Origin of the sequence: Streptomyces sp. AB3(2024) (genome assembly GCF_041862025.1) — a bacterium.
In the GTDB taxonomy this organism is placed as follows: domain Bacteria; phylum Actinomycetota; class Actinomycetes; order Streptomycetales; family Streptomycetaceae; genus Streptomyces.
Genome location: NZ_JBGWAB010000035.1, coordinates 1 through 57,498, shown reverse-complemented (window position 1 = coordinate 57,498; position 57,498 = coordinate 1). Strand labels below are relative to the sequence as shown.

At 73.7% G+C, this 57,498-nt stretch carries 46 protein-coding genes, 1 tRNA gene and 1 pseudogene (1 of these 48 only partly in view); 26 read left to right on the top strand and 22 right to left on the bottom strand.

All coding sequences use genetic code 11. The features are described from left to right. Nucleotides 1-329 carry the 3' portion of a hypothetical protein gene (locus ACEPPI_RS16730; protein ID WP_373916021.1) on the top strand. The gene continues 61 nt to the left of window position 1, outside the view, so the window shows 329 of its 390 coding nt (coding positions 62-390); its start codon lies beyond the left edge, outside the window; the stop codon is at nt 327-329. A 91-nt stretch (nt 330-420) separates the two neighbouring features. Here ACEPPI_RS16730 and ACEPPI_RS16725 read toward each other — a convergent pair whose 3' ends face one another. Further along, nucleotides 421-1,896 (bottom strand): SDR family NAD(P)-dependent oxidoreductase, encoded by a 1,476-nt coding sequence (locus ACEPPI_RS16725; RefSeq protein WP_373916013.1) that lies wholly within the window; start codon nt 1,894-1,896, stop codon nt 421-423. 318 nt (nt 1,897-2,214) lie between these two features. Here ACEPPI_RS16725 and ACEPPI_RS16720 point away from each other — a divergent pair. Further along, nucleotides 2,215-3,027, top strand: a pseudogene (locus tag ACEPPI_RS16720) (DMT family transporter); the annotation flags it as partial. 24 nt (nt 3,028-3,051) lie between these two features. Here ACEPPI_RS16720 and ACEPPI_RS16715 read toward each other — a convergent pair. The 4 genes from ACEPPI_RS16715 to panD all read right to left on the bottom strand — a co-directional run bounded on the left by ACEPPI_RS16715 (nt 3,052) and on the right by panD (nt 6,282). Then, a complete protein-coding gene (locus ACEPPI_RS16715) occupies nt 3,052-4,422 on the bottom strand; it encodes a transglycosylase family protein (RefSeq protein ID WP_373916012.1) in 1,371 nt (456 codons plus the stop codon). A gap of 440 nt (nt 4,423-4,862) precedes the next feature. Continuing rightward, nucleotides 4,863-5,513, bottom strand: coding sequence for an aspartate/glutamate racemase family protein (locus ACEPPI_RS16710; protein WP_373916011.1), 651 nt, complete (start codon nt 5,511-5,513; stop codon nt 4,863-4,865). Beyond that, entirely contained in the window at nt 5,507-5,848 is a 342-nt protein-coding gene (locus ACEPPI_RS16705) for a GNAT family N-acetyltransferase (RefSeq protein ID WP_373916010.1), read from the bottom strand. The genes ACEPPI_RS16710 and ACEPPI_RS16705 overlap by 7 nt, the downstream gene beginning before the upstream one ends. Nucleotides 5,849-5,862: 14 nt before the next feature. Beyond that, nucleotides 5,863-6,282 (bottom strand): aspartate 1-decarboxylase, encoded by a 420-nt coding sequence (gene panD / locus ACEPPI_RS16700; RefSeq protein ID WP_266845734.1) that lies wholly within the window; start codon nt 6,280-6,282, stop codon nt 5,863-5,865. Nucleotides 6,283-6,649: 367 nt separating this feature from the next. Between panD and ACEPPI_RS16695 the strand changes: the two genes are divergently transcribed. Continuing rightward, nucleotides 6,650-8,338, top strand: coding sequence for an SWIM zinc finger domain-containing protein (locus ACEPPI_RS16695; RefSeq protein ID WP_373916009.1), 1,689 nt, complete (start codon nt 6,650-6,652; stop codon nt 8,336-8,338). 116 nt (nt 8,339-8,454) lie between these two features. Here ACEPPI_RS16695 and ACEPPI_RS16690 read toward each other — a convergent pair whose 3' ends face one another. Next, nucleotides 8,455-8,730, bottom strand: coding sequence for a hypothetical protein (locus tag ACEPPI_RS16690; RefSeq protein ID WP_373916008.1), 276 nt, complete (start codon nt 8,728-8,730; stop codon nt 8,455-8,457). Between the two features lie 25 nt (nt 8,731-8,755). Here ACEPPI_RS16690 and ACEPPI_RS16685 point away from each other — a divergent pair, with 25 nt between their 5' ends. Continuing rightward, nucleotides 8,756-9,040 (top strand): hypothetical protein, encoded by a 285-nt coding sequence (locus ACEPPI_RS16685; protein ID WP_373916007.1) that lies wholly within the window; start codon nt 8,756-8,758, stop codon nt 9,038-9,040. Between the two features lie 14 nt (nt 9,041-9,054). On the opposite strand, the gene ACEPPI_RS16680 is transcribed toward ACEPPI_RS16685, so the two are convergent. Both ACEPPI_RS16680 and ACEPPI_RS16675 read right to left on the bottom strand, forming a co-directional pair. Continuing rightward, complete coding sequence (locus ACEPPI_RS16680) at nt 9,055-10,146, bottom strand: serine/threonine-protein kinase (RefSeq protein WP_373916006.1); 1,092 nt, start codon at nt 10,144-10,146, stop codon at nt 9,055-9,057. A 67-nt stretch (nt 10,147-10,213) separates the two neighbouring features. Beyond that, nucleotides 10,214-10,537, bottom strand: coding sequence for a CHAT domain-containing protein (locus ACEPPI_RS16675; protein WP_373916020.1), 324 nt, complete (start codon nt 10,535-10,537; stop codon nt 10,214-10,216). A gap of 360 nt (nt 10,538-10,897) precedes the next feature. On the opposite strand from ACEPPI_RS16675, the gene ACEPPI_RS16670 reads away from it, so the two are divergent. The 3 genes from ACEPPI_RS16670 (at nt 10,898) to ACEPPI_RS16660 (ending at nt 15,381) form a co-directional block, all read left to right on the top strand. Further along, nucleotides 10,898-11,188, top strand: a complete 291-nt coding sequence (locus ACEPPI_RS16670) for a hypothetical protein (RefSeq protein WP_373916005.1) — start codon at nt 10,898-10,900, stop codon at nt 11,186-11,188. Between the two features lie 80 nt (nt 11,189-11,268). Then, nucleotides 11,269-14,121 carry a SpoIIE family protein phosphatase gene (locus tag ACEPPI_RS16665; RefSeq protein ID WP_373916004.1) on the top strand — a complete coding sequence of 951 codons (2,853 nt, stop codon included), beginning with the start codon at nt 11,269-11,271 and terminating at the stop codon, nt 14,119-14,121. A gap of 114 nt (nt 14,122-14,235) precedes the next feature. Continuing rightward, entirely contained in the window at nt 14,236-15,381 is a 1,146-nt protein-coding gene (locus ACEPPI_RS16660; protein WP_373916003.1) for an ABC transporter substrate-binding protein, read from the top strand. Nucleotides 15,382-15,408: 27 nt separating this feature from the next. On the opposite strand, the gene ACEPPI_RS16655 is transcribed toward ACEPPI_RS16660, so the two are convergent. Further along, entirely contained in the window at nt 15,409-16,365 is a 957-nt protein-coding gene (locus ACEPPI_RS16655; protein ID WP_373916002.1) for a DUF4344 domain-containing metallopeptidase, read from the bottom strand. Nucleotides 16,366-16,825: 460 nt separating this feature from the next. On the opposite strand from ACEPPI_RS16655, the gene ACEPPI_RS16650 reads away from it, so the two are divergent. The 3 genes from ACEPPI_RS16650 to ACEPPI_RS16640 all read left to right on the top strand — a co-directional run bounded on the left by ACEPPI_RS16650 (nt 16,826) and on the right by ACEPPI_RS16640 (nt 19,940). Beyond that, nucleotides 16,826-17,578: a DUF4142 domain-containing protein gene (locus ACEPPI_RS16650; protein ID WP_373916001.1), complete on the top strand. Its 753-nt coding sequence runs from the start codon at nt 16,826-16,828 to the stop codon at nt 17,576-17,578. A gap of 9 nt (nt 17,579-17,587) precedes the next feature. After that, nucleotides 17,588-19,003 carry a DUF1996 domain-containing protein gene (locus ACEPPI_RS16645; RefSeq protein WP_373916000.1) on the top strand — a complete coding sequence of 472 codons (1,416 nt, stop codon included), beginning with the start codon at nt 17,588-17,590 and terminating at the stop codon, nt 19,001-19,003. Nucleotides 19,004-19,127: 124 nt separating this feature from the next. After that, the gene (locus ACEPPI_RS16640) at nt 19,128-19,940 is read left to right on the top strand and encodes an RNA polymerase sigma factor (protein WP_373915999.1); all 813 of its coding nucleotides are present in this window, start codon (nt 19,128-19,130) and stop codon (nt 19,938-19,940) included. Between the two features lie 100 nt (nt 19,941-20,040). Here ACEPPI_RS16640 and ACEPPI_RS16635 read toward each other — a convergent pair whose 3' ends face one another. Next, nucleotides 20,041-21,201, bottom strand: a complete 1,161-nt coding sequence (locus ACEPPI_RS16635; RefSeq protein WP_373915998.1) for a PucR family transcriptional regulator — start codon at nt 21,199-21,201, stop codon at nt 20,041-20,043. Nucleotides 21,202-21,836: 635 nt separating this feature from the next. On the opposite strand from ACEPPI_RS16635, the gene ACEPPI_RS16630 reads away from it, so the two are divergent. The 4 genes from ACEPPI_RS16630 (at nt 21,837) to ACEPPI_RS16615 (ending at nt 26,287) form a co-directional block, all read left to right on the top strand. Then, nucleotides 21,837-22,961, top strand: coding sequence for a hypothetical protein (locus tag ACEPPI_RS16630; protein ID WP_373915997.1), 1,125 nt, complete (start codon nt 21,837-21,839; stop codon nt 22,959-22,961). Continuing rightward, nucleotides 22,958-24,406, top strand: a complete 1,449-nt coding sequence (locus ACEPPI_RS16625; RefSeq protein WP_373915996.1) for an NADH-ubiquinone oxidoreductase-F iron-sulfur binding region domain-containing protein — start codon at nt 22,958-22,960, stop codon at nt 24,404-24,406. Before ACEPPI_RS16630 ends, ACEPPI_RS16625 begins: the two co-directional genes overlap by 4 nt. 156 nt (nt 24,407-24,562) lie before the next feature. Next, nucleotides 24,563-25,612: an SCO0930 family lipoprotein gene (locus ACEPPI_RS16620; protein WP_373916019.1), complete on the top strand. Its 1,050-nt coding sequence runs from the start codon at nt 24,563-24,565 to the stop codon at nt 25,610-25,612. Nucleotides 25,613-25,702: 90 nt separating this feature from the next. Further along, a complete protein-coding gene (locus ACEPPI_RS16615) occupies nt 25,703-26,287 on the top strand; it encodes a hypothetical protein (protein WP_373915995.1) in 585 nt (194 codons plus the stop codon). Between the two features lie 76 nt (nt 26,288-26,363). Here ACEPPI_RS16615 and ACEPPI_RS16610 read toward each other — a convergent pair whose 3' ends face one another. Beyond that, nucleotides 26,364-27,278: a cobalamin-binding protein gene (locus tag ACEPPI_RS16610; RefSeq protein WP_373915994.1), complete on the bottom strand. Its 915-nt coding sequence runs from the start codon at nt 27,276-27,278 to the stop codon at nt 26,364-26,366. Between the two features lie 214 nt (nt 27,279-27,492). On the opposite strand from ACEPPI_RS16610, the gene ACEPPI_RS16605 reads away from it, so the two are divergent. After that, nucleotides 27,493-29,082 carry an alpha/beta fold hydrolase gene (locus ACEPPI_RS16605; protein WP_373915993.1) on the top strand — a complete coding sequence of 530 codons (1,590 nt, stop codon included), beginning with the start codon at nt 27,493-27,495 and terminating at the stop codon, nt 29,080-29,082. 26 nt (nt 29,083-29,108) lie between these two features. Here the strand turns inward: ACEPPI_RS16605 and ACEPPI_RS16600 are convergent, their stop codons facing one another. From ACEPPI_RS16600 to ACEPPI_RS16590, 3 genes are read right to left on the bottom strand one after another with little or no spacing between them, the layout of a single operon-like run. Continuing rightward, the gene (locus tag ACEPPI_RS16600; protein ID WP_373915992.1) at nt 29,109-30,380 is read right to left on the bottom strand and encodes an MFS transporter; all 1,272 of its coding nucleotides are present in this window, start codon (nt 30,378-30,380) and stop codon (nt 29,109-29,111) included. Nucleotides 30,381-30,418: 38 nt separating this feature from the next. Then, a complete protein-coding gene (locus tag ACEPPI_RS16595; RefSeq protein ID WP_373915991.1) occupies nt 30,419-30,832 on the bottom strand; it encodes a PaaI family thioesterase in 414 nt (137 codons plus the stop codon). 57 nt (nt 30,833-30,889) lie between these two features. Then, complete coding sequence (locus tag ACEPPI_RS16590) at nt 30,890-32,905, bottom strand: FAD-dependent oxidoreductase (protein WP_373915990.1); 2,016 nt, start codon at nt 32,903-32,905, stop codon at nt 30,890-30,892. A gap of 192 nt (nt 32,906-33,097) precedes the next feature. Between ACEPPI_RS16590 and ACEPPI_RS16585 the strand changes: the two genes are divergently transcribed. After that, nucleotides 33,098-34,573: an alpha/beta fold hydrolase gene (locus tag ACEPPI_RS16585; RefSeq protein ID WP_373915989.1), complete on the top strand. Its 1,476-nt coding sequence runs from the start codon at nt 33,098-33,100 to the stop codon at nt 34,571-34,573. Here ACEPPI_RS16585 and ACEPPI_RS16580 read toward each other — a convergent pair. From ACEPPI_RS16580 to ACEPPI_RS16560, 5 genes are all read right to left on the bottom strand, one after another. Continuing rightward, a complete protein-coding gene (locus ACEPPI_RS16580; RefSeq protein WP_373915988.1) occupies nt 34,536-35,405 on the bottom strand; it encodes a GNAT family N-acetyltransferase in 870 nt (289 codons plus the stop codon). The genes ACEPPI_RS16585 and ACEPPI_RS16580 overlap by 38 nt on opposite strands. 9 nt (nt 35,406-35,414) lie before the next feature. Next, entirely contained in the window at nt 35,415-38,444 is a 3,030-nt protein-coding gene (locus ACEPPI_RS16575; RefSeq protein WP_373915987.1) for an alpha-mannosidase, read from the bottom strand. Nucleotides 38,445-38,544: 100 nt separating this feature from the next. Then, the gene (locus tag ACEPPI_RS16570; protein ID WP_373915986.1) at nt 38,545-39,396 is read right to left on the bottom strand and encodes a carbohydrate ABC transporter permease; all 852 of its coding nucleotides are present in this window, start codon (nt 39,394-39,396) and stop codon (nt 38,545-38,547) included. Next, on the bottom strand, nt 39,393-40,286 hold the full coding sequence (locus ACEPPI_RS16565) for a carbohydrate ABC transporter permease (RefSeq protein ID WP_373916018.1): 894 nt from the start codon (nt 40,284-40,286) through the stop codon (nt 39,393-39,395). The genes ACEPPI_RS16570 and ACEPPI_RS16565 overlap by 4 nt, the downstream gene beginning before the upstream one ends. A 74-nt stretch (nt 40,287-40,360) precedes the next feature. Further along, nucleotides 40,361-41,692 carry a sugar ABC transporter substrate-binding protein gene (locus tag ACEPPI_RS16560; RefSeq protein WP_373915985.1) on the bottom strand — a complete coding sequence of 444 codons (1,332 nt, stop codon included), beginning with the start codon at nt 41,690-41,692 and terminating at the stop codon, nt 40,361-40,363. A 411-nt stretch (nt 41,693-42,103) separates the two neighbouring features. Between ACEPPI_RS16560 and ACEPPI_RS16555 the strand changes: the two genes are divergently transcribed. From ACEPPI_RS16555 to ACEPPI_RS16520, 8 genes are all read left to right on the top strand, one after another. Continuing rightward, nucleotides 42,104-42,178 (top strand) — tRNA-Ala (locus ACEPPI_RS16555). Continuing rightward, nucleotides 42,178-44,514 (top strand): hypothetical protein, encoded by a 2,337-nt coding sequence (locus ACEPPI_RS16550; protein ID WP_373915984.1) that lies wholly within the window; start codon nt 42,178-42,180, stop codon nt 44,512-44,514. The genes ACEPPI_RS16555 and ACEPPI_RS16550 overlap by 1 nt, the downstream gene beginning before the upstream one ends. A 239-nt stretch (nt 44,515-44,753) precedes the next feature. Further along, nucleotides 44,754-46,364: a benzoylformate decarboxylase gene (mdlC, locus tag ACEPPI_RS16545; protein WP_373915983.1), complete on the top strand. Its 1,611-nt coding sequence runs from the start codon at nt 44,754-44,756 to the stop codon at nt 46,362-46,364. Between the two features lie 55 nt (nt 46,365-46,419). Then, entirely contained in the window at nt 46,420-47,832 is a 1,413-nt protein-coding gene (locus ACEPPI_RS16540) for an FAD-binding oxidoreductase (RefSeq protein ID WP_373915982.1), read from the top strand. Then, nucleotides 47,829-49,235 carry a cytochrome P450 gene (locus tag ACEPPI_RS16535; RefSeq protein WP_373915981.1) on the top strand — a complete coding sequence of 469 codons (1,407 nt, stop codon included), beginning with the start codon at nt 47,829-47,831 and terminating at the stop codon, nt 49,233-49,235. The genes ACEPPI_RS16540 and ACEPPI_RS16535 overlap by 4 nt, the downstream gene beginning before the upstream one ends. A 62-nt stretch (nt 49,236-49,297) precedes the next feature. Beyond that, nucleotides 49,298-50,662, top strand: a complete 1,365-nt coding sequence (locus ACEPPI_RS16530; protein WP_373915980.1) for a hypothetical protein — start codon at nt 49,298-49,300, stop codon at nt 50,660-50,662. Nucleotides 50,663-50,670: 8 nt separating this feature from the next. After that, nucleotides 50,671-52,602: a peroxidase family protein gene (locus ACEPPI_RS16525; RefSeq protein ID WP_373915979.1), complete on the top strand. Its 1,932-nt coding sequence runs from the start codon at nt 50,671-50,673 to the stop codon at nt 52,600-52,602. Beyond that, nucleotides 52,599-52,823, top strand: a complete 225-nt coding sequence (locus tag ACEPPI_RS16520; RefSeq protein ID WP_373915978.1) for a hypothetical protein — start codon at nt 52,599-52,601, stop codon at nt 52,821-52,823. Before ACEPPI_RS16525 ends, ACEPPI_RS16520 begins: the two co-directional genes overlap by 4 nt. 16 nt (nt 52,824-52,839) lie before the next feature. On the opposite strand, the gene ACEPPI_RS16515 is transcribed toward ACEPPI_RS16520, so the two are convergent. Continuing rightward, a complete protein-coding gene (locus tag ACEPPI_RS16515; RefSeq protein WP_373915977.1) occupies nt 52,840-53,196 on the bottom strand; it encodes a hypothetical protein in 357 nt (118 codons plus the stop codon). Nucleotides 53,197-53,386: 190 nt separating this feature from the next. Here ACEPPI_RS16515 and ACEPPI_RS16510 point away from each other — a divergent pair, with 190 nt between their 5' ends. Further along, nucleotides 53,387-53,839 (top strand): universal stress protein, encoded by a 453-nt coding sequence (locus ACEPPI_RS16510; protein ID WP_373915976.1) that lies wholly within the window; start codon nt 53,387-53,389, stop codon nt 53,837-53,839. 56 nt (nt 53,840-53,895) lie between these two features. On the opposite strand, the gene ACEPPI_RS16505 is transcribed toward ACEPPI_RS16510, so the two are convergent. Then, nucleotides 53,896-54,816 carry a serine/threonine dehydratase gene (locus ACEPPI_RS16505; RefSeq protein ID WP_373915975.1) on the bottom strand — a complete coding sequence of 307 codons (921 nt, stop codon included), beginning with the start codon at nt 54,814-54,816 and terminating at the stop codon, nt 53,896-53,898. Nucleotides 54,817-54,830: 14 nt separating this feature from the next. Beyond that, a complete protein-coding gene (locus ACEPPI_RS16500) occupies nt 54,831-55,472 on the bottom strand; it encodes a TetR/AcrR family transcriptional regulator (protein ID WP_373915974.1) in 642 nt (213 codons plus the stop codon). A gap of 192 nt (nt 55,473-55,664) precedes the next feature. Between ACEPPI_RS16500 and ACEPPI_RS16495 the strand changes: the two genes are divergently transcribed. Next, nucleotides 55,665-57,347, top strand: a complete 1,683-nt coding sequence (locus ACEPPI_RS16495; protein WP_373915973.1) for a ricin-type beta-trefoil lectin domain protein — start codon at nt 55,665-55,667, stop codon at nt 57,345-57,347. Nucleotides 57,348-57,498: the final 151 nt, after the last annotated feature.

Here is a 57,498-nt window from a genome sequence, read left to right as displayed (position 1 = left end):
AGACTGCGGCGCTCCTTCGCCGCTCGCATCCGTTCGACAAGGAACTCCAAGTGGCCGGACTGCTCCACGGCCTGGGGCGGCTGCTGCCCCGGGAGGGCGGATCGGGGGCGCCCGCGGACCCGGCCGAGCGCACCGCGGAGGCGGTCCGTCCGCTGCTGGGCGACCGGGTGGCCCGGCTCCTGCGCCCGCCCGTCCCGGGCGCCGAGCCGGAGGCGGAGACACTGCGCCAGGCGGCCCGTGCCGGCCGGGCGGCGGGGCTGGACGCCGGGGTGATGGAGGACTGGCGCCCGGTGCTCGAACTCGTCGCGGCCGGGGCCTATCAACTCTGAGGCGCGATGCGCCCGAACGGGTGAGGAGGGGGTGGACGGCCCTTGCCGACCCCCCCCTCCTCACCCAGCCGCCGCGGACGCGGCGGCGGTCCTACCAATTGGCGGGCGCGTAGTCCTTCAGGAAGACTCCGAAGAGGTCTTCACCGGCCTCGCCCCGGACGACCGGGTCGTAGACGCGGGCCGCACCGTCCACCAGGTCGAGGGGCGCGTGGAAGCCCTCCTCGGCCAGGCGCAGCTTGTCGAAGTGCGGGCGCTCGTCGGTGATCCAGCCGGTGTCGACCGAGGTCATGAGGATCTGGTCGGTCTGGAACATCTCCTGGCCGCTGGTCCGCGTCACCATGTTCATCGCCGCCTTGGCGGCGTTGGTGTTCGGGTGCCCCGCACCCTTGTAGCCGCGACTGAAGACGCCTTCCATCGCGGAGACGTTGACCACGTACGCACGCCCGCTGGACGCCTGCCGGGCGGCCGCTGCCATCGCCGGCCGCAGCGCGCTGATCAGGATGAACGGCGACGTGTAGTTGCACAGCTGGGTCTCCAGCAGCTCCACCGGGGAGATCTGGTCGATGGTCTGCACCCAGGTGTTGGAATCGACCACGTCGGGCAGCAGGCCGCCCGCGTCGATGGCCGTACCGGCGAGGTGCCGCTCCAGGCTGGCGTTGCCCGCGACCAGGGCGAGGTCGGCGACCTTCTGCGCCTCCAGCCCGCTCACGCCGACGGGCAGCGCCGCCAGGCCGTCGACCGCGCCGGAGTTGAAGGCGCCGATGACCCGGTGGGCGGGGAGCTCGCCGACCGGCAGCGGGGCGCCCTCCCCCTCGACCAGCGCGGCGTACGCGGTGGGCAGGCGGCGCACGGTCTGCGTCGCGTTGTTGATCAGGATGTCCAGCGGACCGGCCGCGGCCACCTGCTCGGCCAGCGCCACGGACTGGGCCGGGTCGCGCAGGTCGATGCCGACGACCTCCAGGCGGTGCATCCAGTCCGCGGAGTCCTCCATCGCCTTGAAGCGGCGGATGGCGTCCTTGGGGAAACGGGTGGTGATCGTGGTGTGGGCGCCGTCGCGCAGCAGCCGCAGCGCGATGTACATGCCGATCTTGGCCCGGCCGCCGGTGAGCAGCGCGCGCTTGCCGGTCAGGTCGGCGCGGGCCTCCCGCCTGGTCCGGTTCTCGACGGCGCACTCCGGGCAGAGCTGGTGGTAGAAGTAGTCGACCTCGACGTACCGCGTCTTGCAGATGTAGCAGGAGCGCGGGCGCTGGAGTATTCCGGCGATCCGGCCGGCTTCGGTGACCGAGGAGGGCAGGATGCCCTCGGTCTCGTCGTCGATGCGCTCGGCGGAGCCGGTCGCGGTCGCCTCGGTGACGGCCTTGTCGTTGGCGGTCTTCGCGGCGCGGCGCTCCTGTCGGCGGCGCTGCTTGACCGTGCGGTAGAGGCCGGCGGTGGCGCGGCGTACGGTGATGGCGTCGGGGTGGTCGACATCGATCTTGTCGAGTTCGTCGAGCACGCTGAGGCAGAGGGCCAGCCGCTCGGGGTCGATGCCCGGCCCGTATGCGTGGTTGTCTTCGGTCACCGTCATGGCCGCTGCCGTTCCCTGTTCGCTCGTCCGCGTCCGCCTGCTGCGGAGGTCCCAAAACCGCCACTGTACGGAGCCGACACGCCCGGGACCAAACCCGTATCCGCGCGCCTCACCCACCGCGAGCCCCCTGTCACGGTATGGATGGGTTCGTGACGCTCCGTACGCTCCGTGACACGGCCGCCGGCGGCGGTTCGCGACGGAGCGCCGCCGGAAACGGTAGGTACTGCTTCCGGTGTATGCCGGGAGGATGACTCGCCCGCCGATCAAGGAGCCCGTGGGCGGATGAAGAGCGGCCCCGGGTGGGGCATCGTGGAATGCATGAGCGCCCTGGCCCTGTCGGTCCTCCTCTGCCTGGTCTCCGCCGTCGCGTACGCGAGCGGTGCGATCCTCCAGGAGCACGTCGCGGCGAGCTCGCCGGACGGCTCCTACGCACCGTTGCGCCGGGCCGCCTGGTGGGCGGCGGTCGCCCTGAACGGGCTCGGCGCCCTGCTGCACGTACTGGCGCTCGCGTACGGGCCGCTGAGCCTGGTCCAGCCGCTGGGTGCGCTGACCATCGTCTTCGCCCTCCCGATGGCGGCCGTCTTCGTGGGACGCCGGGCGGGCACGGCCGCCTGGCGCGGGGCCGTCCTCGCGACCGCCGGCCTGGCCGGGCTCCTCGCCCTGACCGGCGGGGGCGGCGCGGGCCGGGAGGCCCTGGCCGGCACGGAACGGACCCTGCTGCTGTCGGTGACGGCGGGCGGTGCGGCGGTGCTGTTCCTGGCGGCCCGGCGGGCGCACCGGGCGGTGCTGCGCAGCGTGCTGCTGGCGGCGGCCGCGGGTACGGCCTTCGGGATGGCTTCCGTGTTCACGAAGTCGGTCGCGGAGAGCTTCGAGGCGGGCGAGTCGGCCGGGCTGTGGCCGGACCTGGCGGCGATCGCCGTACTGGCGGCCGGCGGACTGCTGCTCTCGCAGGCCGCCTACCGGGGTGCCGGGCTGACCGCGCCACTGGCCACGGTGACCGTCGTCAATCCGGCGGTGGCCGCGGCGGTGGGCATCTCGTTGTTCGACGAGGGCTTCCGCTACGGCACCGCGGGCGCCGTGGCCGCGCTGGCGAGCGCCGTGGTGGCGGCGGCGGGCCTGGTGCTGATCACGGCGGTGCCGCCGCAGGTACGGGGGTCAGATACCGACTCCCTTGCCACGGAGGTACCTGAGCGGGTCGATGTCGGAGCCGTAGCCGGGGGCGGTGCGCATCTCGAAGTGCAGGTGGGGCCCGCTGGTGTTGCCGGTCGAGCCGGAGCGGCCGATCCGCTGGCCGCCGGAGACCTGCTGGCCGGCCTTGACGCCGAGCGCGGAGAGGTGGGCGTACTGGGAGTACCGGCCGTCGGCGTGCTTGATGACGACCTGGTACCCGTAGGCTCCCGCCCAGCCCGCCGACTCCACCGTGCCCGGTCCCACGGCCTTGATGCTGGTGCCGGTCGGCACCGGGAAGTCGACGCCCGTGTGGTAGCCGCTGGACCAGGAGGACCCCGCGACGTGGTAGGCCGTTCCGAGGGCGGCGTCGACGGGGGCGGTGAAGCCGCCCGAGGCGGGCTTCTGCTCCGCTGAGGGCTTGGCGGCCGGCTTCTCGGCGGGCTTCTCCGCCGGCTTCTCGGCAGGCTTGGCGGCGGGCTTCTCCGTCGGCTTGGCGGCGGGCTTCTCCACCGGTTTGGCCTGGGCGGCGGGCTCCACGGGTTTGACCGGCTCGGCGGTGCGCGGCGGCTTCTCCGGGTTCTGCGCGGGCGGCGCCGCGGGAGCCGTGGTCACCCGGAGCGTGAGCCGCTGCCCCGGGAAGATCATGTCGGGGTTGCCGCCGACCGTGCTCCGGTTGGTCTCGTAGAGGGCCTGCCAGCCGCCCTCGACGTGCTGCTCGACGGCGATCGTCGAAAGCGAGTCCCCGGGCGCGACGACGTACGGGTTCGGCAGGACGGAGGTCCCGGTCGGGCGGGGCATGACGACGGGCGTCCCGGTGGTGGCCTTGGTCGCCTGGAGCCGGTCCATCGGCGCCTGCGTCCGCACGGGCTCGGGCTGTGCGGACTCGGGCTGTGCGGACTTGACCTGGGCCGGCTCGGCCTGGGACTGCGCCGACTTCGGCTTCGGCGACGCCGTCCCCGCACCGGCGGGCGCCGGACCGCTGCGACTGAGTCCGGACTGCGGTCCGCAGGCGGGCCAGGCCTGCGGACCCTGCCCCCTGAGCACCTTCTCCGCGACCGCGATCTGCTGGTCCTTGGTGGCCAGGTCGGCGCGTGCGGCGAAGGCGGTGCCGCCGAAGTCCCGCCAGGTGCTCTGGCTGAACTGGAGCCCGCCGAAGTAGCCGTTGCCGGTGTTGATCTTCCAGTCGCCGGTCGCCTCGCACTCGGCGACCTTGTTCCAGGTGTCCACGGAGGCGGCGTGCGCGGCCCCCGCCCCGATGAGCGGGAGCGCGATGCCCGCGCCACCCGCGGTGACGGCGAGCGAGGCCCGGTTGATGCTGCTCGGCTGGTACCGGCGGTGCCGGCCCCGTGCACCCATGGGAGCCCCCTTGAAGACATCAGGAACCGCACAACCTAACGCCGCCCCACATCGCTGACAAGAGCCACAACCGGCCGCTGTGCGGCTGGAGTTGGGCACATGTCGAACAGTGGGACGGCGTTCGCGCGGACTGGCGTACGGGTTCACCCGCCCGAAGGGGCGCGGCCGGCCGGGACCCTCCCCGGGCCCCTCAGCCGAGCGGGCCCGGCTGAGGTACCGGAGCGGGGCCGGGTGGCGCGGGCACCGGATCGGGCTCGGGGAACGGTGCCGGAACCGGCGGCACCGGCCGCGGCACGGGCTCGGGGTCCGGGAGCGGCGGGAAGGGCGCCGGAACCGGGTCGGGCTCGGGCGGCGGGGGCTGTGTCTGCTCTGCTTTTCGCTCCATGAGTCCCACTTTCCCCCGATCCCTTCCACGATGCCCCCGGACACGGCGGGGCCGGTCAGGCCGGGGGTGCAGGGGTGGTGTCCGCTCCGCGCAGCCGCAGGGCCGCGGCCAGACCGGGTCCGGGGCTGGAGAGGACGGGCACGCGGGTGCGGACCGACGGGGCGGCCCCGGCCATGGAGGCCTGGGCCAGGACGATGACGTCGGCGTCCGTCACGGCGTCCACCGCCGCGGCCACCGCCGCGAGGTGACCGGCGGTGTCCCCGGCCGCGAAGAGTTCCCAGGCCCCCTCGACGAGCCGCGTACGGACGGACACCGGCCGGCCGGCGGCCTCCTCGGCCAGAAGTTCCGCGGTCGGCGCGAAGGTCGACTCGACGGTGGCCAGCACGGCGATCCGCGGGCCCCTGCGGACGGCCTCGGCCGCCATGGGCCGGTCCACCCGCAGGACCGGGACGCCGAGGGCGGGCGCCAGGGCCTCCGCGACGGCCCCGAGGGTCGAGCAGGTGACCAGCACCGGCCCGCCCGCGTCCCCGAGCAGCCCGCGCAGGTCCTCGGCCACCGACTCCGGGCCGTGGGCGCGGGCCCGCTCCAGCAGCTCCGGGTGCGCCAGGTGCCGCAGCACGGCTCCCGGGTGCTCCCGGTCGCGCAGCGCGTCGAAGACCGGGACGTGCGCCGCGGAGGTGTGGAGCAGGGTCAGCCCCGTCACCACCGGCCGGAGTCGGCGTCCAGCTGCGCCTTCGCGGCCTCCACGAGACCGGCCGGGGCCACGGGTGCCCGGTCGGGGTGCTTGGCGGCCCAGCTCGCCGCGTAGGGGCAGAGCGGGACGACCGGCACGCCCTCGGCGGCGGCGATCCCGTAGAAGGTCCGCACCAGGTCCCCGGCGATCCCGCGGCCCTCGTGGCCCGGCTCGACCACCGTGTGGACCGCGACCAGCGCGTGCGGCTCGGCGTCGAGGACGAAGTAGGCGATGAACCCGACCACCGCCCCGTCCTCGACGGCCAGCAGCCGCCCGGCCTTCCGCTCGTCCAGCAGTTCGACCGCCATGTACCCGACTCCCCTCAGACAGCAACCGCGTGGGGGCTGCGCTCCTGATCCGTGCCCGGCACCGGGGCGGACGGGTCCGACCCCAGCTCGATGATCCTGTTGTCGGCGTCCACGTGGACCACACGGGGCGAGAACGCCCGCGCCTGCGCGTCCTCGATCTGCGCGTAGCTGATCAGGATGACCAGGTCCCCGGGGTGTACCAGGTGCGCGGCGGCCCCGTTGATCCCGATGACACCCGAACCGCGCTCGCCCTCGATGACGTACGTCTCCAGCCGCGCACCGTTCGTGATGTCGACGATGTGCACGAGCTCGCCCGGCAGCAGGTCCGCCGCGTCGAGGAGATCGGCGTCGATCGTCACGGAACCGACGTAGTGCAGGTCCGCCTGGGTGACGGTGGCCCGATGGATCTTGGACTTGAACATGGTGCGCAGCAATGTGAGCTCCTAGAAGACGGCTCCCTGCCTGCTTATTGCAGGTCAAGGGCGTTCTGCACTCTACATCGGGGGGCGTCGGATCGGAGGTCCTGAGGAAAATCGAATCCCCCTGACGAGCAGGCTCCCGGCCCGCGCTTTCATCGAGGCTGTCGGCTCGGGCTGGTGTCCTGGCCGCCCTGAGGTGACCGGCTCGCTGACCTGATCTGAGACTGAGCTCGGCGGAATGCCGGCGGTGGGGTGGCACGGCGAGTGCCCGTGACACGCCACCGCCCGCCGAAGGGCATGCCCGCGGCGCCCGTACCAGGAGGGCACGCGACCCTCCGCGAAGCACGGTGGTGAACGCTTTCCGTCCGATTGAATGTATGCCGTGACACATGCTCTGGGTTTTACCGAGGACGACCTGCGCCGGATGGCGGGGGCGCGCTCCTTCGAGCGGGGAGTCGGCTATCTGTCCGCGGTCTCACGGCTGGAGATCGCAGACGAAGCGATCACCGCCACCGTCGACGGCAGCGACGCCTACGAGGTGGAGCTCATCGAGGACGAGGACGGTGGGCTGACCGGCTGGTGCGACTGCCCTTACGGCCAGGACGGCAACTTCTGCAAGCACTGTGTGGCAGTCGGCCTCGTCGTCCTGGGGCAGGCCGACTCCGTACCACAGCAACGGTCGGCCTCCGCCTCGCGTACCCAACTGCTGGACACCTGGCTGGAGTCCCGTACCCGGGAAGAACTGCTCGCCCTGGTACGGGAGCAGCTGGCCGATGACCGCGATCTGCGGCGGCGCCTCGAACTGCGCGCGGCCGCCGCCGGGGAGGACACCGGCATCGTCCGGGAGCGCGTCCTGAGCCTCCTCGACACCCGCCCCTTCGCCCGCTACGGGTACGTCGAGCACGCCGACGCCCACGCCTACGGGCGGCAGGCGACAGAGGCCGTCACCGCACTCCGGGCGCTGACGGCGAGCGGCCGGTCGGCGGGCGCGGTGGAGGTGGCCCGTGAGGCTCTCCAGGTCCTGGGGCGAACGTACGGCGAGATCGGCGACTCGGACGGCCTGATCGGGGACATCGCCACCGGGCTGGCCGAAGCCCATCTGGAGGCCTGCCGGACTGCCCGGCCCGACCCGGTGGAGACCGCCGAGTGGCTGGTGCGGTACCTGCTGGACGAGCTGAACGATGCCACCGACATCGACCTCTTCGACTACCGCGAGGTGCTCGGTGACCCGGGTCTGGCCCGGGCACGGGCATTGGTGGTGGCCGCATGGCGGGCCAACCCGAAGGGGTGGGCGGAGAAGTACCTCATGGAGCGCCTCCTGAAGGCCGACGGCGGCAGCGTGGACGCGCTGGTAGAGGTCCACGCGGCGGATCTCGCCCCGAACGGCCACACCCACCTGGTGATCGCCGGGGAGCTGGAGACGGCGGGCCGCCCGGTCGAGGCCTTGGAGTGGGCGGAACGCGGCCTGCGGGAAAACGTCTCCGAACGGGGACCGGACAGCGATCTGATCGCCTTCGTCTGCGAGCGATACGAGCGGGCCGGCCGTCTGGCCGACGTGGTCGCGGTCCGCCGGGACCTGATGCGTGCCCGTCCCTCGCTGGCCTCCTACCAGGGCCTGCGTACGGCGGCCCGTGCGACCGGAACCTGGGAGGGCTCCGAACGCACGGACGCCCTGGAGTCGCTGAAGGCCGTCTCCCTGCCCGAGACGGGCCGCTGGTACGACGGCTCCCCGCTGGTCGACGCGCTCATCGACGACAACGACCTCCAGACCGCCTGGCAGGCCGCTACCGACGGCTACGCCGACCAGCGCCAGTGGCTCGTCCTGGCCGACCGGCTCCGCGACCGGCGACCGGCCGACGCACTGGCCGTCTACCTCCGCTGCATCGAGCCCCTGCGCAAGCAGACCGGTGACAGTGCGTACGAACGCCTCGCGGAGCTCCTCCTCAGCGCTCGCGCCTGCCATCGGGCGCTCGGTACCGAGGCCGAGTTCGCCATCTACTCGGCCTCCTTGCGCGCCGACCAGAAACGCAAGCGGAAGCTCATGGCCGTTCTCGAACAGCACGGGCTCTGAGCGACTTGCCCGCCCGCGGAATCGCGCCGCCGACGAAGGCGAGTGCGAACCGCCGGGATTTCCCGGCTCCGATCGGTGACGGTTCGGGGTTTCCCGGGTGTGGGCGGGGTCGGGTGTCAGGTCCGGCGGGTCAGGTCTCCGCTGAGGCCGTCCTGGGTGACGTGCAGGGAACCGTCGGCGTTGAGGGTCACGATGCTGTAGCCCGGGAGCTGGGTGCAGCCGCTGACGCCGGAGAGCGGGACCGGCTGGAGCACCAGCCGGGCGTCGGTCGCGCTCACGAGGGTGGCCTCACCGGTGCAGACGACCTTCCCGGTGCCGGTTCCGCCGTCGGTCTCCGTGGTGTTGATGGGGTCCCCCACCGCGCCCTGGACCAGGATGACCCGGACCGCCATCGAGACTCCAGCCGGAGAGCTCACCTTGCCCGCGAAGACGCCGACGAAGGCCTTCGGCACGACCCCGGCGTCCGACGCGCCCCTGGGCGAGGGCGACGGCGAGGGCGAGGTCGAGGACGAGGCCGGCATCGAGGGCGAGGTCGGGGCAGTGGTGCCGGCGGGCCGTCCGTCGGCGCTGTCGTGGCTGCCCCTGCCCGCGATCTGCCAGGCCACCAGGCCCGCCAGCGCCGCCGACACCACCCCGATCACCACCAGTGCGAGCAGCCTGCCGGCCCACCGCCGGGGCGCGGTCGGCCGCGCCGACGGCTGAACCGCCGGATACGGCTACTGGCCCGGCGGTGTGGCCGGCGCGGCCACGTGTACGTACGGCGGGGCGGGTGCGGGTCCGCCGGGGTGGCCGGGCGCCGGGTAGGGCACCGTGGGCGGCGGGGGCGGCAGCGGCGCGGTCATCGCGGTGGGCGGGGCCGACGGAACCGGTGGAACAGGTGGAACCGCACGTGTGTCCGCGGCCTGACCCTCCAGGTCGAGGAGTTCCACCGTCGTCCGCGCCACCGCGTCCGAGACGTTCCGCGGCAGCCAGCCGCGTTCGCCGAGGCGGGTGCCCTCCGCCCCGATCCGGTCCAGCCGGTGGCGCAGTTGTCCGGGCGGCGGCCTGCGACCGGGGTCCTTCTCCAGGCAGTCACGCACGAGGCCATACAACTCACCGGTGATGCCGCCGAGTTCGGGCTCCTCGTGGACGATCCGGTAGAGCAGCACGGCCGCACTGTCCTTCTCGCCGAACGGCGCCGTCCCGGTCGCCGCGAACGCCATCACGGCACCGAGCGCGAAAACGTCCCCGGCCGGCCCTGTGGCGTCGCCCCGCGCCTGCTCGGGGGACATGAAACCGGGCGAGCCGACGACGTACCCGGACCGGGTCAGGACCGAGGTCGCGTCCAGGGCGCGGGCTATGCCGAAGTCGATGAGCCGCGGGCCGTCCAGGGCCAGCAGCACGTTGGAGGGTTTGACGTCCCGGTGGACCAGGCCCAGATCGTGCACCGCCGCCAGAGCCTCGGCGAGCCCGGCGCCCAGGACCCGCACCGCGTCGGGCGGCAACGGGCCGAACCGCCGGACGGCGGCGGACAGCGAGGGCCCGGCGACGTAGCCGGTCGCCACCCACGGCTGCCCGCCCTCGGTGTCGGCGTCCAGCACCGGGGCGGTCCAACGGCCTCCGACCAGGCGCGCCGCGGCCACCTCCTGCCGGAAGCGCTGCCGGAACTCCGAGTCCCCCGCGTACTCGGGACGGACCGTCTTGACGGCCACCGTCCGTCCGCCCGCCGTGCGCCCGAGGAAGACCTGCCCCATCCCTCCGGCCCCGAGCCGTGCCACCAATCGGTACGGGCCCATGCGCTGCGGATCGCCCGGTGCCAGTGTCTCCAAGGTCTGTCGCTCCCCCGCTGGTTGTGACACAGGGCGCGATCGTAGCCACACGCCGGAGGGCGGTCCATCACTTCTTCTTCACGTCCTCCACATGAGCGATGCCCACGCCCGTCGCCGGCACCGCCCGCCGACCGGACCGCCGCGCACCGTCACCACACTCACCGGCGGACGGCCCCGGATGGCCCTGGCACAAGGCCGTCATCAGCGCCGCGGCCGAGTCCTGTGTGGCCCACCGGGAGCCCGCCACGTCCCGCGCGCCGCCGACCACGAAGGCGGTCGTCAGGGTGAGCGCCTCGTCGTGGTCGCGCTTGCTCAGGTCCGTCTCACAGGCACCGAGCACGGCCAACGGCCAGTCCGGCGCCTCCTGTTCGTCCGTGGTGCGGTCGAGCAGCTGCGAGACGGCCAGCAGGTCGGCGGGCCGGTCCCCCCTCGGGTCCGTCCGCTTCGGGTGCCGGCCGCCGCGGGCTCGGCGGGCGGTTCGCAGAACTCCCCCGTACAGCCGCGCCGCGGGTACCGGGCCTGCTGGAGCGCCGCCACCTCCAGCTCCGCGTACGGCAGGCTCATGGTGGGGTCCGGCACCAGGCCGGGGCGGCCGGGGCGCGCCGGGCGCGCCGGACCGTGTTCAGGAACCGGCGGCCGGACGCCGCGCAGCTGACGTAGTCGCTGGGGGCCTCGGCCGGCAGGCGGGCCGCGTGCCAGGGGGCCGCTCTTCTCCCCGGACAGGAGGGGCAGTGCCCGAACGCCGGTGCCGATGTCCGGGCCCACGACCACCGCCATGCCCGGTGTGCTCGCGGAGCACGGCCTGGTTCCGGCCGCCCTCCAGGACGGTGACGGCGCCCGGACCTGGCTCCGTGAGGCGCTCGGCCTGCACAGCCTCGTCCGGGCCATGGACCTGAACTTCCGGGAGGTCCGGTTCTTCCGCACGGCCGCGGTGGCGGACGAGGAGGCCGGGGTGGACGGCAGCGTCACGGGTTCGTCGAGTGGTGCCTGCGCGGCTGACGTCGGCCGCGTGCTGCGCTGCACCCCCAAGGCAGGGACCTGACCTGCGGGGATGCCCGGATCCCGGGTGCCGGTCCGGTCGCCGCCCGCTGCCGACAGCCCGTAGAGGTTAGAAGATGGATTATGAGCAACTACCTGGGAGGCCTCCGGCGCTGGCTGCTCCGCTCGGCTCCGAGCCCCTCGGCTCCCGCTCGGCCTTCCCCCGCGGGAAACCGCCGGGAGCAGGAGGGGCGGCGGGAGCAGGCCCCGTCCCCGGGGGGAGGGGCCCGGCGGCCCCAGCGCCTGCCCTCCCTCCTGAGCGCGCGCAGCGTGGCCGGCGAGGTGTTCCTCCTCCAGCTGGCCGTCGTGGTCCTGCTCGTCTCCGCCGCGGTCCTGGCGCTCGTGGTGCAGGCCCGGAGTTCCGCCATGCTGGACGCCCGGCACCGTACCCTCGCCGCCGCCGGGACGTTCGCGGAGTCCCCGGGGATGGTGGCCGCCCTGCACAGCGCCCATCCCAGCGCGGTGCTCCAGCCGAGCGCCGACGCGGCGCGGAAGATCGCCGGGGTCGACGGTCTGAACGTGTACACCCTCGACGGGGTCACCCTCGCCCACAGCGACCCGCGGCAGATCGGCAAGCGCGTCGTCGGCCCGTTCGCCTCGGCGGCGGCCGGCAAGTCGTTCACCGAGACGTTCGCCGGGTCCCTGGGGCAGTCCGTGGTCTCCGTGGTCCCCGTCAAGGACGCACGGGGCAACGTCATCGCCGTCGTCTCCTCCCCGGTCACGGTCCAGAACGTCCAGAGCATGGTGAACGGGCAGCTGCCGGTCGTCCTCGGCAGCGCGGCCGCGGTGCTCGCCCTGTCCGCGGGCGGCACCGCTCTGGTGAGCCGCCGGCTGCAGCGCCGGACGCACGGCCTGGGACCGGAGGAAATGACGAGGATGTACGAACACCACGACGCGGTGCTGCACGCGGTCCGGGAGGGCGTGCTGATCGTCGGGGACGGCGGGCGGCTGCTGCTGGCCAACGACGAGGCGCGCCGGCTGCTCGATCTGCCGGGGGACGCGGAGGGGCGCCCCGTCACCGACCTGGGTCTGGAGGAGGGGATCGCCGAGCGGATCACATCGGGCCGCGCCGCGACCGACGAGGTGCACATGGCGGCCGATCGGCTACTGGCCGTGAACATCCGGCCCACCGCCCCGTACGGCACGGCCGGTACCGTCGTCACGCTGCGCGACACCACGGAGCTGCGGGCGCTGTCCGGCCGGGCGGAGGTGGCCCGCGAGCGGCTGAAGCTGCTCTACGACGCGGGCGTGCAGGTGGGAACGACCCTGGACGTGGAGCGCACGGCGCAGGAACTGGCACGGGTGGCGGTCCCCCGGTTCGCCGACGTGGTCACGGTCGACCTGCTGGAGCCGGTGTTGCGCGGCGAGGACCCGCCCGATATGAACACCGAGATGCGCCGCACCGCCGCCGAGGGCCTCCAGGGCGACCACCCGCTCTACCCCGTCGGCCGACTGATCCGGTTCGTTCCGTCCAGCCCGATGGCCGTCGGGCTGGCAGGCGGCCACGCGGTCCTGGAAGCGGATCTGCACGCCACCCGGCACTGGCGGGACCAGGACCCGGACAACGCCGAGCGGATTCTGGAACGCGGCATCCACTCCATGATCGCCGTACCCCTGCGGGCCCGGGGCGTCGTGCTGGGGATGGCCGGCTACTGGCGGGGGCGGGACGCCGCGTCGTTCGACGAGGAGGACGTGTCCTTCGCCGAGGAGCTGACCGCACGGGCGGCGCTGTCGGTCGACAACGCCCGCCGATACACCCGCGAGCACACCGTGGCCGACACCCTGCAGCGCAGTCTGCTGCCCCGCGGCGTCCCGGAGCAGTCCGCCGTCGAGGTCGCGCACCGCTACGTGTCGGCGAAGGCCGGTGTGGGCGGCGACTGGTTCGACGTCATCCCCCTACCCGGCGCCCGGGTGGCGCTGGTGGTCGGCGACGTCGTCGGCCACGGTCTGTACGCCGCCGCCACCATGGGTCGCCTGCGTACGGCCGTGTACAACTTCTCCACCCTCGACCTGCCTCCGGACGAGCTCCTGAGCCACCTGGACGAGCTGGTCGCCCACATCGACACGGACCAGCAGGAGTGGCAGGGCATCACCGGAGCCACCTGCCTGTGCGCCGTCTACGACCCCGTTTCGGGGCAGGTGACGGCGGCCACCGCCGGCCATCCGGGCCCTGCCCTGGTCCACCCCGACGGCAGCGTGTCCTTCCCCGAGGTGCCGGTCTCCCCGCCGCTGGGTCTGGGCGAGGGCCTGCCCATGGAGACCGCGGAGCTGACCCTGCCCGAGGGCTCCCTGCTGGCGCTCTTCACCAACGGGCTGATCGAGGGCCGCGACCGCGATCCGGACACCGGCCTGGCGGCGCTGCGCGCCGCCTTGTCCGGGCCCGCCCGGACCCCTGAGGAAACCTGCACCGCGGTGATCGAGGCGGTGCTGCCCACCCGGCCCAGCGACGACATCGCGCTGCTGGTGGCCCGGACCCGCCGGCTGGACCCGGCGCGGATCGCCGAGTGGGACGTACCCCCCGACCCGGCGCAGGTGTCCCGGGTGCGCAACGCGTGCGCCCGCCGGCTGGCGGACTGGGACCTGGACGAGATCGCCTTCACGACGGAGCTGATCCTGAGCGAACTGATCACCAACGCCATCCGCTACGGGAGCGAGCCCATCCGGGTGCGGCTGCTGTACGACCGCAGCCTGATCTGCGAGGTCTCCGACGGGTCGAGCACCTCCCCGCACCTGCGCCGGGCCGAGGAGACCGACGAGGGCGGTCGCGGCCTGTTCCTCGTCGCGCAGTTCGCCCAGCGCTGGGGCACCCGCTACACCGCCCGCGGCAAGATCATTTGGAGCGAGCAGGCCCTCCACGAGGCAGGGGCGGGGAGCGCGCCGTCCGCAGCGCTTCCGGGGGAGGCGCTCCTGGCCGGCTGGGACGACGAGCCGCTCTGAGAGGCGCCGGGCGGCGGGAACGGCGGCGGACACCACCGGCTGGAACTGCGCCGCCGGGGGCATCGAACGTACGCTGGTCTCGACCGGTACGCGCCCGCCCGCCATGGAGCCTTAGTGCCCGCACCTCGTCTGCGGACAGCCGCCGTCGGAGTCTGCCTCGCCCTCGCGGTGGCGCCCCTCGGCGGCTGCGGAGACAAGCCCACCGCCGTGCCCCGGACACCCGCGGCGGCCACGTCCGCCACGGACGCAGGCGGCATGGCGGCACTGACCGCGGCGGCGAAGAAGGAGGGCTCGCTCAACGCGATCGCGCTCCCGAGCGACTGGGCCAACTACGGCGCACTGATCGACGGCTTCGAGAAGAAGTACGGGATCAAGGTCTCGGTGGAGAGCCCGGAGGGCAGCAGCCAGGAAGAGATCAACGCCCTGAAGGAGCACAGGCGCGACGGCCGCGCCCCCGACGTGATCGACGTGGGGGGCTCCTTCGCCCAGTCCGCGGCCCAGCAGGGCCTGCTCGCGCCGTACAAGGTCGCCCCGTGGGACAGCATTCCCAAGGAGCAGAAGGATCCGCACGCCCTCTGGTACAACAATTACGGCGGCTACGTCTCGATCGGCTGCGACGCCAAGCGCGTCAAGACCTGCCCCGCGACCTTCGCCGATCTGCGCAAGCCCGAGTACAAGGGCAAGGTCGCGCTCAACGGCGACCCGACCAGGTCGGGGTCCGCCTTCGCCGGCGTGTACGCGGCGGCCCTGGCGAACGGGGGGTCCTTCGACGACATCCAGCCCGGTATCGACTTCTTCGCCGAGCTGAGCAGGAACGGCAACTTCATCCCGGTCGAATCCACCCCCGCGACGATCGAGAAGGGTCAGACCCCGATCAGCATCGACTGGGACTTCCTCAATCTCGGATACGCCGACGAGTTCCGCAGGAAGGGCGCGGACGTCGACTGGCGGACCGCCATCCCCTTCGACGGCAGTTTCGCCGAGTACTACGCCCACGGGGTGAACAAGGAGGCCCCGCATCCGGCGGCGGCACGCCTGTGGCAGGAGTACGTCTTCAGCCCGGAGGGCCAGAACCTCAGGCTCGGCGCCTACGCGCGCCCCGTGCTCATGGACGCCATGGCGAAGGACGGCACCCTCGACAAGGCCGCCGCGGAGAACCTGCCGACGGTCGAGGGCACGCCGACGTTCCCGACGGAGGCGCAGCGGGAGAAGGCGAGGGAGACCGTCAACCGCAACTGGGCCAAAGCGGTCTCGGGCTGAGGGCCGGGCTGCCCGCGGGGGTTGCGGTCATTGCTTGCGGCGCAGCTCGTCGAGCTGCTTCTCGAAGGCCTTCGTCTCCGCGATCAGCCGCTCGCGCGCGTCCTTCTGCCGCTGGTCGCCCCGGCTCTTGAACGCCTCGGTGAAATGCGGCTGCAGCTGGGTCCACCAGCCGTGGTCCAGCATCGCCCAGGCCTGCGGGCACAACGGGGCACGCGTCTTCGGCAGGTAGCCCGTGCCGACCAGGGGGGCGTGGTATTTCTTCGGGTCGCTCCCCTCCAGGTAGCACAGGAAGTTGAAGACCCGTTGCTGGGTGACGGGGTGATCGCCCGAGAGCCCCTCCAGCGTCAGCCCGCCCTCCCTGCGGGCGATCTCGTCGAACAGGAGGGCGGCTGCCAGCGTCGGACCGGCCCCCACCTGGTTGATGGTGGAGAACGACGCGTACCCGTCGGCGGCGTCCTCCTCCAGGCCGAGGTTCGCGAGCATCAGCTGACGCTGCAGGGCATGGCCCAGCTCGTGACCGAAGATGAACCGGGTCGACAGCGCGGTCAGGTCGTCGGCGTTGAACTCGTCCGCGGGAAGCGGGGCGGGACGCTTGACGGTCTTGACCACGTCACCGAGGGTCTTTTCGATCTCGGTCAGGAACGCCGCCGTCATGTAGATCGTCCTGCCGTCGGGCTGGGTGACCGCGTCGGTGACCCCGGGCGGGACCTTGCCGGTGACCTTCACGACCAGATCGTGCGGGAGGACGAGCGCCTCGTTCACCCAGTCGGCGGCCTGTTCCAGCACGCCGGACTCGCGGACCACCTCCACGGCGTGCCGGTCCTCCGGCTTGATCGTGTCGTCCTCGTAGACCACGGTGACCTCGGCGCCCGTGGCGGCCGCGCCGCCGTCGACGCCGCACGAGACGGCGGCGAAGCCGACGGCGAGCAGCGCCCCCACGGAAGCGGTCCGCAGCAGGGCCGCGCACCCACCGGCGTACGACACCCCGGCCGGCTCCTCTCGTTCGTCACGACGTGGCGGCGGGCGCGTGCGCGCCCGAGGGGGACCCGAGCCCGAGAACCCGACACGCGGATTATGACCGAAGGGCCATTTCTCCACAATCGCCCGTTTAGCGCTATTCACTTCCCCCGATCCGGGGCAGCCGCGATCCTGGCCCCGGTTCCCGGGGTGAGCGGCGTCGCGGAGGTGCCGTGACCCTGCGTCGAGCCAACCGCCTTGCACCGGAGGGCTGTTGAAAGGTCGAACGCGGCAAGATAGCAGTCTTTCGAGGACTTGCCCGGATGTTTATCCGATGGTGATGGCCCTTCCTCGGCGACGCCACACCGGGCACTAGCGTCCCGTGGCACCCCAGGAGAGCCGGATGTGCGGATGTGAACCGCCCGGCACGCGCCGGCGGCCGGCACGGCCCCGACTCTCCTGCAGGACCACGGAGCAAGGAGGCAATGTGCTGTCATTCCGGCGGCGATCCGGCAGCGGCTTGTCGGTGGCCACGAAGTACACGATCGGAAGCGGCCTGGTCATCAGCGCCCTGGCCGTCACGCTGATCGCGCTGCTGATCCCCGTGGCCAAGTACGGCGACCGCGCCTCGGCGGCCACCGCGGGACCGGCGGCACCGGCGGCGGGGATCGTGGACGACGGCGCCGGAATCATGAGCACGGCGTACGGGCCGCTCACCCCCACCGACCGGGACTTCGTCCGCAAGGTGCGGCTCGCCGGGCTCTGGGAGCTGCCCGCGGGGCGACAGGCCCAGCAGCGCGGGACGCGCCCCTCCGTGCGCACGGCCGGGGAGCACCTCGTCATGGGCCACACCGACCTCGACCGCCAGGTCCTCCAGGTCGGTCAGGCCCTCGGCATCGACCTTCCCGACCGGCCCAACGCGCAGCAGCAGGGCTGGCTCGACCAGATGACGGCCGCCCAGGGCAACGAGTACGAGCGGCTGTTCGTGCAGTTGCTGCGGCGGGCCCACGGCAAGGTGTTCCAGCTGGTGGCGCAGGTCCGGGCGCAGACCCGGAACTCCATGGTGCGGGCCCTGGCCACCTCGGCCAACACCACGGTCCTGGACCACATCACGGTCCTGGAGGAGAGCGGGCTCGTCGACTTCGACTCGCTCTCCGACGCGAGCCCGGCCCCGTCCTCCCCCTCCTCACCGCTCCAACAGGGGGCATCGTCCCCCTCTTCTGTCCGATCGACGAAGTGAAGTGATCACATGGGTCAAAAGGGCCACAGGCGCCCCCGGCTGAAACTCCTGGCCGCGGCGTGCGCGCTGGTACTGGGCGGCGGCGGGGTCGCCGTCATCGCGGGCAACGCGAACGCCGGCCAGGACGCCGGCCGCACCGGCGAGGTGACGGCGACCATCGACTGCCCGGACGTGGGCGACCGGCTCACGGACGTACCCGACCAGGCGCGGGCCGAGGTCGACCAGAACCTCGCCCAGCTCGACGGGCAGGTCGCCGACGCCTACCGGCAGCTCGCCGCGGGGCAGGTGAGCAAGAAGAAGGTCCCGAAGGACGCCCTCCTGGGCCGGCTCAAGGACCAGCGCTCCACCACCATCCGGCGGGTGTCCGACGTGATCGGCCGTTCCGCCGGACGCCCCGAGGGGCTGGACGCGCTGAGCGGCTGCACCATGAAGGAGGCTCCCGCGGAAGCGGACCCCGGTGTCGGCGCGGCGGCCGACGCGGCGGTCGCCGCCGCGGCCGACCCCGCGCGCGATCCCGACGCGGCGCGCGGCATCGGGCAGAAACGGGGGCCCGCCCAGAGCGACTTCGTCTCCATCGCCAAGGTACGGCCGAACGTGAACGCCCCCGCCGCCGGGCGCGGCGCCTCCACCGGCTCGTTCTCCTCGCAGTGCGGGCGCAACGAGAACGGCCACTTCAACCCCGACAACGTCATCGTCGCCCCCGGCGTCTCCAACGGCGCCCACCACATGCACGACTACGTGGGCAACAAGTCGACGAACGCCTTCTCCTCCAACAACAGTCTCGCGGCGTCCGGAACGACCTGCGGCAACGGCGACCAGTCCACCTACTACTGGCCGGTGCTGCGGCTGCGCGACGGGAAGACGGAGCGGGACGCCAAGGCCCCGGGCGGCGGACAGGACGCCAACGTGGGCACGATCCTGCGGCCGAAGCAGGTCACGATCGACTTCAAGGGGAGCCCCGTCGGCCAGGTCAAGGCGATGCCGCGCTTCCTGCGCATCATCACGGGTGACGCGAAGGCCTTCACCAACGGCACCGCCAACGCCAACGCCTCCTGGAGCTGCACCGGTTTCGAGGACCGGCAGCTGAAGGACAAGTACCCGATCTGTCCGAAGGGCAGCGACGTGGTGCGCACCTTCACCTTCCAGAGCTGCTGGGACGGCCGCAACACCGACAGCGCCAACCACCGTACGCACGTGGCCTTCCCGGACAAGGCGGGCCGTTGCCCGCAGGGTTTCGCCGCGATCCCGCAGCTGGTGCAGCGGCTCACCTACGGGGTCGCGCCCGGTGCCCGCTTCGCGGTGGACAGCTTTCCGGAGCAGCTGCACAAGCCTGTGACCGACCACGGCGACTTCATCAACGTCATGTCGAACGGGCTCATGGCCCAGGCCGTGGGCTGCATCAACGGCGGGCGCACCTGCCGCTGACGCCGTCCGGGACGGGCGCCGGGCCGGGGCTCGTCCCGGGCCGGCGTCCGTGCGTCCGTACCCGTCCCGGTGCCCGCGGCCGCGGCCGCCCGGACGGGTGCCGAAAGCGGTGAGGAGGAGTGCGATGCCCGGCTCACGCGACACCGCGGACCGCCCACGTCCAGCGGACGGGGGGCCGGTCGCCGCGCCCTCCGACGCGGAACTCACCCGGCGCCTGCGCCTCCCCGGCGGCGATGCCGAGGAGGCGACCGTGCGTGAGCTCCTCTACCGGCGGCACCGGCGCGCCGCCCTCGCCTGCGCGCGCACCTGCTGCCGTACCCCGCAGGACGCCGAGGACCTGGTGTCGGAGGCGTTCCTGCGGACCTTCCAGGCGGTCCGCTCCGGCTCCGGGCCCCGGGGGCCCTGGCGCGCGTACCTGCTGGCGGTGGTCCGGCACACGGCGATGGAGTGGCGCGAGTGCGCCGGACGGATCCTGCTGACCTCGGACTTCGACTCCTGGTGCCGGCCGGCGCCCGGCGGCGACCCGCAGGGGCTGGTGATGGCCGACGAGGACCGCCGGCTCGTGGCGCGTTCCTTCCGGGCCCTGCCGGCCCGCTGGCAGGCCGTCCTGTGGCAGACGCTGGTGGAGGAGGAGTCCCCGCACCGGATCGCGGCGCGGCTGGGCATCACCCCGAGCGCGGTGAACTCGCTGGCCTTCCGGGCCCGCGAGGGGCTGCGGGAGGCGTACCTCGGCGCCCATCTGGACGCGGCGGCGGGCGGCGGGCGGTGCGGCCACTACGGCGGCATGCTCGGCACGGCGGTGCGGCGGGGCGGTACGCGGAGCCCGCGGGGGCTGGTCCGCCACCTCGCGGGGTGCGGCCGGTGCGCGCGGGCCTACGCGGAGCTGCTGGACCTCAACGCGACGCTGCGCGGCGCCCCGGCGCCCGTACCGGCGTAGGCCGTTCGCCCCTGCACGCGCGAACGGCGGCCGCCCGGCCTCCCCGTGGTACGGGGAGGCCGGGCGGTTCCGGTTCACGGGCGGCGCGTCCGAGCGGTGCTCAGAGGCCGTTGACCCGGGCCATCCGTCCGACGACCAGGGGGGTGAAGTCGGCGGTGACGACGCGTGCCGTGCGCCGGCCCACCCGCGAGTGCTGGCGGCGCACCTGGGCCATCAGGCGGCGGCTGCGCAGGGCCATCTCCAGTTCGAAGCGGGTCCGCGGATCGCGCAGACCGGGTCCGAAGAGCTTCTCCAGCTGCCGCATGCGGTAGCGCACGGTCTGCGGGTGCACGCTCAGGGCCTTGGCCGCCTCGGGGGCTCCGCCGCCCTCCAGCCACGCGAGCAGGGTGACCTCCAGGCGCTCGCTCTGGCGCGGGGTCAGATCGGCGAGGGGGCGCAGCCAGCGGGCGGCCAGCGCGTGGGCCAGGGGCTCGTCCTGGAGCAGCAGGAGCGTGGAGAGGTGGTCGTCCACGAAGACGGCGCGGGCGTCCGGGCCGCCGCGGTTGGGGGTCAGGGTGAGCAGACGCAGGGCCCAGCGCAGTGAGGAGGCGGTGTCGCGGAGGGGGACCGCGTGGCCGACGGCCGCGAACCGGCCGCGCAGCGGGGGTTCGAGGGCGGCCCGGGTGTCCGGGTCGGCGCTGGGGAGCAGCAGGCACGGCCGGCCGGCGAACATGCCGGGGAGGGCGTCGTCGAGGACGGCCGCCAGTTGCTGGGTCTCGCCGGGCGTGGCCAGCGCGATGGCCCGTACGGCCACCGGGAGGGGCCAGCCGGCGGCCTCGGACAGCTCGGTGAGGGAGGCGTGGGAGGCCACGCGGTCGTCGGTGAGGGCCTTGAAGAGCTCCTGGCGGGCCCGGTCGCGCGGGGCCGCGGGTTCCGGGCGGGTGCCGTGGGCGCCTTCATGGGGGGCCGCGTCGTCGGGCCGCGCGGGGCCGTCGCCGTCGGGGCGGCCGGGGGCGTGACCGCCGTGGCCGTGGCCGTGACCGCCGTGGCCGTGGCCCCCGTGACCGCCTCCACCGAGGCTTCCGCTTCCGTGGCCGTGCTCGCGCACCTCCGAGAGTCCGGGGCCCCGTACGTCCTCGTGCCGGCCGCCGTGGACGGCGTCCGCCGCCACGTCGTGCCGGTCCTCGACCTCGTCCGGCGTCTTCGTGCCGGTCCCGTCGTGCGCGGCGTCCCGTAGGGGCTCGTCGCGGTACCCGAGTGCGGCGAGAAGGGCTTCTTCCACCGCTTGTCGGAGCATTTCGTCATCGATGGCATCGTTGTCATCGACAAGTGTGGAAAATCCGGGAATTCCATGCAGAAGCTCCTCCACTATCTCCCCGGCCAGCGCAGGGAGTTCCCTGCGCAGGACGCGGGTCCACTCGCCGCGGGGGCGGGACCAGATGCGGTTCAGAAGTTCGCACATCGTTTCCTCGTTCTTGCCGGGGTGAGGCCTGTCCGGTGCAGGAGTGACAGGCCCGCCAAGGTCGCCTGCCTCTCCAACGACCTTGCCTGTGACGACAGTTGCAGCTACCACACGCCCTCCTGGACGGTTCCGGCCACCTTTGGTCCCGCGGGTTTGCCTTGATTTTGCCGTCGGGGACGCGTAGACGGCGAGGGGTGCGGTGGCCTGTCACAACCTCCACTGGAGGGGAATCCTCCGGGCTCGTTCGACGCGCCGGAGACGGGGTGCGAGAAATTATCACGTTTCGATAAATCCTGTGGAGATGCTGCGCAGCTCCACGATGCTTCTGCACTCCGGCCCCGAGCCCTTCGGCCGACGTGGGAATTCCACAGCGCTGCCGGCCACCATCGACCACAACTCCCGGGGCGCCGAGCGCCAGGTGGAGTGCTCGGAGCCCAGGCGCACAGGAGAACTGGATGCCCCTGCCCCAGCCTCACATGCCCCGCTCCCACAGAGCCCGACGCGGGAGCCGCCGCGCCGCGGTGGCCCCGGCCGCCGGAAAACGGGCCGTCCGGCGGCCTCCGCTTCTGCCCGTCGCGGGGCGGCTGCGCACCAGCGTGCTCTGCGCCTCCCTCGCCGCGCTCCTCTCCCTGATCGTGGCGGCACGCGCGGGCGCACTGACCCATCTGTGGGACTTCCTCGACTTCGGGTCGGGCGTCCTCTCGCTCGTCTCCCTCACCTCCACCGTCCTGTGGGGGCTGGTGGCCACCGACCGGGTGCTCCTCGGATCGGGGCACCGGCTGCTCGCGCAGGGCGTCCACCGCGGCCTGGCCGTCGCGGGGTTGGGCTTCCTCGCCCTGCACATATGGGTCAAGGTCGCCGAGGGCCACACGGGCGCGACGTCCGCGCTGCTGCCGTTCACCGACGCGAACCGGCCCGTCGTCATCGGCCTCGGCACCCTGGCCGGATATCTCTTCGTGAGCGTGGCGGTCTCCGGCGCCCTGCGTAGTGTGTTCGCCACCAATCGCCGCTCCATGTGGTGGCGGGCCCTGCACATCGGCGCTTACCCGGCGTGGGGGGCCTCCCTCGTGCACGGGCTCAAGGCGGGCCGTCCCGCAGACCTCTGGGTGACGGCGGCCTACGTCCTCGGCGTGGCCGGCGTGATGGGGCTGCTCGCCGTCCGGCTGCGCACCCGCAGGCGCGAGGCGACCGCCCCCGTGAGCGCCCCGCAGTCCGTCACGGCCACCCGCGGCGCCCGCGGCCCGCGTTCGCGGGGCTACCCCGTACGGGAGGTGCCCCTCGCGGGGCTGCGCGCAGGACGCGGCGGCGGACCTTCGGGGGCTCCGGGCGGCCCCGTCCGACCGGCCGTGGCGACCTCGCCCGTCACCCAGGGCGCACAAGCCGCGCAGGCCGCGCAGTTCACCCAGGACACCCAGGACACGCAGGCCCTGCCGGCCATGCAGGTGACCCAGCCGCTGCAGGCTGTGCCGCCCCAGCCCGAACACCCCCCGTACGCCGCCGCCTACGCGCCCGGCCCGTCCGCGGACGCCGGCGCCGCCACCGGCTTCGGCCCGCTCGCCGGGCGGGAGGGACGGCGGTGAGCGAAGCGCCGCGCCCCGGCCTCGGCTGCGTGGGCACCCCCCGGCTGCTGACCGGACTCGACCGGTTCCCGCGGCTGGACCGCGATGCCCACGAGGCCGCGCACGGACCGCTGCCCCGCTACCGCCCGGACGAACTCGTCGACCTCGCGGCCGACATCGACCTGCGGGGCCGCGGCGGCGCGGGCTTCCCCTTCGCGCGCAAGCTGCGCGCGGTCACCCAGTCCGCCAGGGGACGCGACGGGTTGACCGCCGTCGTCGTCAACGGCAGCGAGGGCGAACCCAGTTGCCTCAAGGACAAGGCCCTTCTGCTGCACGCCCCGCACCTGGTGCTCGACGGGGCCCTACTGGCCGCCGCCGCGGTCGGCGCCGAGGACGTGGTGATCGCCGTGACCCGCCCCGACGTGGAGCGTTCGGTGCGCGACGCCGTCGCCGAACGGGGCCGTGGCGGGCGCCAGGTACGCGTGGCGCTGCTGCCCGAACGGTTCGTCACCGGCGAGGGCACCGCGATGATCAACGGCCTCAACGGCGGCGCCACGCTGCCGTCCGGGCAGCGGGTGCGCACCAGCGAGCGCGGCCTCGGCGGGGTGCCCACCCTGCTGTCGAACACCGAGACCTACGCCCAGCTCGCCGTCGCCGCGCGGCTCGGCGCCGCCGGCTACCGGTCGGCCGGGCTGCCGTCCGAGCCGGGCACCGTCCTGCTGACCGTCGCCGGCTCGACGGTCATCGAGGCCCCGACCGGGACCTCGCTGGCGTACGTCCTGGAGCTGTGCGGCCTGCGCCCCGGGCAGGGGGTGCTCGTGGGCGGCTACCACGGCCGCTGGCTGGATCCCGGATCGGCCCTCGGCGCGGAGGTGTCCCGGCAGTCCCTCGCCGCCTTCGGCGCGGTACTGGGGGCGGGCGCGGTGCTGCCGCTGCCCGAGGACACCTGTCCGGCGGGCGAGGTGGCCCGGGTGACGCGCTGGATGGCGAACGAGTCGGCGGGCCAGTGCGGTCCCTGCGTACGGGGCCTGCCCGCGCTGGCCGACGTACTGGAGGCGGCCGTCGCGGGCGGGGGCCGCAGCGCCCTCGAAGCGGTGGAGGCGCGGATGCTGGGGGTGCGCAGACGCGGGGCGTGCAGCCACCCGGACGGCACCTCGCACTTCGTGGCCTCGGCCCTCGCCTCCTTCCCCGACGAGTTCCGCGACCACGCGCTCGGCAGCGGCTGCGGCCGACGGGTGCTGGGGGCGCTGCCGCTGCCCGACGACGAAAGCCCGGAGCGGCTGGTCGTGGACTGGACGCTGTGCAAGGGGCACGGGCTGTGCGTGGACGTCCTGCCGGACGTCGTACGGCTCGACGCGGACGGCTATCCGGCACAGGCCTCCATGCCGGTGCCGGAGCGGCTGCGGCCCAAGGCCCTGCGCGCCGTGCGGCGCTGCCCGGCGCTCGCTCTGCGCATCCAGGAATGAGTCGCGCACGGCCGCACCCCGCCCCCGAGTTCATTCTTGGCGCGATCTGACAAATTCCCGGGGACATTCGTTTCGGGGGCTCCCGGCCCCGTATCAATTACTCAGGCAATGCGAACAGAACGCGGAACCCAAACCGAAGGAGAGACCGTGAAGAGAATGCGCCGTGAAATACTCGCCGGGTCGGCGGTCGCGGTACTGCTGCTGACGGCCGGGTGCGGGCTCTCGGACAACAAGTCCTCCGCGAAGGGGGATTCCGTGCAGCCGGTGGGCGACAGCAAGGCGCTGGACGCCTACGGCTCGGGCTCCGGCTCCGGCGCCGGGTCGCTGCCGGGGTACGGCAGCGATACCGGGGCCGCGCCGGCCGGCGGGGCCGCGGCGGCCGGCAAGGGCGGGGCGGCCGGGGAACTGAAGGTACGGGAGGCCGCGGACCTGGGCTCGGTGGTCACGGACGCCGAGGGGTTCACCCTCTACCGGTTCGACAAGGACACGGCCAAGCCGCCCAAGTCGAACTGCGAGGGGGACTGCGCCAAGGTCTGGCCGGCGGTGTCGGCGGACGACGCCTCGGCCGGGGCCGGGATCCAGGCGGGCATGCTCGGCTCCGTGACCCGGGCCGACGGCACGAAGCAGCTGACGCTGGGCGGCTGGCCGGTGTACCGCTACGCGAAGGACACCAAGGCGGGCGACACGCTCGGCGAGGGCGTCGGCGGCACCTGGCACGCGCTGGGCCCGGACGGGAAGCCGTCCACCGCGTCCAAGGGCGCGGGCGGCGGGGGCATGGACATGGGCACCGGCGCGGGCATGAACACGGGTTCCGGGGCGACGGAACAGCCGCCGGCGCAGCCGCAGGTCTCGCTGTCGGTGCGGCAGAACGCGCAGCTCGGCCCGATCCTCGCCGACGCCCAGGGGCGCACCCTCTACCGGTTCGACAAGGACAGCGCCTGGCCGATGAAATTCGGCTGCCTCGACGCCTGCCTCGACACGTGGAAACCGGCCCCCGCCATCGACAAGACGAAGGTGAACGGAATTGCCGCCGGATTGGTCGGATCGGTGAAACGGCCCGACGGTTCGGAACAATTGACGATCGACTGCTGGCCGGTTTACACATTCACCGGGGACAAGGAACCCGGAGACATCAACGGGCAGAACAAGCAGGGCCTCTGGTTCGCCGTGACCGACAAGGGCAAGAAGACGAAGGCGGCCGGATAGAGCGGCCCGCACCCCCGATCCCGTGGTGCCCGGCCCCCCTCCCCGTCGGGCACCACGACCCCCTTCCCGATCCGTCAGCGAGGTTGTCCCATGCCGTCCACCGACCGACCGACGGGCCGCCTCCTGACGGCCGTTGCCGTGATGTGCGCCTCGCTGCTGTGCGGGGGCTGTGGCGAGAGCCGGCCGCAGCACGGGGCCGACGCGGCGGCCGGCTCCGTACCGGCGGCGAAGGCCGCCCCGGCGTCCCCGGCTGCCCCGGCCTCCCCCGCCTCCCCGGCCGCCCCCGGCACCTCCGTGGAGGAGATCGCCGGCGTGCTGGGCTGCACCGCCGAGCTGAGCGTCGAGGCGGACGAACTGCGCCAGGGAGCCTGTGAGACGGCGCAGGGCGCCTACAGCGTGACCACCTTCGCCGCGGACCGGGGCCTGCGCTCGTGGCTGGCGGAGACCCGGACGTACGGCGGCGTCTACCTGGTCGGTGACCGCTGGGTGGTCACCGGCCCGTCGGCGCAGGCCCTGACCGCCCTGCACGACCGGCTGGGCGGCACCCTCGAAACCGGCACCTCCCACGAGGGCCACTCCCCCTCGGCCGCCGACCCCTCAGCGGCCGAGCCCTCAGCGGCCGGCCCCTCTGCGGCGGAGCACTCCCCCGCGGAGCACTCCGCCCACGGCCACTGACGCCCCGCCGCACCGGGTCCGGCCCCGGTGCGGCGGGGTCGGCCCGTCTCTCGGCCCCACCGCTCAGCCCAGCCGCTCAGCCCAGCCGGCGCGCCTCGGCCACGGTGACCGGCTCGCCCGCCCGTACCCCGTGCAGGACGTGCGCCAGCACCTCCGCGCCCCGTACGACGCGCGGGCCGGGCCGGTTGAAGTACGCGGGCCCGTCGAGCACCCACACGTTGCCCGCGCGGACGGCCGGCAGCTCGGCCCAGCCGGGCAGCCGCGTCAGCAAGTGGCTCTCGCTCAGGGTGCGTTCGGGCGTGAATCCGCAGGGCAGGACCAGCAGCACCTCGGGACGGGCCGCCCGGACCGCGTCCCACGTCATCGGCACGGTGTGCTCGCCGGGCGCGGCGAGCAGGGGTTCCCCGCCGGCGGCGGCAATCTGGTCCGGGACCCAGTGTCCGGCCGGCCAGAGCGGGTCGAGCCACTCCACGGTGACCACGCGCGGGCGGGGCCGCCCCGCCGTCAGCCGCTCGACCTCGTCGAGCCGGGCGCGCAGCGCGTCCCGCCGCCGCTCCGCCTCCGCGCGCACGCCGAGCAGGTCGCCGACGGTGACCAGGCATTCCAGTACGTCGTCGAGGGTGCGCGGTTCCAGGCTCAGTACGCGGGAGCCGGCGTCGAGGACGCGCACCGCGCGGGAGACCGCCGCGTAGGAGACGGCGCAGACGTCGCAGAGGTCCTGGGTGAGTACGACGTCGGGGGCGAGCGCGGCCAGCGCCCCGGTGTCGAGGGTGTAGAGGGAGGAGCCCGAGTGGGCGGCCCCGCCGACCGCGTCGGAGATCTCCCGGCTGCTGAGTTCCTCGGCCGTGAACTGCGCGCGGGTGACCACGGGTACGCCCTCCACCTCGCGCGGCGGCCAGTCGCACTCGTGGGTGCGGCCGACCAGGTCGGCGGTGAGACCGAGCTCCGCGATCATGTCGGTGGCGGCGGGCAGCAGGGAGACGATGCGCATGGCGCGACTGTAGCCCGGCGGCGGCCGACGCCCCGGGCGAGGGGGCGGGACACCGCGCACGAGGCGTCAAGGGGCGCGGCGCGTCGGCCACTTGTCCGGAATTCCGCTCATTCGTGAGGAGCACGAGGCCCGCCCTGAGGGATGATTCGCCCGGACGCCGCGTACTCCATCGTGAGCGGGGAACCGCCCCTCTCTCCGAAAGGAACGGCTCCCCGTGCGCCTCAGCCCGCATCCTCGCGTACCGCGCTTCGCGCCTCTGCTCGCCGCCGCCGGTCTCCTCGCCACCGCCCTCCCCCTCCTGTCCGCGAACCCGGCGGCCGCCGCCCCGGCCGACGACTACCGCCCCCCGAAGCCCTCCTGGCACCGGTGCGACGCGGGGCAGCCCGCCTCGTACGAGTGCGCGACGATCAAGGTCCCGCTCGACTACGGCCGGCCCGAGGGCCGCCGGATCGATCTCGCGATATCCCGCATCAAGACCCCGAACACCGCCAAAAGGCACGGGGTGATGCTGATGAACCCGGGCGGTCCCGGCGGGACGGGCCTCGACCTGCCGCTGATGATGGAGGAGTCGATGCCGAAGGAGGTCAGGGAGCGGTACGACCTGATCGGCTTCGATCCGCGCGGGGTGGGCCGGAGTTCTCCGATCACCTGCGGACTCACCGAAGCCGAACAGAATTTCGACCGCGCCTACCGGCCGGAGACCTACGCCGCCGACGTGGCCTGGGCGCGCACCGTGGCCGACAAGTGTCGGGAGAAGGCCGGCGACGTCATCCCGTACATCACCACCCGCAACACCGCCCGCGACATGGACGCCATCCGCGCGGCGCTGGGCGAGCGCACGGTCTCCTACGTCGGCTACTCCTACGGGACCTACCTGGGCGCGGTCTACTCCCAGATGTTCCCGCAGCGGACCGACCGTTTCGTCCTCGACAGCGGGGTCGACCCCGAGCGCGCCTGGCGCGGCATGATCCAGGTGTGGGCGACCGAGGCGGAACCGGCGTTCCGGCGCTGGGCGCGGTGGACCGCGGAGCGGGACGGCGAGTACCACCTGGGGACCACCGCGGACGCGGTGTCGCGGACCTTCTGGGACCTGGTGGCGCGCGCCGACCGCGATCCGATCGAGCTGGAGGGGCGGAAGCTGACGGGGGACGACATCCGGGCGGCGCGGGGCCTGTTCTTCTACCCGGCGACGGCGGCCCCGCTCGTGAGCGCGCTCAAGGCGGCGGCCGAGGGCGGGCCGCCGCCGTCCGGCCCGTCCGCGGCGGAGCTGATGAAGGCCCTGCGTCCCGCCGAGCCCGGCCCGGACAACGGCACCGCCGTCTTCTGGTCGGTGCTGTGCGGGGACACCGACGCCTGGCCGCGGGATCCCGAGCGGTACCGGCGGGACGCGGTCAAGGACAAGCAGCGGTACCCGCTGTACGGGGACATGGCCTCCACCATCAAGCCGTGCGCGTTCTGGGGGCGTCCGCTGGAGGCGGCGACGCCGATGAAGACCCGGGCGAACGTCCTGACCGTGCAGAACGAGTGGGACTCGCAGACCCCGCTGGTCAGCGGGCAGGGCCTGCACCGCTCGCTGAAGGGCTCGCGGATGGTGCTGGCGATGGGCGGCGAGGGGCACGGCGTGTACCTGGCCGATCCGAGGTCCTGTGCGAACGCACCGGTCAACGCCTACCTGTCCTCGGGCCGGCTGCCGGCCGCGGACGTGACCTGCCGGACGCCTTCGGCCGGGGGCGAACGCGGCGCGGCGCCGCAGCCGCAGCGCCCGCTGCCGCTGCCGTTCCCGGCGGCGCCGCGGCGCTTCTGACCGGGATCCGGCTCCGCCCTCGCCCGCTACGGGCTCGCGATCCCCGACCCGCGTCCCGGGCGCGCGCCCGTGGCCCCCGGGGGCGTGCCCCCGGGGCCGGGGCGGCTGCCGCGCAGCGGGGTCAGCAGCCCGGCGCCGAGGATCAGCAGGCACAGGGCCCCGGCGGCCAGGCTCACCGCCGGTACCCCGTGCCGGCGGGCGAGCAGGGTCAGCACGGCCGCCCCGACCGGCCCGGCGGCGTTGTGCACCGTCCAGAACGCGGAGGTGACGCGCCCCAGCAGCGGTTCGGGGGTGATCTCCTGGCGCAGGGTCATGGAGCAGACCCCGCCGAGGGTGAGTCCGAACATGAAGACCACGGCCGCCCCCGCGACCACCGGCACGCTCCGGCTGACCCCGGTGACCGCGACGGCCACGGCGATCAGCGCGACGGAGCCCAGCCAGCAGGTGCCGAAGCCCAGGGCGCGGCGCAGCCGCCCGGCCGCGAAGGCGGCGGCGGCGGCGCCGAGGCCGCTGACGGCGATCACGTAGCCGAGGGTGGCGGCGGACCGGTCGAGGTCGTGCAGGACGCGGAAGATCAGCAGGTCGGTGGCGCCCATGGTGACGAAGGTGAGCAGGGTCAGCAGGACGGTCAGGGAGCGCAGCACGGGCTGCGCCCACAGGAAGCGGAACCCGGCGAGGAACCGATCCCGGAAGCCGCCGCCCGCGGCCGGGCGGTGTTCCCCGTCGCCGTGGCGGCCGAAGCGCACCCACCGCAGGGTGAGGGCCGAGACGGCGAAGGTGGCCCCGTCCACGGCGAGTGCCCAGCCGGCGCCGGCGCCGGTGGTGATCAGTCCTGCGGCCACCGGTCCGAGGAGGGTGCCGAAGGCGAAGGTGCTCATCAGGCGGCCGTTGGCGGCGGTCAGGTCGCGCGGCGGGACCAGGTCCGGGACGGCGGTCACGTAGGCCACGTCGAAGAGGGTCTTGAGGACGGCCACCGGCACGGTCAGGACGTAGAGCACCCAGATCCGCGGGGTGGCCATCCAGAGCAGGGGCAGCGCGCACAGCAGGACGGCCCGCAGCAGGTCGCAGCCGATCATCAGGCGTCGCCGGTCGGTCCGGTCGACCACGGAGCCGGCGAAGGTGCCGGTGAGGATCCCGGTGGCCCCGGAGACGGCGGTGAGCAGCCCGAGCTGGCCCACGTCCCCGGTGGCGTCGAAGACCAGCAGGGGCAGCGCCAGCAGGGAGACGGAGCCGCCGAGGACGGACAGGGCCTGGCCGAGCCAGAAGACGGTGAAGTCCCTGTTCCGGCTCAGCTTCACCGGCTCCTGGTATGGATCCGGCCCGCTGTCGCCCCCGCTCACCCGAGCAGGGCGTAGACGGTGGAGGCCTTGGCGGCGGGTTCGTGGCCGCCGTCGGGGGTCAGGGTGATGTCGGCGAAGGCCATCCGCTTGCCGAGTTTGGTGATCCGTACGTCGATCAGCACGTCGGAGCCGGTGACGGGCCGCTGGAAGCTCGTCGACTGCTGGACGGTGGTCATCGGGCCGTACGCGCCGCGCGCGGCGCTGATCGCGATGACGGTGGCGGTGTCGGCGGCGGCCATCAGGGCCTGGCCGCTGAGTCCGCCGCCGTCCCGGGCCAGGGTCTCGGACCAGGGCAGCCGCAGGACGGCGTGCCGTTCGCCCGTCTCCTCGACGGTGAGGCCGAGGGCGAGGACCCAGGGGGCGAAGTTGTCGTGGAGGATCTTGTCCGCGTCTGCCGGTGTCAGCGTCACCGGGAGATTGTGGCGGCCCGGCCCGGACCGCCACAACTCCTTTGTCCCCGTGGTGGATCAGAGGCGGGCGGCGAGCTCCGTGCCCTGGCGGATGGCCCCCTTGGCGTCGAGTTCGGCGGCCACGTCGGCCCCGCCGATCAGGTGCGCCTCGATCCCGGCGGCGCGCAGTGCCTCGTGGAGCTCGCGGCGCGGCTCCTGTCCGGTGCACAGCACGACGGTGTCGGCGGGGACCAGGTGCGGCTCGCCGTCGACGGTGATGTGCAGGCCCTCGTCGTCGATCCGCTCGTACGTCGCGCCGGCGACGGAGACCACCCCGCGGTGCTTGAGCTCCGCGCGGTGGATCCAGCCGGTGGTGGTGCCGAGGCCGGCGCCGACCTTGGTGGTCTTGCGCTGGAGGAGGGTCACCCGGCGCGGGGCCGCGGGCCGCTCGGGGGCGGTGAGCCCGCCGGGGCCGGCGTACGCGGTGTCGACGCCCCAGTGCCGGAAGTAGACGGCGGGGTCCTGGGAGGCGCCCTCGCCGCTGTCGGTGAGGTACTCGGCGACGTCGAAGCCGATGCCCCCGGCGCCGACGACGGCGACGCGTTCGCCGACGGGGACTCCGTCGCGCAGGACGTCGAGGTAGCTGACGACCCCGTCCCGCTCGACGCCCTCGATGGCGGGCGTGCGCGGGGTGACGCCGGTGGCGATGACCACCTCGTCGTAGCCGGTCAGGGTCTCGACGTCGGCGCGGGTGTCGAGGCGGACCTCGACGCCGCTCGCCGTCAGCTGCGTGCCGAAGTAGCGGATGGTCTCCTCGAACTCCTCCTTGCCCGGGATGCGGCGGGCGACGTCGAGCTGGCCGCCGATGTGGCCGGAGGCCTCGAAGAGGGTGACGGCGTGGCCGCGTCCGGCGGCGGAGACGGCGCAGGCGAGCCCGGCCGGGCCGGCGCCGACGACGGCGACGCGCTTCTTCGTGCGGGTCGGGGACAGCACGAGTTCGGTCTCGTGGCAGGCGCGCGGGTTGACCAGGCAGCTGGTGATCTTGCCGCTGAAGGTGTGGTCGAGGCAGGCCTGGTTGCAGCCGATGCAGGTGTTGATGGTCTCGGGGCTGCCGGCCGCGGCCTTGGCGACGAAGTCGGCGTCGGCGAGGAAGGGGCGGGCCAGCGAGACCAGGTCGGCGCGGCCGTCGGCGAGGATCTCCTCGGCGATCTCGGGGGTGTTGATGCGGTTGCTGGTGACGAGGGGCACGGAGACCGCGCCCATCAGCCGCTTGGTGACCCAGGTGTAGGCGCCGCGCGGGACGGAGGTGGCGATGGTGGGGATGCGGGCCTCGTGCCAGCCGATGCCGGTGTTGATGATCGTGGCTCCGGCGGCCTCGATCTCCTTGGCGAGGTGGACGACCTCGTCGAGGGTGGAGCCGCCGGGGATCAGGTCGAGCATCGAGAGGCGGTAGATGACGATGAAGTCGTCGCCGACGGCGGCGCGGGTGCGGCGGACGATCTCCAGCGGGAAGCGCACGCGGTTCTCGTAGGCGCCGCCCCAGCGGTCGGTGCGCTTGTTGGTGGCGGCGGCGATGAACTCGTTGACCAGGTAGCCCTCGGAGCCCATGATCTCGACGCCGTCGTAGCCGGCCAGCTTGGCGAGGCGGGCGGCGCGGACGAAGTCCTCGACGGTGCGCTCGACCTCGATGTCGGTCAGCTCGTTCGGTACGAAGGGGCTGATGGGGGCCTGGATGGCGCTGGGGGCGACCAGGTCCTTGTGGTAGGCGTAGCGGCCGAAGTGGAGGATCTGCATCGCGATCTTCCCGCCCTCGGCGTGCACGGCCTCGGTGATCACCCGGTGCTCTGCGGCCTCCTCCTCGGTGGTGAGGCGGGAGCCGCCCTCGAAGGGACGGCCGGCGTCGTTGGGGGCGATGCCGCCGGTGACGATCAGACCGGCGCCGCCGCGGGCGCGCTCGGCGTAGAAGGCCGCGAGGCGCTCGAAGCCGCCCGCGTGCTCTTCGAGGCCCGTGTGCATCGAGCCCATGATCACGCGGTTCGGCAGGGTGGTGAACCCGAGGTCGAGCGGGCTCAGCAGGTGCGGGTACGGGCTCATGGGTGGGCGTCTCCTCGCGCGGGGGTGATGAACCTGTTCTAGCGAGGAGGGACGGGTTTTGCAACTAGGTGCATAACCGAGGAGGGGCCCGCGCGATCGCCGTCGCCGCCCGGAGCCCGCAACCCCGGGCCCGCACCCTCACCCCCTGTGGCGCAGTTCACGGGCGGCTCCGGCACGGGTAGCGTCTGCCGGATGATCGATCGGCGCACGGTGACGGTGAACGGGATACGCCTGTCCTACGAGGTCTCCGGCCCTCCCGACGGCGACCCGCTGCTCCTGCTGCCCGCACTCGGCGAACGCGCCGGCGACTGGGCCCCCGTACGGGAGGCCCTCGACCGGAAGCGCCGGGTGTACGCCGTGGACCTGCGCGGGCATGGCCACAGCGACCGGCCCGGCGACTACTCCCTGGAACTCATGCGGGACGACGTCATCGGCCTCCTCGACGCCCTCGGCCTGGACCGGGTGGACCTCGTCGGCCACTCCATGGGCGGGGTCGTGGCCCACCTCGTCGCGCAGGCACGGCCCTGGAGGGTGGTCCGGCTGGTTCTGGAGGACGCCCCCGCCCCGCTGCCCCGTGAGCCGCGCCCGCCGGTCCTCCCCGAGGGGGAGCTGCCCTTCGACCGGGAGATGGTGTTCGCGGTCCGGGCGCAGCTCGACCGGCCGGACCCCGCCTGGCTGGCGGGCCTGGAGCGGATCACGGCCCCGACCCTGGTGGTGGCGGGCGGCCCGGCGAGCCACGTACCCCGGCAGGACATCACCGAACTGGTCCGCCGCATCCCCGACGCCCGCCTGCACACCCTCCCGGTGGGCCACCTGATCCACGCCGCGGCACCCCGTGAGTTCACCTCGGTGGTCACGGAATTCCTCAGGGACCTCCCGGACGCCGAGACGGCCCGGCGGTGGCTGGCCGAGGACGGCATCACCCAGACCGGCGAGGAGGCCTGGTACGACGCCGATCCCCCGGCCGCCACCCTGACCCGCGCCGACGTCGCGGAGGGCCTCGGCTGCATGGCGTTCACCGACGAGGCGCTCGACGCGGCCGGCCGGCTGCGCGTGGCCATGGGGCTGATGGAGGTGCTCGGCGACCACATCCTGGTGATCGGGCAGATCCACCGGGCCCACACCGGCGCCGACGGCCCCCTTCCCGCGGAGGCACTGTGGGGCGGCTACCGGCGGCGGCTGGAGGCCGTCCCCGAGTGCGAGGCCCTCCTGGCCTCCCTCTGGTACACCTGGTTCGAGGACCACACGACCTCTGCGGAAGCCTTCGCCGAGGTCCTCGGCGAAGACCGCGAGCGGCTGGTGCCCGGGGCGCCGGAGCCGCTGCTGCGCCGGGCCCGCCGGATCCTGGAGAACTCCGGCCCGGTCCCGTGGGGCGCCAAGGCCCCCACCCTCCGGGCCGCCGCCGGCGTCCCCGGGCTGCGGCACGCGGTCTTCCGCGCCCTCCTGCGCGGCTACCACGACATCTACGGGGGCCTCGATCCGGCCGAGGCGCTCGTCCTGCTCGACCGGCTGGAACTTCCGCTCGAAACCCGGCACTTGGCGCCGCTGCGCACCGTACTGGCCGCCGGACACCGCAACCACCGCCACGGCCCGGAGATCTGGAGGGCCGCGGCGGGCACCGGCGGGGGCGCTACAGGTCGATCGAGCGGAACTCCTCCAGCACCGTGAAGCCGGCGCTGTCGTACAGCCGCATCGCGACCTCGTTGCCGCCGAAGACGTTGAGCATCATCGCCTCGTCGCCGCCCTGCCGGGTGGCCCACTCTCCGACGGCCATCGCGGCCCGGCCGTAACCCCGTCCGCGGTGCTCCTCGTAGACTTCCAGCGAGAAGCCGAAGGTCACGCCCGGCAGGAAACCGTGGTTCACCCAGCCGGTGCCGATCACCTGCCCCTCGGCCTCCATCGCGTAGAAGGCCTGGTCCGGGGTCCGGTACCCCTGCGGGAGGTAGCGGGCGAAGTCCTCGTCGGACTTCGCCTTCGCCTGCTGCGGGGTCAGCGCTCCGGACCGGACGATGTCCGCGACGTACGCGGCCTGCTCCCCGGCCAACCAGCCCGGGTACTCCTCCTCGGTGAGCGGGCGGACCGTCAGGCCCGCCGGCAGCTCGGGCCGCTCGGCCGCGGCGCGCATCATGTTCCGCCCCCGGAGGGGGTAGTCGGCGAACGCTCCCGGGCCGCCCGTGAGGCGCACCTCCACCCGCTCCGCGCCGCGCTCGGCGCACCACCGCTCGGCCCACGGCCGCCCCTGCGCCGCCGTCAGGTCGTGGATCCGGCCGACGGCGGCCCCGGTTCCTCCGCCGTCCCCGCTGCCGCCGGCCAGCTCGACCGCGATCCAGCCGGTGCCGTCCGTGGCCACGGTCCAGTCCTCGATCCCCCGCACCGCCCGCTCCAGCAGGGCCCGGGCCAGCGGCTCCGAGCATCCCGCGGCCCGGTAACCGGCCAGCACCCGGGCCTCGAAATCGGCGCGCCACACGTCCCGGTCAGGGACGGTCTCTATCCCGCTCATCCGGACAGCCTACTCACGGGGGCGGCACAGGCGGACCGTGACGATCTGGAACGGGCGCAGGGTGAGGACGGTGGTCCCGTCGGGGGCCGGCGCTCCCACCGCCGTTCCGTCCAGGGGGCGTTCGAGGAGGTCGCTCTCGATCGCCGCCGTGATCGGGAAGGCCGGTGTGAGGGTGGCGGTGGCGCGGCCGCCACGGGATTCGTAGAGGCGCACGATCACGTCGCCGCCGCGGTCCTCGGCCAGTTTGACCGCCTCGACGACGACCGCGTCCTCGTCCACCGCGATCAGCGGGGCGACCGGTCCCGCGCCGGGTACCACCCGTTCCGGCAGGTTCAGCGCGTGGCCCTCGCGCACCGCGTCCGCGATCCGCGCGCCCGGTGCCAGCGAGAACCGCAGGGTGTGGACGCCCTGATCGGTCTCCGGGTCCGGATAGCGCGGGGCCCGCAGGAGGGAGAGGCGGACCGTGGTGGTCTGTCCGCCGTCCGGCCGCACGTCGCGCGTGACGTCGTGGCCGTACGTGGAGTCGTTGAGGACGGCGGCGCCCCACCCCGGCTCCGCCACGTGGATCCACCGGTGCGCGCAGATCTCGAACTTGGCCGCCTCCCACGAGGTGTTGGTGTGGGTCGCCCGGTACACGTGGCCGAACTGGGTCTCGGAGGCCGACCGTTCGGCCTTCACGTCCAGCGGGAAGGCGGCCTTGAGGAACTTCTCCGTCTCGCGCCAGTCCACCTCCGTCACCATGTCCACCGTCTTGGCCCCGGCCCGCAGGGTGATCGACTGGACCGCCGAGGACCGGCCGAAGGACCGGCGGACGCGGACCGTCACCGCGTCCGGTCCGGCCTCCACCAGCGGCGGCGCGTCCACCTCGACGAGGTCGGTGACGCTGTTGCGGTAGAAGGCGTCGATGTCCCACGCGTCCCACATGTTCGGGAAGTCGGGGTGGATCTGGAGCAGGTTCGCCGCCCCGCCGGGGGCCACCGCCTCGCGGCGCGCCTCCAGGTCGTACGCGGACACGATCAGCCCGCGCCCGTCGATCCGCACCCGCAGCCGCCCGTTGGCCAGGACGTGCCCGCCGTCGGTCCGCTCCTCCACGGTGACCGGCCGCCCCTCGGGGCGCGGCACGCCCGCGCCGCCCGCCGGGATGCCGCGCCGGGCGTGCGGGGCGCAGTTGAAGACCAGCTCGGCGGCTCCCTCCCCGGCCAGGGCCAGCTGCGCGGCCAGGACGATCCCGCGCAGTTCCTCCCGTACCTTCGCGTACGTCGCGCGCGCCTCGCGGTGCACCCAGGCGATGGAGGAGCCGGGCAGGATGTCGTGGAACTGGTGGAGCAGGACGGTCTTCCAGAGGCGCTCCAGGTCCTCGTACGGGTAGCCGGAGCCGGGCACGCGCACGGCGGCCGTGGCCGCCCACAACTCGGCCTCGCGCAGCAGGGATTCGCTGTGCCGGTTGCCCTGCTTGGTCTTGGCCTGGGAGGTGTACGTGCCGCGGTGCAGCTCCAGGTACAGCTCGCCGGCCCAGACGGGCGCGTCCGCGTACTCGGCGTGGGCCTTCTCGAAGAAGGCGTCGGGGCGTTCGATCTCCACACGCGGGGAACCTTCGAGGTCGCGCTGGCGGCGGGCCCGGGCCAGGTGCTCACGGGTGGGGCCGCCACCGCCGTCGCCCCAGCCGAAGGGGGCGAGCGAGCGCGAACCCCGGCCCTTGTCACGGTAGTTGCGGGCGGCGTGCGCGAGCTGGGCGCCGCCGAGGTCGCTGTTGTAGGTGTCGACGGGCGGGAAGTGGGTGAAGACGCGGGTGCCGTCGATGCCCTCCCACCAGAAGGTGTGGTGGGGGAAGGCGTTGACCTGCGACCAGGAGATCTTCTGGGTCAGGAACCAGCGGGAGCCGGAGAGTTTGACGATCTGCGGCAGGGCGGCGGTGTAGCCGAAGGAGTCGGGCAGCCAGACGTTGCGCGTCTCGATGCCGAACTCGTCGAGGAAGAACTTCTTGCCGTAGAGGAACTGGCGGGCCATGGCCTCGCCGCCGACCATGTTGGTGTCGGACTCCACCCACATGCCGCCCACCGGCACGAACTGCCCGTCCGCGATCTTCTTCTTGACCCGTTCGAAGAGCTCGGGCCGGTGGGTCTTGATCCAGTCGAGCTGCTGGGCCTGCGACATGGCGAAGACGAACTCGGGGTGCTCGTCCATCAGGGCGACCATGTTGGACGCCGTCCGCGACACCTTGCGCACCGTCTCGCGCAGCGGCCACAGCCAGGCCGAGTCGATGTGGGCGTGGCCGACCGCGCTGATCCGGTGCGCGGAGGCGTTCGCGGGGGCGGCGAGCACCGCGGTGAGGCGGGAGCGGGCGGTGGCGGCCGTGCCGGGGACGTCGGCGAGGTCCACCTCGTCCAGCGCGGAGTCGACGGCCCTCAGGATCGCGTAGCGGCGGGCGTCGGACCCGTCGAGCTGGGTCATCAGGTCGTACAGGACTTCGAGGTCCTGGACGAGTTCCCAGACCTCGGTCTCGAAGACGGCGAGGTCCATCCGGGCGATCCGGTACAGGGGCTGCTCCGCGCTGGTGAGCCGGTCGCCCTCGTACGTGGGGGCGTGGTCGACCAGGACCGGGTTGGAGGCGGCCTCGACGTACCACTCGACGCTTTCGCCGCCGGCCGCCGCGTCGGCCACCCGTACCCAGTCGTTGTACGGGTTGAGTGCCTTGATCTCGCTCCCGTCGGCGCGGTGGACCAGCCCCTCGCACTGGAAGCCCGGCATCATCCGGTCGAAGCCGAGGTCGAGGACGGCCTCGACCGTACGGCCCGCCCAGTCGGCCGGTACGGAGCCGGTGACCCGGAACCAGGTGGTGCCCCAGGCCGGGCCCCACGCGTCGCCGGCGGCGCAGGGCCGGTAGGGGGCGGCCAACGCCTCGGCGACGGGGACGGGCTCGCCCGGGGCCTCCCAGCGCTCGACGGTGAGCGGGACCGGGCGGGTGCGGACGGCGGGCTTGATGCGTTCGTGCAGGACCCGGCGGAGGCGGTGTTCGGTGATGTTGCGGTCGTCGTGCATGACGGCGGCTCCCGTGGACGGAGGGTCGGACGGCGCGGACTGCGCGGGACGGCGAACGGGCGGACCGGGTCACCCCGGGGATCCAGGGAACCCGGACGGGTCAGGTCTTGACCGCTCCCTCGCCCACCCCCTTGAAGAAGAAACGCTGGAGGGCGAAGAAGAGCAGCATCATCGGGAGGAACGCGGCCATCGCTCCGGCCGCGATGATCCGCTGGTCGCTGGTGGTCGTGGCGCCGGCGAGGGTCTTCAGGCCGAGCTGGAGGGTGTAGTGCTCGCTGTCGGTGAGGACCAGCAGCGGCCAGAGGAAGTCGTCCCAGGCGCCCATGAAGCTGGTGATGCAGACGACGGCGAGGGCCCCCTTGGCGGCCGGGAGGAAGACCCGGGTGAAACGGGTCCACTCGCCCGCCCCGTCCAGGACCGCGGCTTCCTCGATCTCCCTGGGGACCGCCAGGAAGGCCGCGCGCATGATCATGATGTTGAGGACCGAGACCGCGCCGGGCAGCCAGACCCCGATCAGGGTGTCGACCAGGCCCATCTCACGGACCGTGAGGAACATCGAGATCATGACGGACTCGAAGGGGAACATCAGGGTGGCCACCAGCAGGGTGAAGACCGTCTTGCGGCCCTTCCACCCGGCCCGCGAGAGGGCGTAACCGCCCATCGCCGCGCAGAGCATGTTCGAGGTGATCGCCAGGAGCGCCACCGTGAGGGTGTTGCCCACGTACTGGAGCAGCGGGAAGGACTCGGCGACGCGGAGGTAGTTGTCGAGGGTGGGCCGGGAGGGCAGCACGCCTTCGTAGACGTTCTCGGTGCGGCCCCGGAGCGAGGTCAGGAACTGCCAGACGATCGGCCCGAGGACGACCGCGAGCATCAGCAGCAGCGTCGCGTACCGTGCGGCGAGCCCGAGCAGCCGGCGCCGGCGGACCTCCCGGGAGGGGGCGTGCGCACTCATCCCTCGTCCCCCTTCGACAGGCGGCGTCCCAGCAGGCTGAAGACCAGGGTCAGCAGGAACAGCAGGATCGACAGGGCGCTGGCGTAGCCGGTCTCCCCGGAGAAGCCGAGGCCGACCTGCCGGATGAGGAAGGGCAGGGTCCGGGACCCGCCGCCGGGGCCGCCGCTCTCGCCGCCCAGGATGTAGATCTCGGTGAAGACGCGCAGGGCCGAGATGGCGGAGAGTGTGCCGACCAGCAGCATCATCGGTTTCACCTGCGGGACGGTGATGCTGAAGAAGCGGCGTACGGGGCCGGCGCCGTCGAGGGCGGCCGCCTCGTAGAGGGCGGCGGAAACGTTCCCGAGGGCCGCCAGGTAGAACACCATGTAGTAGCCGAGGCCCTTCCACACGGTCACGATCATCGCGGAGACCAGCAGCATGGTGCTGTCGGTGAGGAAGGGGATCGGCCCGGAGATCACGCCGATCCGCTCGAAGACCGTGTTGACGAGCCCGTCGCTGCGCAGCACCCACTGCCAGACCAGGCCGACGACGACGGCCGAGGCGATCACCGGGGTGTAGAAGGCGGAGCGGAAGAAGCCGATGCCGGGGACCTCGGTGCGGACGAGGACCGCGAGGGCCAGCGGCAGCAGGACCAGACAGGGCACGACGACGACCAGGTAGAGCACGCTGTTGCCGGTGGCCACCCAGAAGTCGGGGTCGGCCAAGGCACGGGTGTAGTTGGCGAAGCCGACGAAGGAGCCCCCGCGCAGGATCTGGGCGTCGGTGAAGGAGAGGACGACGGTGTTGACGAAGGGCCAGAGGCTGAACAGCACCACCATCAGCAGCCCGGGGGCGAGGAAGAGGTAGGGGGTCCACCACCTGCGGTGGGGCAGTCCCGTGTCGGCCCCCATGGCCCGGTTCGCCGCGCGCGGGCGCCCGCGCTCGCGCGCGCCGTCCCGGGCCCCCGTCAGGGCCGCGGCCGGGGTCACTTCCGCACCGTCGCGGCCAGCAGCCGGTTGGCCTCCTCCTGGGCCCTGCGCACCGCCGTCCGGGCGTCCTCCTCCCCCTTGACGGCCTTCTGCATCTCGCGCGCCACCGCGTCGCCGACCTGACTGGTCCACTCGACGGGCGTGTTGGCGTCCAGGTCGGCGGTGGCGAGCTGTCGGGCGCCGATCGCGCGGGCGAGGGTCTCGGCGTCCTTGCCGTCGCCCGCGTCGGAGAAGTACGGGTCGGCCAGGCCCTTGGCGTTGGAGGGGTAGATGGTGGCCTTCTTGGAGAACTCCACCTGGTTGGGGCCGTTGGTCACCCACTTGGCGAACTCGGCGGCGGCGTCCGGGTGGCGGGTGTCCTTCCTGATGCCGAGGGACTGGGCGTAGATGCCGATGTGGCCGAGGGTGCCGGTGACCGCACCGGCGACGCGGGTCTGTGCGTAGACCTGGGGGGCGTTGAGCCTGATGTCCTTGACGAAGCCCGGGGAGCCGGGGCCGAAGACCAGCTTGCCGCCGCCGTAGAGCTGGTTGATGTCGTCGGCCTTGAGGAGGGACTCCTTGGGCATGGCGCCCTTGGCGTAGAGGTCCTTCATCCGCTCGGCCCACGCGACGGCCTGGTCGGTGTCGAAGGTGAAGCGGTCCCGTGAGGCGTTCAGGAGCGGGACGCCCATCTTCTGCCAGTCCCCGGGCAGCCGGCCCTTGGGGTCGGCCATGAAGGCGGAGTACCGGCCTGCGGAGCGGGCGGCGATCTGCTCGGCGTAGTCGAAGAACTGCTCGACGGTGGTGGGGGGTTTGTCCGCGTCCAGGCCCGCCTCGCGGAAGAGGTCCTGGTTGTAGGTGAGGATCTCGGGGGTCACGTACCAGGGGTAGGCATACACGCCGTCGCCCTTGCCGGGGAGTCTGAACTGCTCCCAGGCGCCGGGGACGTAGTCCTTGGCGACGGCCGCGTCGAGCGTGGCGACGTCGGCGAGCATGCCGCGGTCGCCGAGCAGCTGGAAGGAGTCCGTGGAGAGGTTGACCACATCGGGGAGGGCTCCGGCCTGGGCGTCGGCGACGAGCTTCTCGTTGTAGCCGTCGCCCGGGACGTCCTCCCACTTCACCTTGACGTCCGGGTACTTCCTCTCGAAGGAGTCGATGACCCCCTGGACGTATCCGGTGTACACCGGCTTGAGCTGGAGGGTGCGGAAGGTGATCTCCCCGGCCACCCTGCCGGTCTTCTCCGCCTCCTTCGTGTCCCCCGCTCCGCCGAGGCCGCAGGCGGAGAGGGAGAGGAGGGAACCGGCCACCAGCGTGGCGAGGGCCGTACGGGTCAGCTGTGAACGAGTCATCGTCGCCGCCTTCCGGAGGAGTTCCGGCCTCGCTGCCGGAACGCTCCGCCCACGCTGTCCGGAAACCGGGACCCCGTCAACGAGCCCGAAAGCCCCCTGGCCGACGGCACATACGTCCCGAAACGAGACAGGTGACCTCGGAGGCGTCTTCAGGCCTTCGTCACACCTGCCATTGACCTGGACTGATGCGCTTTAGTTCAAGCCTTCTCCGCGAAGGCATCGGTTCGATAACGAAGATGATTGCGCGTCAGTGTTTGACTTCTTATCGACGGTTGTTCCGAGCCGGTACTAATGCGCTTTATCCCTGCGGTCGCGAAACCGCTTTACCCACGGGTACGGCCCGCCCGCCCCGCGGCCCGCGCAAAACACGTTGTGCGGGCCCGGCCCACCGCCTACGTTCGTGGCGAACGACGGCGTGTAGCTCAGCAGCAGAGCACCGGGCTTGCTTCCCGGAGGGCGCAGGGGCGGAACCTGCCACGCCGGCCATGAACGCACACGCTGATCAGCAGCTCCCGCACCCGTCCCCGCCCGCCTCCGCCTCCCCGTCCTACGCGGCGGACCGGCTCGCCCGGGCCCTGCGGACCTCGCTCACCCACGAGGACGCGGCCACCCGCGAGCGGGCCGGGGCCCGTGCCCGCCAGTGGCGGGACGTCCTGTCCGGCATGGCCGGGGGCACCCTGTCCATCGGATCACGGACCCCCGTCGCCACGCTGCCCGCCTGGGTCACCCCGGAAGTGGTCACCGGAGGCTTCGTGACCGGCTCGGCCGCGGCCGGCGGGCCGCTGCTGCCCCACGAGAGGGAGACCGCCCGGCGGGCCGGCGTACCGGCGACCCGGTCGGCCCTCTTCGCCCACCACCTCACCGAGGACGGCCTGCGCGACCTGTGGTCCCTGCTCGACAGCGGCCGCTATGAGGTGCACGCGCCCGAGGAGGCGGCGCTGGCGACGGTGGCGTGGCTCGTGCGCGCCGGCCGGTTCGACTCGGCCGCCGAACTCGTCGCGGAGATGGGCCCGTTCGCCGACCGGCTGCGCTTCGCCCCGCGGCCCGCCGACCGGCCCGCGCCCGGCGTCGACTGCCTGCACCGCCGCACCGCCGGCGAGGCCGCCGCGGCGCTGGCCCGCCGCAGGCCCCACCCCGGGGTGGAGGCGCAGCGCGAGGCCCTGTCCGTCTGGCGGCCGTTCGAGGACGAACTGCTCGCGCACCGGCTGGCGATGTCCGGGCCGGACGCGCCCGCCCCGGGCCGGCGCGCCGAGGGGGCCGCGCTGCTGGCCCGGTACGCCGCCCTCGCCGCCGCGCACACCCGCTGCACCAAGCACCTGGACCCGAAGTCGAACGCGGCGATCCTGCGCCGCGCCCTGGAGGAGGAGCTCGCGGGCCGCGCCCTCACGCCCCGCCTGGCCGGGCTGCTGCGGGTCGCCGTCACCTCGATGGTTGCCAAGCGCGGCGTACCCGGCTCCCCCGGGCACACCCGGCTGCGGCTGGCCCGCACCGAGCACGCCGCGCTGCCCCCGCACCACGCGCTGGCCGCGCTGGTGCTGCGGCGGATCGCCCCGCTCGACGAGGACCGCGGCATCCCGGACGTGGAGGCGGCGGTGGCTCCGGTGAGCGGGCGCGAGGCCCGTGAGACCGGGCTGCCCGAAGGCGCGGTGGTGCCGCCGGCCGTCGCCGCCACCGTCCGTGGTGCGCTCAGCGCCCCGTTGGAGGTGCTCGTGGAGCGCGGAGTGGTGCCGTCCGCCGAGGTGCTGGCGGCGCTGGTGCCGCAGCTCGTCGCCGCGGTCACCGCCGAGCGGTACGCCGACGCACCGCTGCGGACCCTGATGGCGGCGACGTACCGGGCCTTCCGGCGCCGGCGCTCCCTGCTGCTGCTCAATCTGGAACACCAGGTGCGGATCGGGGAACTCCCCTGGGTCCGGGCCGTTTCCGGCGAACTCCGCGACGGCCCCGCCGGCGACCTCTGCGACGGGGCGGCCGACCGGGAGCCTGCCCACGAGGCGCTGCGGCGGCTCGGCGAGCTGGCCGTGTGCGCCTTCCCGGCCACCGTGCTGCCCAATCCTCTGGTGCGTGAGCTGGGCGAGCTCTCCCGGCGGGCGGAGCTGGGCGCGCCGTTCGTGGAGGAGCTCGCCGCCGACATCTTCATGGGGACCTTCAGCCCGAAGTTCCTCGTCGCCGCGCGGATCGCCGCCGACCTCCTCGAAGGGAGCCTGTACGCGCGCTACTACGGCATCGACTACGCGGCGGTGCGCCGGATGGCGGTCGCGCAGGCCGCCGAGAGCGCGCTGCGCGGCCACCCGGCCCGCACCGCACCGGAGTTCGCCGCGCTGTGCGCGGAGCGGGCGGGTACGGGAACCCGGGGCTGGTCCACGGCGGCGAACGGCACCGTGATCGAGCAGGCGCAGATCCTGACCACGCACAATCTCGCCACCCTGGCCGCGCGGGCCGGGATCGCACCTCCGCCCGGCTGGGCGCAGTTGGCGCGGGACTGCTTCGGGGCGGTGTGCCGGCTGCTGGCCCGGGTGGAGGGCAACCCGCGCCCGATGTCCACGATCAAGGACGCGGCGTACGCGTGGCGGCAGATGCTGTTCCACCTCTCGCTGTGCGAGGCGGCGGAGCGGGAGGCGGTCCTGGCCTGGATCGAGGCGGAGGCCGCACGCCGGTCCGGGCACGTGCGGACCCTGCTGGCCCCGGCCCTCGCCGGGCTCCGCCTGGTGGCCGGGGGCGGTTCCTTCGGCGCGGACGGCACCGCCGACGCCGGCCGGGCCCGCCGGCTGCTGGGGTGGAGCACCGGCCGGCACTGGATGCGGGGCAGCAGGCTGCCGGGGTAGCCGGTTCCCCGGGGGACGCCCGGACGGTCAACCCCGCGTACGCGGGCGTCCACCGTCCGGGTGGTCGACGCGGCCGCCGTCGCGCGGGACGGCGGCCGGGGAGGGCGGTATCACGCGGAGCGGATGGCCAACACGGGGTTCTCCACGGCCGACCCGAACGGATCATGGGTTTTGCCTTGATCAACGCAATGTGATGCATTGATCACCCACTGCTTCCGTCTGCTCTGCTGAGGAACCCCATGCGTACGGTCCGCGAGTCGGTCCTGGACGTCCTGCGCACCCGCGGGATGACCACGGTGTTCGGGAACCCGGGCTCCACCGAACTGCCCATGCTCAAGCACTTCCCCGACGACTTCCGCTACGTACTGGGCCTGCAGGAGGCCGTCGTCGTGGGGATGGCCGACGGCTTCGCCCTCGCGTCCGGCACCACCGCCCTGGTCAACCTGCACACCGGTCCGGGTACGGGCAACGCCATGGGCGCGATCCTGAACGCCCGTGCGAACCGGACCCCGATGGTGGTGACCGCCGGCCAGCAGGTCCGCGCGATGCTCACCATGGAGGCCCTGCTGACCAATCCGCAGTCCACCCTCCTGCCCCAGCCCGCCGTCAAGTGGGCGTACGAGCCGCCGCGCCCTGCGGACGTGGCGCCGGCCCTCGCCCGCGCGGCCCAGATCGCCGAAACCCCGCCGCAGGGGCCGGTGTTCGTCTCGCTGCCGATGGACGACTTCGACGTGGTGATCGACGAGGCCGAGGACCGGGCGGCGCAGCGGACCGCCGCCCGTACCGTCTCTCATGCGGCCGTGCCGTCCGCCGAGGCGGTCCGGGCGCTGGCCGCCCGCCTGGCGGGTGCCCGCAGCGCCGTCCTGGTCGTCGGCAACGACGTGGACGCGGGCGGGGCCTGGGACGCGGTCGTGGACCTGGCCGACCGCACCGGACTGCCCGTGTGGTCGGCGCCCACCGAGGGCCGGTGCGCGTTCCCCAAGTCCCACCCCCGCTACCGGGGGACGCTGCCGCCGGCCATCGCGCCGCTCGCGCGCTGCCTGGAGGGCCACGACCTGGTCCTCGTCATCGGCGCCCCGGTGTTCTGCTACTACCCGTACGTTCCCGGCGCCTACCTGCCCGAGGGCACCGAGCTCGTCCAGCTCACCCGCGACGCCGAGGAGGCGGCCCGCGCCCCCGTCGGGGACGCGCTGGTCGCCGACCTGGCGCTGACCGTACGGGCGCTGCTGGCGGAGCTGCCGGAGCGGCGGGCCCCCGAAGCCGCGCCGCGCATCGAGCGGGCGGTCTCCTACGCGGAGACGGACGGGGTGCTGACCCCGCTCGCCGCGATGTCGGCGATCGCCCAGGGCGCCCCCGAGAACACCCTCTGGATCAACGAATCGCCGTCCAACCTGGGCCAGTTCCACGACGCGACCCGGATCAGCGCCCCCGGTTCCTTCCTCTTCACCGCGGGCGGCGGCCTGGGCTTCGGTCTCGCCGCGGCCGTCGGAGCGCAGCTCGGCGCCCCCGACCGGCCGGTGGTCTGCGTCATCGGCGACGGCTCGACCCACTACGCCGTCCAGGCGCTGTGGACCGCCGCCGCGTACCGGATCCCGGTGACCTTCGTCGTCCTGAGCAACCAGCGCTACGCCATCCTCCAGTGGTTCGCCCAGGTCGAGCGGGCCCAGGGCGCGCCCGGCCTGGAGATCCCGGGCCTGGACATCACCTCGATCGCCACGGGGTACGGCGTACCGGCCCACCGGGCGACCGGCGCGGGCGAACTCACCAAGCTCGTAAGGGAGTCGGCCCTCCAGCAGGACGGCCCGGTGCTCATCGACGTGCCCGTCGCCACCGAACTCCCCTCGATGTAGCCCCAGGCCCCGAGGCCACCCCCGCAGTCACCCCGCACCGTCCCGGAAGGCCGGCATGCCCCCCACCACCGACACGCCCCTCCTGCTGTCCGCGCTCCGCTCCGGGCTCCCCGGCGAGGCCCTGCTCACCGACCCGGCGGTGCTGGCGGCGCACTCCCGGGACTCCGCGCCCTTCTCCGCGTGCGGGACCCCGGCCGTCGTCGCCGTACCCCGGACCGCCGAGCAGGTCGCGCACGTCATGCGCACCTCCTACGCGCTCGGCGTGCCGGTCGTGCCGCAGGGCGCCCGGACCGGGCTCGCGGGCGCCGCGAACGCGGTCGACGGCTGCATCGTGCTGTCCACGGCCGCGCTGGACCGGATCCTGTCCGTCGACCCGGCCAACCGGCTGGTGCGCTGCGAACCGGGGGTGACCACGCGCCGCCTGGCCGACGCCGTGGCCGAGCACGGGCTGACGTACCCGCCGGACCCCGCCTCCTGGGAGCACTGCACCATCGGCGGGAACATCGCCACCGGCGCGGGCGGCATCTGCTGCGTCAAGTACGGGGTCACCGCCGACTACGTCCTCGGCCTGGACCTGGTCCTGCCCGACGGCCGCCGGCTGCGCACCGGCCGGGACACCGTCAAGGGCGTCGCCGGCTACGACCTCACCCGGCTGGTCGTCGGCTCCGAGGGCACCCTGGCCGTGGTCGTCGGGGCCACCCTCGCCCTGCGGCCCGCCCGGCCCCCGGCCCTCTCCCTCCTCGCCCAGTTCCCCTCCCTCAAGGCGGCCGGCGAGGCCGTCGCCGCGATCACCGCCGCCGGGCACACCCCGTCCGCGCTGGAACTCCTCGACCGGGCCACCACGGAGGCCGTCGTGGACCTCGGCCGCCACCGGCTGCTGCGCACCGGGAGCGCCGCCACCCTGATCGTGGAGAGCGACGGCGCCGACCCCTCGTCGGACCTGACCGCCATGGAACTGCTCTGCAAGGAGGCCGGGGCCGACCACATCGCCACCGCGGCGACCACCGAGGAGGCCCGGGAGATCATCGAGGCGCGCCGGCTGGTCAGCACGGCGCTCGCCGCGTACATGGCCTCCCGGGGCGGCGGGCTGACCGCGTTCATCGAAGACGTGGCGGTGCCACGGTCCGCGCTGGCGGAGCTGGTCGGGCAGATCGAGCGGATCGCCTCGCACCACCGGCTGCAGATCTTCACCCTCGGCCACGCGGGGGACGGGAACCTGCACCCCACGGTGGTCTTCGACGAGTCCGACGCGGACGAGTCGGCCCGCGCCCGGTCGGCGTACGACGACATCATGGAAGCCGGCCTGGCCCTGGGTGGCACGACCACCGGGGAACACGGCGTCGGCACCCTGAAGCGGGACTGGCTGGAGCGCGAACTGGGGCCCGTGTCACTGGAGTTGCAGCGGGGCCTCAAGCGGCTCTTCGACCCGCGGAACCTCCTCAACCCCGGAAAGGTGGTCACGGCATGACCCAGTCCGCCGAGACCGGGACCGGAGCCGCCGGGCGCCGCCCCTCCGGAGCCCCCCGGTCCGCCGGGACCGGGTCCGCCCCGCGCCCGGTGCCCGCCCCGCTGCCCCCCGTCCGGGCGGGGCTGGCGGAGACCGTCCGCTTCGTCGCCACGCACACCCTGCCCGTGTTCGTCCGGGGCGTGGCCAACCCCCGGTTCGGGGTGATGTCCCTGTACTCCCGCGTCAACCAGCCCGCCTGGTCCAACGCGACGCTGCGCGCCCTGCGGGCCCGGCACCGCGGGGCGCCCGTCATGGTGCGGGCGCTGTCCGGCGAGATGCTGGTGCTGCTGGACCAGGCCGACGTCCGGCGGTTCTTCGAGGAGCCGGTGTCCACGCTCGCCATGGACGCGAAGGACAAGTACGACAGCCTCTCCGTGTTCGAGCCGACCGGCGTGATCTGCTCGCACGGCCCGGTGCGCGAGGACCGGAGGCGGGTCAACGACCGGGCGCTCGCCGCCGACCGGCCGGTGCACCCCTCCTGCGAGGAGTTCCGTACGGTCGTCGAGGAGGAGTGCCGGCGGCTGACCGAGCGGAGCGTCGTCGGGTTCCCGCTGTTCTGGAAGACCATGACCCGCATCTCCCGGCGGGTGGTCCTCGGCGACCAGGCCGCCGAGGACCAGGAGCTGTCCGACCGGCTCGTGACCCTGCGCGGGCACGCCAACTGGATGGGCCGCAGGCGCCCGGAGGCGGCGAAGGCGCTCTACGCCGAGGTCGAGGACAGGATCGCCCGGTACGCGGCCGCCGCGCCCGCCCACACCCTGGCGGCCCGCGCGCTGAACGAGCCCTCCCCGGACGGCACGGACCCGCTCGGGCAGACCCATCACTGGCTGCTCGGCGTGGACCTCGCCGCACCGGTGGTGCTGCGCACCCTGTTCCTGCTGGCGCACCACCCCGCGGAACAGGAGGCGGCGTACGCCGACGCGGCGGCCGGCACGGCGGGGCTGCCGCGGCTGCGGGCCTGCCTGGAGGAGTCGGTCCGGCTGTACCCGATCGTCCCGGACCTGGTACGGGTCACCCGTACCGAGACCGAGTGGCGCGGGGTGCGCTACCCCGCCGGGACCAACGTCCTCGTCCCTATGGGCTTCCACCAGCGCGACCCCGAACAGGTGGACGGCGGCAACCTCTTCGCACCCGGCCGCTGGCTGGTGCCGGACGTGCACGGGGACACCCGGGTGGCCCCGTTCAGCCACGGCGGGGCCCGCTGCCCGGGCGAGCACATCGCCCTGCTGCTGACCTCCCTGGTCTGTGCCGAGGTGCTGCGCGGCCACCGCATCACCGCGGCCCGCCCGGCCCTCGACGTGGCGCGCCCGCTGCCGGGGATCCTCGACACGGCCGCCCTCCGCCTGCGCCTCACCCGCCGCTGAACCGACCCGTGAGCCGGGGCCCGGACGCCCGGAGGCGCACCGGGCCCCAGAGAGGGAGTGTCATGCCCCCAGCCGTCCCGTCCGTCACCGAACCGGACGTCGCCTCGCTGCACGCGGTCTGCGCCGAGCTGGCCGAGGCCGCCGACGCCGTGCGGGAGGCCGCCCGCTACTCCTCCCGCGTCGCCCTGGCCCCGCGTCCGGCGCCCGCCACGGCCGGTCCCCGCCGCCGTCGTGGCAACCGGCGGGAGCTGGTGTCCGCGCTGACGGACCCCCGGGGCTTCGGCTGGGCCCCGCACGGCCGTCACCCGCTGGCCGGGGCGCTCTGGCTGGCCGGCGTACTGACCGGCAGGGAGAGCCTGGCGGTGAGTCTGGCCGTCGAGGGGCTCAAGGCCCGGATCCGGGCGGCGTCGGTGCGCCACCCGGAACTGCTGGAGAACCCGACCACCTCCAGGGTGCTGCGCGCCATCGACGAGGACCGGCAGGCCGAGGCGGTTCGGGTGTTCAAGGGGCTGCTGACGGAGAAGGGCGCCGAGTACGCACTGGCGCTGCTGGCACCGTCCTTCGCCGACATCATGGCCTGGAACGCGCTGACCGACGAGAACCCCTTCAATGACAACGCGGGCTGGCAGATCGCCACCGGCCGCCCCCTGACCTCGGACTACTTCCTGGGGATCAGCGCGGCGCTCTGGTCGGTGCTGGACCGGGGCGCGGGACGGGCCGAACCGCACACCGCGTCGGCCGAACTGCTGGCGGACCTCGACACCTCCGGCACCATCGTGGGCTACGTCCGCAACATCGGGCGCATCGGCACCGGCGGCGTGCTGCTGGTGCAGCAGGTGGCCGGGCCGGACGGCGTGGGCCGCCACGTCGTGCAACTGGCGGGCATGGGGAAGGCGTTCAACGCGGAGAGCCCACAGGACCTGGTGGGCGCCATCGACGCGGTGGGCCGCCGCGAGACCCCGTACACCCGGGCGGTCGTCAAGGCGCTGCGCCGGCTGGTCCCCTCCGGCACGGAGGTGGCCCTGGTGGGCCACAGCCAGGGCGGGATCACCGCCATGAACCTGGCGTCGAGCCGGGACTTCAACGCGCTGTACACGGTCACGCACGTGATCGCGATCGGTTCGCCCGTCGACCACAAGCGGGCCGCCGACCCGCGGACGCGGGTGGTGTCCCTGGTCAACGAGCACGACATCGTGCCCAGCCTGGAGGGGCGTTCGGCGGTCTCCCCGTACGCGCCGCCCGCCGGGTTCACCGAGTTCACCTGGGCCGACGACACCCACGCCTTCCCGCTGTGCCACGCCGCCGAGCGGTACGCGCACAACCTCGAACACGACGTCCCGCACGCGCGGGCGCACGTCGACTCCGAACTCGCCCCGTTCCGAGGCCGGGTCACCGGCACGCACCTCTTCACCCTCCACGACCACTGAGGACCCCGATGACCGAGACCACCCCCCGGACCACCGAGCAGGCCGCTCCCCCCGCGCCCCCGGGGCGGGACGGGAACGCGGACGGCGGGCCGGCGCCGCACCCGACGCCCCCGTCCCCGTCCCCGTCCCCGGAGCCGTACGGGCCGCCCGGGGTTCTGGAACGGCTGGAATCCGCCGCGTTCTCCCTGATCAACCGCAGCTACGAGTGGCACGAACTACCCGCTCCCATCGGCTTGTTGAACCTGGCGGTGCTCCGCGAGGACCTGCGCCGGCACAACCTGCACGACACCTTCGGTGCGGGCGGCGAACGCGACCGGCGCCCCACCTCGCAGCCGGCGCCGTACCGTTCGTACGACGGCTCGGGCTACGACCCGTACGACGTGGACATGGGCCGGGTCGGCACCCGGCTGGACCGCAACGCGCCGCTGCACATGGCCTTCCCCGACGGGGAGGACCTGATGGCGCCCAGCCCCCGCGAGGTCAGCCGGCAGCTGCTGGCCCGGCGCGGTTTCGTCCCGGCGCCGACGCTGAACCTGCTGGCCGCGGCGTGGATCCAGTTCCAGAACCACGGCTGGGCCAACCACGGCGACAACGAGGAGGCGGAGCCGTTCACCGTGCCGCTCGCCGCCGACGACGACTGGGAGGAGCAGGCCGGGGGCTGCCCGATGCGGGTGAACCGCACCCGTCCCGACCCGGTCTCCCACACCACGCCCGGCGCCCCGCCGACGTACGAGAACACGGTCACCCACTGGTGGGACGGTTCGCAGATCTACGGCTCGGACGAGGCACGCTGCCGCTCGCTGCGCACCGGGGAGCACGGGCACCTGATCCTCCACGACGGCCGGCTGCCCGCCGATCCGCGGCCGGGCATGGGCTGCCTGGACGCCACGGGCCTGAACAGCGACTACTGGGCCGGGCTCTCGCTGCTGCACACGCTCTTCGCGAAGGAGCACAACTCCATCTGCGACCTGGTCCGTTCGCACCACCCCACCTGGGACGACGAGCGGCTCTTCCACACGGCCCGGCTGGTCAACACGGCCCTCATGGCGAAGATCCACACGGTGGAGTGGACTCCGGGGATCCTCGACACCCCGGTGCTGCGGCATTCGATGAACGCCAACTGGCACGGCCTGCTGCCGCGTTGGGTGACGCGCCGGTTCGGCCGGATCGGCGGCGAGGCCCTGAGCGGCATCCTGGGTTCGCGGACCGACCACCACGCCGCGCCCTTCTCCATGACGGAGGAGTTCGTCTCGGCGTACCGGCTGCACCCCCTGATCCCCGACGAGATCACCGTCCGCGACCACCGGGGCGGCGGGGCGCGGAAGGTCATCGGATTCGACGACATGCAGGGGGCCACGACCCGGGACTCGGTGGACGCTTACGGGACGAGCGACCTGCTCTACACCTTCGGCGTCACGCACCCCGGCGCCCTGGTCCTGCACAACCACCCGGACGCGCTGCGCAACCTCAAGCGCCTGTCGGGCGAGCGCGTCGACCTCGGGACCGTGGACATCCTGCGCGACCGCGAGCGCGGCATTCCCCGCTACAACGCCTACCGGCAGATGCTGCGCAAGCGGCCCGTCACCTCCTTCGAGGAACTCACCGGCGGCCACCCGGGCGACACCCCGCTGCTGCGGGAGCTCTACGACGGCCGGCTCGACCGGGTCGACACCCTCGTCGGCAACCTCGCCGAACCCCGCCCGGCGGGCTTCGGGTTCAGCGACACCCTCTTCCGGATCTTCATCCTGATGGCCAGCCGGCGCCTGAAGAGCGACCGCTTCTTCACCACCGACTACCGGCCGGAGGTGTACACGCCGGAGGGGCTGCGCTGGATCGACCGGAACTCGATGGTCACGGTGCTGCTGCGGCACCACCCCGAACTGGCGCCCGCGCTGGCCGGGGTGACGAACGCCTTCGCGCCCTGGAAGGAGCAGGCGTGAGCGGGCGGCCCGACCCGGCGCAGGGGCTGCGCGCCCACGCCGCCGCGCTGCGCGAACGCGCCCGGCGGCTGCGCGGCGCCTGCGAGCGCCTCGACTGGAGGGGCGCGCAGGCGGACGCCTTCCGGGCCCGCGTGGACGAGCTGGCCCTGCGCTGCGACACGGCCGCGGCGGGACTGGCCCGCTCGGCCTCCCGGCTGGACGGCCGGCCGGGGGGCGGGTGACACCCCGCCAAGGGGCCTACTTCATGCGGTACTCGGCCTTGTCCGCGAGCTTCCCGTCCTTGAAGCAGAAGCGCAGCACGTCGTCGTCGCTGTCGCCGGTGGAGAGGTACCAGGAGCACGTGCTGCCCGCGGGCTCGGCCGGACCGCCCTTCTTGAGGGCCTCCTTGACGAAGCTCTCGCCGGAGGGCAGCTTGCCGCGCACCTGGTCCTCCGGGTCGCCGACCTTGACCTCCGCGAAGACCTTCGGGTCGACCAGGGTCTTGTCGGTCACGTCCATGACCTTGGAGACGCCGAAGAGGAGCGCGGCGGCGAATCCGATCCCCACCACCAGCGCCACGCCGCAGCCGATCAGACATCCCTTGCGCTGAGCCATCGCCCGATTCCTCCGTGCCGTCGCGTTCCGGCGCGTTCCCGCCGTCGTGACGACCTTCGCAGCGGGCGGCCCGTGCCCGCTGTCCCCCAAAGTCTTCGGCCGCCGCGACGATCGTCGATCGAGGTCGGGCACCCCGGTCCGTGTATACAGGGCGGGAAGGACGATCCGGACGAACCGAGAGGAACCCACTGTGAGTGAGACCATCGAGCCCCTGATCGTCGTCGGCGTGGACGGTTCGGCGCACTCGAAGGAGGCCCTCCGCTGGGCGGTGGGCCAGGCGAGGGTCACCGGGAGCCGGGTGCACGCCGTCATGGGCTGGCAGTGGAACACCAACCCGTTCGCGGTGGGCACCGCGGAGCAGGCGGAACTGGTGTCCGCCGAAGAGGGGGCGCGGCAGCGGCTGGCGGACACCGTCGCGGAGGCGGTCGGCGCCTCGCCCGGCGTCCCGGTCTTCCGCCGGGTCGAACAGGGCCCGCCGGCCCAGGTCCTGGTGGAGGCTTCCCGGGAGGCGGAGCTGACGGTGGTCGGCACGCGCGGGTACGGCGGGATCAAGGGCGCCCTGCTGGGCTCGGTGAGCCAGCAGGTCGTCCAGTACGCCGCGAGCACGGTGGTCGTCGTCCGTGACGGGCAGGAGGCCCCGTAGGCCCGGTCGCCGCGGCGGCGCGTCGCCGGTCCGCGCCGATCGGGCTCCCGTACCGGTCAGAGGTCGGCGGGGTCGGTGTTGGCGCCGCACAGGACGACGGCGACCCGATCGCCCAGGGGCCGCTCCGCGGTGCGCAGGGCCGCGAGGGCGGTGGCGGCGCCGGCCTCCACCACGATGCGGTGCTCCTCCCACAGGGCCCGGCGGGCGGCGGTGATCGCCTCGTCCGGGACCAGGGCCGAGGTGGCGTTCCCGGCGCGGGCGGCGGCCAGGGCGTCGGCGGAGACCCGGGTGGCTCCGAGGGAGTCGGCGGCCACGGAGGCCACGGGGACGTCGACGGGGCGGCCCGCCTCCAGGGCGGCGTTCAGGGCGCGGCAGTGCTCCGGTTCGGCCGCGACCACCCGTACGCCGTGGGCACGGGCGGCGGTGGCGACGCCCGCGAACAGACCGCCGCCGCCGACCGCGACGACGACGGTGTCCAGGCCGGGCAGGGCGGTCCGGATCTCCTCCAGCAGGGTTCCGGCGCCGGCTGCCACGAGGGGATGGTCGTAAGCGTGGCTGCTCAGGGCCCCGCTGTCGGCGGCGAACTCGCGGCAGGCGGCCAGCGCTTCGGCGTAGCGGTCCCCGACGAGCCGTACGTCGGCGCCGTAGCCGCGCAGCCGTTCCACCTTGACGCGCGGGGCGTTGCCGGGGAGGAAGACGGTGGCGGGGACGCCGTGCGCGCGGGCCGCCCAGGCGCAGGCGAGGCCCGCGTTGCCGCCGGAGGCGATGGTGACGCCGGTGGCCGGCAGGGCGCCGGCCTCGCGGTGGGCCGCGAGGAAGTTGTGGGCACCGCGGGCCTTGAAGGAGCCGGTGTGCTGGAGGTACTCCAGGGCGTACCAGACCCCTTCGGCGGCCGGCACGACGGCGGCGGGGCGGATCGTCCCCGCCACCCGGCGGGCGGCGGCGCGGACGGCGGCGTGGTCGAGCTGTTGTTCCATGGTCGGACTGCCTTTCAGACGGCGGGCCGGGCGGCCTCGATGAGCTGGCGCAGGGCGCCGTAGTACACCTCGTGGTCGGTCAGCGGGGGCAGCACGTCGGCCAGCCCGCCGGCCAGCACCGGGAACTCGGCGGGATCCAGCGCTGCGAGCGCGGCGCGGGAGGCCGCGGTGACGGCGCCCGGGTCCCGGTGGTCGACGAAGGCGGCGCTGCCCAGAGTGAGCAGGTACATGCGGCGGTAGACGGTCATGGCCTCGGCGGCGCTCATCCCGGCGGCGACGCTGTCGGCGAGGGCGGGTTCGACGAGACGGGCCAGCAGCTGACGGCCGAGCCAGGGCCGGCCGCCGCGCAGCACGAGGAGTCCGGGGTGGGCGGTGAGCAGCCGGTAGAGCGCGCCGAACCGCCGCTCCGTGGCCTCGGCCCAGTCCGTGCCGACGGGGATTTCGGGGAGCTGGGCGGCGAGGTGTTCGGTACACAGGTCGAGCAGACCGGCGAGGTCGACGCAGCGGCGCTGGACGGTGGCGTGGGAGACGCCGAGCCGGTCGGCGAGGGCGCGGAAGCTGAGGGCCCCGGGGCCTTCCTCGTCGAGGACGCGCAGGGCGGTGAGGGCGATGGCCTCCGGTGTGGCCCGGTCCAGGGCGGTGGATCTCCTCGGCATGAGATACAGCGTATCAGCCAGTGACACATACGTCGTATCAGCGAGCCGGTGGGCCCCGGCCGCTCTCCCGACTACACCCATATTGCTGGTCATTGACGTGGAAACATCGACTTATGTTGACAGCGGGTAGTCGCACCGCTGCACTGGGCGCACGAACGCCCCGCCGGTACGCCACCACGTCAAGGAGACCCCGTGCCGCCTCGCCTGCGCGCCTCGCTCCCCTGCCTGACCGCGGCCGCCCTGCTCGCCCTCGCGCTCTGCCCCGCCCCGGCGGCGGCCGAGCCGACGGCGACCTGGGACACCCCGCTCGCCCTCACCCCGCCCATGGGGTGGAACAACTGGGCGCACTACATGTGCGACGTCGACGAGACCACCGTGGTCGCCAACGCGGACGCGCTGGTCTCCAGCGGGCTCGCGGCCAAGGGCTACGACACGGTGACCGTCGACGACTGCTGGATGGAGAAGAGCCGCGACGCTCAGGGGAACCTGGTCGTCGACACCGCGAAGTTCCCGCACGGCATGGCCTGGCTCGGCGCGTACCTGCACGGCAAGGGGCTGAAGTTCGGCATCTACGAGGACGCCGGATCCCTCACCTGCGAGCGCTACCCCGGCAGCGGCGTTCCCGAGGGCGGCGGCGCGGACCACTACGCCCGCGACGCCCGGCAGTTCGCGTCCTGGGACGTGGACTACGTGAAGATGGACGGCTGCAACCTGTGGGTACCGCCCGGCAGGACCAAGGAGGAGGCCTACCGCGACGCCTACAACTCCGTGGCCCGCGCGCTGCGCGACAGCGGCCGCCCGATGGTGCTCTCGGCCTCCGCGCCCGCCTACTTCCAGCAGGGCGAATGGGGCGGCTCGGACTGGCACAAGGTGCTCGACTGGGTCGGCGAGACCGGCCAGCTGTGGCGCGAGGGCCGCGACATCAAGGTCTACAAGCCGTCCGCCCCCGGTACCTCGCGGTGGAGCTCCGTCCTCGGCAACTACGGCTACAACCGGTGGCTCGGCCGGTACGCGGGCCCCGGCAACTGGAACGACCCCGACTTCCTGATCGCCGGCGCCCCGGGACTGACCGACGCGGAGAGCCGCAGCCAGGTCGGGCTGTGGGCGATGATGGCGGCCCCCTTCATCCTGTCCTCCCAGGTCTCCGAACTGACCCCGGGCGGTCTGGCGGCCCTCGGCAACACCCGCCTGATCGCCCTCGACCAGGACCCGATGGGCCGTCAGGGCTCGGTCGTCTCCTCCAACGCCACCTTCGACGTACTGGTGCGGCCGCTGGCGGACGGCGACCGCGCGGTGGCCGTGCTCAACCGCTCCGGCGCCACCCGGGACGTCTCGGTACCGCTGGCCGACATCGGCCTGCGGACCTGCGCGGTGGATGCCGAGGACCTGTGGAGCGGGCGGAGCGCCTCGGTCTCCGACGCGCTGACCGGGCGGCTCGCCGCACACGACACGGCGGTCTGGCGGCTCACCCCGCACGGCTGCGCCGAGGCCGTGCCCACCGGTCAGCTCAACGGCCTCGGGGCCGCGTGCGCCGACGGGGCCAACACCAGCGGCGTCGGCGCCGTCGTACTGGCCGGGTGCACCGCCGGAGGCGACCAGCGCTGGACCCTGGGCGGCGGCGGACGGGTGCGGCTGGACGGGAAGTGCCTGACGGCGGGCGACGGCGCGGCCGTGGAGCTGACCGACTGCACCCCCGGACGCCAGGCGGGGCAGAGCTGGCACCACCGGCGCGACGGGGCCCTGGTCGAGGAGACGAGCGGCCAGTGCCTGACCGCCCCGGCCGCGCCCGCGACCCCGGACGCCCCGGCCGAGCGGCTGCGGCTTGCCCCCTGCGGTGACCACCGGGCCGACCAGGCCTGGTCGCTGCCGGTCTGACGGGGCCCCGATGACGAAGCCGCCGCCCCGCGCCCGGCGCGGTGCACGCCCGGCGCTGCCGGCGCTGGCCCTCGTACTGCTGGCCCTCGCCGGCACGGGAGCCGCACCCGGGGCGGCGGTGCGCGGGGCCGCGGTGCCGGAGGCCGCCGTG

Bases quoted from the DNA above. Each gene is read 5' to 3' on its own strand.
- ACEPPI_RS16550 (WP_373915984.1), top strand. From the start codon at position 42,178: ATGAACGCACACGCTGATCAGCAGCTCCCGCACCCGTCCCCGCCCGCC.
- ACEPPI_RS16565 (WP_373916018.1), bottom strand. From the start codon at position 40,286: ATGGGGGCCGACACGGGACTGCCCCACCGCAGGTGGTGGACCCCCTAC.
- ACEPPI_RS16580 (WP_373915988.1), bottom strand. From the start codon at position 35,405: ATGAGCGGGATAGAGACCGTCCCTGACCGGGACGTGTGGCGCGCCGAT.
- ACEPPI_RS16645 (WP_373916000.1), top strand. From the start codon at position 17,588: ATGGGTCAAAAGGGCCACAGGCGCCCCCGGCTGAAACTCCTGGCCGCG.
- ACEPPI_RS16560 (WP_373915985.1), bottom strand. From the start codon at position 41,692: ATGACTCGTTCACAGCTGACCCGTACGGCCCTCGCCACGCTGGTGGCC.
- ACEPPI_RS16640 (WP_373915999.1), top strand. From the start codon at position 19,128: ATGCCCGGCTCACGCGACACCGCGGACCGCCCACGTCCAGCGGACGGG.
- ACEPPI_RS16690 (WP_373916008.1), bottom strand. From the start codon at position 8,730: ATGGCGGTCCGGGTCATCCTGGTCCAGGGCGCGGTGGGGGACCCCATC.
- ACEPPI_RS16725 (WP_373916013.1), bottom strand. From the start codon at position 1,896: ATGACGGTGACCGAAGACAACCACGCATACGGGCCGGGCATCGACCCC.
- ACEPPI_RS16590 (WP_373915990.1), bottom strand. From the start codon at position 32,905: ATGAGCCCGTACCCGCACCTGCTGAGCCCGCTCGACCTCGGGTTCACC.
- ACEPPI_RS16610 (WP_373915994.1), bottom strand. From the start codon at position 27,278: ATGCGCATCGTCTCCCTGCTGCCCGCCGCCACCGACATGATCGCGGAG.
- ACEPPI_RS16505 (WP_373915975.1), bottom strand. From the start codon at position 54,816: ATGGAACAACAGCTCGACCACGCCGCCGTCCGCGCCGCCGCCCGCCGG.
- ACEPPI_RS16715 (WP_373916012.1), bottom strand. From the start codon at position 4,422: ATGGGTGCACGGGGCCGGCACCGCCGGTACCAGCCGAGCAGCATCAAC.
- ACEPPI_RS16630 (WP_373915997.1), top strand. From the start codon at position 21,837: ATGCCCCTGCCCCAGCCTCACATGCCCCGCTCCCACAGAGCCCGACGC.
- ACEPPI_RS16500 (WP_373915974.1), bottom strand. From the start codon at position 55,472: ATGCCGAGGAGATCCACCGCCCTGGACCGGGCCACACCGGAGGCCATC.
- ACEPPI_RS16620 (WP_373916019.1), top strand. From the start codon at position 24,563: ATGCGCCGTGAAATACTCGCCGGGTCGGCGGTCGCGGTACTGCTGCTG.
- ACEPPI_RS16585 (WP_373915989.1), top strand. From the start codon at position 33,098: ATGATCGATCGGCGCACGGTGACGGTGAACGGGATACGCCTGTCCTAC.
- mdlC (WP_373915983.1), top strand. From the start codon at position 44,754: ATGCGTACGGTCCGCGAGTCGGTCCTGGACGTCCTGCGCACCCGCGGG.
- ACEPPI_RS16665 (WP_373916004.1), top strand. From the start codon at position 11,269: ATGAGCAACTACCTGGGAGGCCTCCGGCGCTGGCTGCTCCGCTCGGCT.
- ACEPPI_RS16535 (WP_373915981.1), top strand. From the start codon at position 47,829: ATGACCCAGTCCGCCGAGACCGGGACCGGAGCCGCCGGGCGCCGCCCC.
- ACEPPI_RS16705 (WP_373916010.1), bottom strand. From the start codon at position 5,848: ATGGCGGTCGAACTGCTGGACGAGCGGAAGGCCGGGCGGCTGCTGGCC.
- ACEPPI_RS16670 (WP_373916005.1), top strand. From the start codon at position 10,898: ATGTCCGGGCCCACGACCACCGCCATGCCCGGTGTGCTCGCGGAGCAC.
- ACEPPI_RS16515 (WP_373915977.1), bottom strand. From the start codon at position 53,196: ATGGCTCAGCGCAAGGGATGTCTGATCGGCTGCGGCGTGGCGCTGGTG.
- ACEPPI_RS16525 (WP_373915979.1), top strand. From the start codon at position 50,671: ATGACCGAGACCACCCCCCGGACCACCGAGCAGGCCGCTCCCCCCGCG.
- ACEPPI_RS16530 (WP_373915980.1), top strand. From the start codon at position 49,298: ATGCCCCCAGCCGTCCCGTCCGTCACCGAACCGGACGTCGCCTCGCTG.
- ACEPPI_RS16570 (WP_373915986.1), bottom strand. From the start codon at position 39,396: ATGAGTGCGCACGCCCCCTCCCGGGAGGTCCGCCGGCGCCGGCTGCTC.
- ACEPPI_RS16540 (WP_373915982.1), top strand. From the start codon at position 46,420: ATGCCCCCCACCACCGACACGCCCCTCCTGCTGTCCGCGCTCCGCTCC.
- ACEPPI_RS16575 (WP_373915987.1), bottom strand. From the start codon at position 38,444: ATGCACGACGACCGCAACATCACCGAACACCGCCTCCGCCGGGTCCTG.
- ACEPPI_RS16615 (WP_373915995.1), top strand. From the start codon at position 25,703: ATGCCGTCCACCGACCGACCGACGGGCCGCCTCCTGACGGCCGTTGCC.